Here is a 56702-nt window from a genome sequence, read left to right as displayed (position 1 = left end):
TCCTCGGCGAGCGCCTGGCCGCGGGTGCGCGCGCCGGGAGCGATCCAGGCCCAGAAGATCCGCAGGCCCGCGGCCGCGGCGACGAACACGGCCGTCAGCTCGAGCTGTCCGTGCGGCGCGATGTAGAGGAAGAACGTGTCGCCCTCCCCCACATGGAACATCACCGCGATCGACGTTCCGAGGTTCTGCGCGTTCTGCAGCAGGATGTACGGCACGTAGACGCCGACGATCCCGAAGGCCACGCACTGCGCCGCGATCCAGGCGTTGTTGGTCCAGACCTGCCCGGCGAACGAGGCGGCGGGGTTCTCGGAGTAGTAGTCGATGAAGTCGCCTCGGGCGAAGCGCCGCAGCTCCTCGTCGTCGCCCAGCGCGGCGAGCAGGCGCGGGTCGCCGAGGATCCAGAGCGCGTAGAGCGTCGCCACCACCGCGGTCGCGAGGGCGACGGCGAGCGTCAGCCAGCGCAGCCGGTGCAGAGCGGCCGGGAGCGAGAGGACGACGAAGCGGGAGACCGCGGCGAGCGGCTCGTCTCGCGTGCCGGTCAAGCGTCCCCGAGCCCGCGAGAGCGAGACGGCGAGCCGAGTGCCGACGGCCGTCGATCCGGCGGTGGAGGAGATCGTGGCGAGGTCCGCGGATGCCGCCTGGTAGCGCTCGATCAGCTCGTCCGCCTCGGCTCCGGTCAGGCGGCGCCTGCGCGAGAGCTCGTCGAGGCGGGTCCACTGCGCAGCGCGGGCGGCCGAGAGAGCGTCGATGTCCATCTCCTGACAGGATAGCCAGGCACGCCGCCGAGGCCGAGCATCCGGGAGGAGCACCGTGGAGGAGCAGCGCACCGAGTTCGACGACGCCGACCTGGTCACCGGCGAGGCGATCGCGCTCGAGGTGCCCGTCACCTCGTTCGTGCTCCGCGCGGTCGGCGCGATCATCGACCTGATCGCGGAGCTCCTGCTCGCGCTGGGCCTGTTCCTGCTGGTCTCCTCCCTCTCCGGGGACGGCGGCCTGGACCCCGCCGCCTCGGCCGCCGTGGCGATCGCGGCCCTCGTCATCGCCATGGTGATCGTGCCGGTCACCGTCGAGACGGCCAGTCGCGGCCGCTCGCTCGGGAAGCTCACCGTCGGCGCTCGCGTCGTCCGCGACGACGGCGGTTCCATCGGCTTCCGGCACGCCCTCGTGCGCGGCCTCACCGGCGTCCTCGAGATCCTGATGACCTTCGGCGGGCTCGCCGCGGTCGTCGGCCTCCTCTCGCGCCGATCGCGCCGTCTCGGCGACGTCCTCGCGGGCACGCACAGCCAGCTCGAGCGCGTTCCCCGCGCCGAGCCGCTGGTCGTCGAGATCCCGGAGCCGCTGCGGGGCTGGGCCGTCACGGCGGACACCGCGCGCCTCCCCGACGCCCTGGCGCGCCGACTGGCGCAGTTCCTCCGTCAGCGCCACGGCATGACGGAGCCGTCGCGCTCGCAGCTCGCCGCCGCGCTGGCCGACGAGACCGCGGTCCACGTCTCCCCGCTGCCCGCCGCGCCCGCGGAGGACTTCCTCCTCGCCGTGGCCGCACTCCGCCGGGCGCGGGAGGAGCGCGCCCTGCTCCTGTCCGACCAGCGCCTCGAGCGGCTGGCCCCCGTGCTCTCGAGCACGCCGCGCGGCTTCCCCGAGCGGCCCTGACGCGCGCGGCAGCGGCCTAGGCGGGCCCCGCGCCGTAGCGGACGGTCTCCCAGCCGCGCGGGACGAGGAGCCGCCGGTCGTGCTCGGCGCAGAGGTCGTAGCCGTGCGGATCCGGCGCAGGACTCAGCGGCCCGACCGCCACCAGCGAGTCGCGGTAGTCGTAGGTCAGCGTGACGACGGCCTGCGCGCGGCAGCCCGTCCGCGAGCAGTGCCGTCCGGTCATCGCCGCCCACAGTAGCAATAGGCTGGAGCCATGCCCCGTGCTCGTCGTTCCGCCGCTCGCCCGACGAGCGGGTCGCGCGGAGGCTCCCGCAACCGGCACGGCCGCGGCGCACGAGGGCCGATCACCGGTCCGCACCTCCCCCTGCTGCAGACCCGCTCCGACTTCTTCGAGGCGACGATCGGCTCGGCCTTCGACTACCTCCGCGGCACCTGGCCGGAGGAGCTCGCCGGCATCCGCGTCGACGTCGCGGCGACTCCCGACGTCGACCCCGACCGGCTGCAGGGCACGGGCATCGCGCGGTGGCGCGTCGACCACGCCGCGCGCCGCATCACGCTCTACCGAGTGCCGATCGAGCGCCTGGCGAAGCTGCACCGCCGCGACGAGTGGCACCAGCGCATGCTGATCGAGAGCTACGTGTTCCGCGCCGTCGCGGAGCTGCTCGGCCGCGACCCGTGGGACATCTCCCCGGACCGCTACCGGCACCCCTGAGGCGTCGGCAGCTCAGTGGCGCCGGCACCGCCGAGGCGCCGGCACCGCCGAGGCGCCGCCGCCCCGCGTCTCAGTGCGAGTAGACCGTGATCGGCGAGGAGAGCGGTCCCGGCGGGACGATCGTGTACGAGGCGATCCGCCCGTCGCGCGCGATCGAGACCGAGGCCTGCACCGGCTGGGTGCTGCTGACGACCGCGCCGTCGCCGTCCAGCGGGGTCGCGAGAGCCGCGAACGGGCCGAGCTCGAGCGTGCGGGTGCCGCCCGGGGCCTCGATCTCGACCGAGGCGGTCGAGTCGCTGCCGTTGACCAGGTGCAGTCGCGCGTCGCCCTCGCCCGTTCCGGCGACGCCGAAGGGCGTCGTGGTCGCGGTGCCGGAGGCGAACCAGGCGAAGTCCGTGCCGGCCGAGCCGGTCGAGGTCGTCCGCCCCGCCGCTACGATCGGCTGATCGGCCCGCAGGACGATGCGGTAGGAGCCGTCCGCCAGGCCCGTGAGCGGGACCTCGCCGACGAGGCCGGCGGGGACGACGACCTGGGTGGAGGCGCCCGACCCGCTCGGGTCCTCGTTGGTGACCTCGACCGAGACCGTGCTGTCGGCGTCGCCGGGGGTGAGGATGCGCAGTACGGGGCTGCCCGCGCCACCGCTGCCGTCGTCGCTCGCGGTCTCGGCCGGAGGCGACGTGACGGTGAAGCCGGCGATCACGGCGAGCGTGTCCGGGCCGGCGGAGGGGCCGGTGGTCTCGACGCCCTCCGGGGTGAGGCCGGAGATGGCGCTGCTCTGCATGCTCGCGGCGACCTCGCCGCCCCGGGCGGTCACGTGCACGACGGGCTGGACGACCCCGGGGGCGAGCCCCGCGAGCGGGAGCGCGCGGACCGCTCCGGCCGGAACGACGATGCCCGTGGCGCCGGTGGCCTGGACGGTGCCGGTCTCGGAGAAGAGCGTGAGGTCGACGGTGGAGGCGACCTCGCTCGGGTTCGCCAGGATCAGCACGGAGGTGCGCCCGACGTCGGTCGAGCCGGCCACGAGCCAGCTGTCGGCCGAGGGCTCGGCGCAGGCGCGGGCGGACAGTCCGGAGAGGGTGTCCGTGCCGATGGCCTGGACGGTGGCTCCACCGGGAGCGGGGTCGGAGCCTGCGGGCACGCTCAGACCGGTGATGCCGGTGCCCGGTGCGGCGACATCGTCCTCGTCGAGGACCGTGGGGTCCGAGGTGGAGCCCTCGGGCCGGACCGCGGTCGCCGCGCCGTCGAGGGCGCGCAGCTGCTCCGGCTCTCCGGCGTCGATCAGATCGCCGCCGCAGACCAGCGAGCTGTCGGCCGCGACGGGCGTCACGACGACGCCCTCCGCGGCGCTCGAGACCAGGGGGGACGGGAGGAGCTGGGGCACGACCACGGCGGCCGCGGCGATCACGACTCCGGCCGCGCCCACCGCACCGCGCAGGGCCGTCCGGCGCCGACGGGCGGCCGAGGGTGCGCGATCGGGCGTCGAGGCCGCGGCGCGATCGGCGCGGCGCTCCGCGCGGGAGCGGCGGTCGGAGGACTCGGGCATCTGCTTCTCCTGGTCGGCGGGGTCAGACATCGTCGTTCCCGTCGTCGAACTGGCCGGTGGCCTCGCCCGGCTCGTCGTCGATCCCGGCGACCGCGCCGCTGGAGCGGCCCCGCTCGAGGGAGAGCCCGGTGGGCACCGCCAGCAGGAGGGCGACGACGAAGACGAGGAGGAGGGCGATCGTGTAGGCGATCCCGAAGGGTCCGACCACGCCGGACGGAGCGGCCTCGGTGCGGGTCCCCTCGGTGTCGACGGCCGTCCAGAGGAGCCCGTAGCGGGTGTCGCCGACGGCCGAGAACGCCGCGTTGCCGTCGAGGGAGACGGCCGCCCGCGCGCGCACGGCGGCGGCTGCGTCGCCGACCTGGGTGCCGGCCGGCTCGGTCAGCACGACGAAGCGCACGCCGAGGCTCTCGAGCGCGGAGGGGACGTCGTAGCCCGTCCGCGAGACGAGGTTGCCCGCCAGCTCGTCGATCGCGTCCGTGCTCTCGGCGCCGGTGTTCGCGAGGGTCGACTGCTGGTCGAGGGTCGCGCCCGCTCCGCGCTCCAGCCGGGCGAGGACGCCGCCGTCCGCCTGCGGGACGAGCACGATCGTGCCCACCCGCGGGTCGTTCCGGGCCTCGGCCGCCACGTAGGCGGGGAGCGAGCGGTCCGACGTGGTCGACACGGACGTGCCGGCGCCGGTCGGGAAGGCCACCGCGAGCGGACCGACCAGTGCTGCTGCCGCGGCCGTGACGACGAGCGCCGGCACCACGCGCACGGAGCGCACGGCGGCGAGCGAGAGCGACGCGCCGATCACCAGGCCGAGCCAGTAGAGGCTGAGACCGGTGCCGCTCCAGACGGAGACCGCCTCGGAGCCGGTGGTCGCGACCTGCACGCCCTGGGCGAGCGAGGCGGTCACGAGACCCGCCGCCGCCACGCCGACTCCGCCGAGGGCCGAGAGGTTGTTCGGGAGGAGGAGGGCGGCCAGCGCCGCGACGATCAGCGGCACGACGAGCACGGCCGTGACCAGCGGGGCGGCGGAGGCGCCGATCCCCAGACCGCCGAGGAACGCGAGCCATCCGTCGGGCAGACCGGCCGGGAAGCCGGCGAGCAGCGCGACGAGGTCCGACTGCGCGGAGGGCAGCGGGACGCCCGGATCCGCGAGGACGCCGAGCCAGTCGCCCCGCGGTGCGCGGGCGACCACCAGCGGGAAGAGGAGGACGGCCGCGGGGATCGGCAGGCCGAGGAAGCGGCCGATCCGCCGCCCCGAGGTGGCGACGACGACGAGCCAGATCACCAGGAGCGGCACGGCCAGCACCGGCGCGCACGCGACGACGGCCGCAGCCAGGATCGAGGCGCTCGCGGAGGCGGACCAGGAGCGGTACGCGCCGAACCCGGCGAAGAAGAGCCAGGGAAGCAGCACGTGCACCAGCAGCGGGGCGGGGCGCCCGTCGGCCTGCGCCGCGAAGAAGGCGGGAGCGAGGATGTAGACGAGGGCTCCGGCGGCGCGGGCGGTCGCGCGCGGGGTGAGCCGCGCGATCATCAGCCAGGCGCCGAGGGCGGCAGCGGGGAGCGCGACGAGATAGAGCAGCACCATCGAGTAGCTGGGCGACCAGAAGGTCAGCGAGCCGAGCACGGCGAGGACGGCGGCGAACGGGTCCGCCGCGCCGATGAACCCCGAGCCGAGGTCGCGCCAGCCGTAGGCCGCGTTGCGCCACAGCTCGCCGACGGTCGGCGAGAGCGTCAGCAGACCGCCGCCGCTGAGCGCGGGAGCAGCGAGGAGCGGCGTGTAGACCACCAGGCCGGCGAGCGCGGCGATGAGGACGACCCACACTCCCCCGCCCTGGAAGAAGTGCAGCGGATGGCGGTCCCGCCCGGCCTGCACGCGCACGGCGTCGTGGCGCACCGAGCGCAGCTGCCGCACCACGTCCAGCGGGATGCGGAGCGGCGCGATCGCCTTCCAGCCCACGTTCTTCGACGAGCGGAGAACGGTGCGGGCCCGCAGCACCTTCGTCCCCCCGAAGGCGACGACGAGGGCCGCCAGCAGCTCCCCTCCGACCAGCCCGGGCTGCTTGCGCAGCAGGCGCACGACCGCGCGGCCGATCGCCAGCGGGACGAGCGAGAGCCAGTGCAGGAGGAGGAGCGCGACGGGCGCGTAGGCGAGCCGGCGGTGCAGCTGCGCGGTGCGGTGCTGGCGCGCGCGGCGCCGCTCCCCGCTGTCGATGCGGCGGCCGTCGGGGCGCTGCAGCCCGATGCGGGCGGTGGTGACGCGGGCGTCCGGCACGCGGCTGACCCTGTGCCCGGCGAGCCGGGTGCGGATCGAGAAGTCGAGCGCGTCGTCGACGACCGGCAGGCCGGGGTCGAAGCCGCCGAGCTCCTCCCAGAGGGAGTGGCGCACGAGCATGCCGCCGGCGGCGACGGCCAGGACGTCGGGCGTGGAGTCGTGCTGGCCCTGGTCGAGCTCGTCCTCGACGAGGTGGACGGTCGTGCCGTGCTTGGTGATCGACTCGCCGTAGCTGCGGATGTAGCCGGAGCGCGTCCAGTCCATGATCTTGGGGCCGGCGACCGCGACGGAGGGGGCGACCTCGACGGCTCCCAGCAGCGCCGCGAGGGCGCCGGGCTCGGGAGCGGAGTCCTGCGCGAGCAGCCACAGCCACTCGTCCTCTCCGGCCGGCGGCTGCATCACGCGGACAGCGCGGGCCACGGCCTGGCCGAAGGGGAGGTGCTCGGCGACCTGCACGAGCTGCGTCGGACCCCAGGACGCGAGGAGCTCGTCGGTCGTGTCCTTCGAGCCTCCGTCGACGAACACCGTCGCGTCGGGCTGACGGGTCTGCGCCCGCAGGGCCGCGAGGGTTCGTTCCAGATAGGCCGCGCCGTTGCGCGCGACGAGGACGGCGGTGACTCGTGGATACATCGCGGACCACCCTAAGCGATGCCGCCGCGCCGCCCGCCTGCGGCTCGCCGCCCCGTCCGTCGGGTCGCGGCGAGGAGGGGACTAGGCCCGGCGGCGCAGCTTCCGGCGCTCGCGCTCGGAGAGGCCGCCCCAGATGCCGAAGCGCTCGTCGTTCTCGAGCGCGTACTCGAGGCACTGCGCCCGGACCTCGCACGAGGTGCAGATCTTCTTGGCGTCGCGGGTCGAGCCGCCCTTCTCGGGGAAGAAGGCCTCGGGATCGGTCTGCGCGCACAGCGAGTCGACCTGCCAGGAGAGCGCGCCCCCCGGCGCCTCGGTCGCGGTGTCGATCCCGGGTCGGACCCCGGGCACGCCCAGACGGACCGGATCGACGAACCAGTCCTCGGGGACTCCGGAGTGCTGTTCCGGAAGCGTCATGCCGTCTCCTACCCCGCCTGCGAACCGATGATCGGCGGCCGCTCCTCCCGGAGCCGCTGCCTAGGTAATTACAGCGGTGTCATTCGCTCAGGTCAAGTCGCGGACCATAAACCCTCAACCCGCCGTGGAGGGTTCACGACACACCGGCGTGTCGCGAACGTGAGATCCGATCAGGCCGTCGCGGCGCTCCGTGCGCGCCATGCGCTCTCCACCATCTCGGCGACGGTGTGCCGCATCTCCCAGCCCAGGTCGCGGGCCGCCGTCTCACCGGAGGCGACGATGCGGGGCGGATCGCCCGGCCGCCGCGGGGCGACCTCGGGCGTGAAGGCGATGCCGGTGCTGTCGGCGATCGCGCGCATTATCTCCCCGACGGAGGCCCCGGATCCGCTGCCCAGGTTGTAGACCGGGTCGATCGGCTCGCCGGCGGCCAGGCGGCGCGCCGCGGCGACGTGCGCGAGCGCCAGGTCCGCGACGTGGATGTAGTCGCGGACGCAGGTGCCGTCCGGTGTCGGGTAGTCGTCGCCGTTGATCCGGGGCGTGCGGCCGTCCAGCAGCGCCTCGAAGACGAGGGGGAAGAGATTGTGGGGGCTGGTGTCGTAGACGTCCGGGTAGCCGGACCCGACGACGTTGAAGTAGCGCAGGGAGGCGTGCCTGACGCCGTGCGCCCGCCCCGCGTCCGCGAGCAGCCACTCGCCGATCAGCTTCGACTCGCCGTAGGGCGACTCCGGGCTCTTGGGGGTGTCCTCGGTGACGATCTCGACGTCGACCGCGCCGTAGACGGCAGCGCTCGAGGAGAAGACGATCGAGGAGACCCCGGCGCGCTCCATCGCCGCCAGCACGCGCATGGTGCCGGTGACGTTCTGCTCGTAGGTGTGCAGAGGGCGCTGCACCGAGACTCCGGCGTACTTGAACCCGGCGACGTGGACGACGCCCTCGATGTCGTGCTCGGCGAGCACGCGGTCGAGCAGGGCCTCATCGAGGATCGAGCCCTGGTGGAACGGGACGCCCTCGGGCACGAACGACGCGTGCCCCGAGGAGAGGTCGTCGAGGACGACGGGGTCGATGCCCTGCTCCGAGAACGCGCGCACCACGTGCGCCCCGATGTACCCGGCTCCCCCGGTGACCAGCCATGCCATGTGGATCCTCCTCGGTGCGGGCCCGCGACTCCGCGCGCCGGAAGACACCCTAGCGGCGGGGATCGACGGCGTGGATAGGCCGGATGACGACGGGACGCGATATCCTGCCACCGTGCTCCGCTCCGTCGCCCTCCTCGCCCTGCCCGGCCTCGCGCCGTTCGAGTTCGGGGTCGTCTGCGAGGTGTTCGGGATCGACCGCGGCGCCGACGGAGGGCCCGCCCTCGACTTCCGGATCGCCACTCCCGATCCGGGCCGCGTCCGGACGAGCCTCGGATTCGACCTGCTGATCGCAGATGGTCTCGACGCGGCCCGGGACGCGGACCTGATCGCCGTCCCCGCCCACGGCCGCGGGCCCGCCGACGAGCGGGTCCTCGACCTCCTCCGCGAGGCTCACGAGCGCGGCGCGTGGATCCTCAGCGTCTGCAGCGGGGCCTTCACCCTGGCGCAGGCGGGCCTGCTCGACGGCCGGCGCGCGACCACCCACTGGATGCACGCCGCGGAGCTCGCCCGGCGCTTCCCCTCCGTCACGGTGGACCCCGAGGTCCTCTACGTGCAGGAGGGGCGCATCGTGACGAGCGCGGGCACCGCGGCCGGCATCGACGCGGCGCTGCACGTGGTGCGCGAGGAGCTGGGCGCGACGGCGGCGAGCGTCGTCGCCCGGCGGATGGTCGTGCCCCCGCAGCGCCACGGCGGGCAGGCGCAGTACCTGCGGACCCCCGTTCCCGAGGCGCGCGCGGACTCGCTGGCCGAGGTCACCGAGTGGATGCTGGAGCACCTCGACGAGGACCTCTCGATCGAGGCGCTGGCCCGTCGCGCCCTGATGGCCCCCCGCACCTTCGCGCGCCGCTTCCGGGCCGACCTCGGCACGACTCCGCTCGCCTGGCTCACCCGCCAGCGCCTCCTCCGGGCGCAGGTGCTGCTGGAGGAGACGGAGCTGACCCTCGAGGCGGTCGCCGCGCGGGTCGGCTTCGGCACGGCCGCGGTGATGCGCCACCACTTCACGCGCGTCCTGCGGACCACGCCGGCGGCCTACCGCCGCACCTTCGCCGCCTGAGCGGCCGGGTCGTTGAAGGGGTCAGACCGTCGCGACGAAGAGCGTGCCCCGTCCGGTGACGGCGAGAGCGCCCTCCGACGGGGTCACGAACACACTGCCGCCGCGCTCGACGCGGACCGAGCCCTCGGCGCCCTCGAGCGAGAACGAGCCCTCGGTCGCGATCGCGATGGCGGGCCCGTGCAGGGCGACGCGGGCCGGCTCCTCCGACGCCGGCTGCACGACGGCGAGCACGAAGTCGGGGACGTCCGGACGGTAGACGCGCACGCCCGGCCCGGCCTCCTCGGCCGGGAGGTAGGGCACGGGCAGCGGCGAGAACTCGAGCACGCTCACCAGCTCGGGCACGTCGATGTGCTTGGGCGTGAGGCCCCCGCGCAGCACGTTGTCGGAGGCGGCCATCAGCTCCACGCCCGTGCCCGCGAGGTAGGCGTGGATGTTGCCGGCGGGCAGGTAGAGCACCTCGCCGCGGGCGAGGCGGACGCGGTTGAGCAGGAGCGAGAGCACGATGCCGGGGTCGCCCGGGTAGCTCTCGGCCAGGTCCCGGACCGTGGTCGTCTCGAGGCGGTCGTCGCCCGTGGACGCCGCGACGACCGCGGACACCAGCGCGGCGACCTCGGCGCGGTCGCCGTCGGCGAGCAGCCACGACACGGCGCCGCGGAGGACCTCCGAGGGCTCGCCCTCGAGCGTCCGGGCGAACCGCGCGATCGCGGCCGCCTCCTCCGCCGGGGCGCGCCCGGCCAGCTCGGCGAGCAGCGCCCGGGCGTCCGCCGGCTCGCGGAAGCCGCAGAGCGCGTCGAAGCTCTCGCTGAGCGCGTAGATCAGCTCGGGCTTGTGGAACGGGTCCTTGTAGTTGCGATCGGCGGCGTCCCGCCGGATGCCGGCCTCCTCCTCCTCGACGAACCGGCGCCGGGCCCGCTCGGACGAGGGGTGGGCCTGGAGCGACAGCGGCCCGCCCGCGGCGAGGATCTTGAGCAGGAACGGCAGACGGGGAGCGCCCGAGACCGGATCGACCGACCCCTCCACTCCGGCGAGCGCCGCCTCGGGGTGCTCGGCGATCCACTCGGCGAGCGTGCCGGCGCCGACCGAGGCGGGGTCGAGGATGCGCGCGGGCGAGCCCGGGTGCGCGCCGAGCCAGAGCTCGGCCTCAGGGGCGCCGGAGGGCGCGGTGCCGAGGGCCTCCGAGATGCCGGTGAGCGAGCCCCAGGCGTAGTCGCGGGGGGTGTTGCCGATCGGGATGAACACGGGAGCGCTGGCCTTCCGTCCGAGGGGTGGGTCCGAGCCGCTCAGCCGGACGCGCCGGGGCCGCTCCGCTGCGACGCTAGCAGGATCCACAACGCGGGCCCGGGAGGAGGCCCCGCCTGTTGGTGCTCTCCGCCAGAGGACGCGGCACTCGCAGGCGCGCTTCGTACGCTGGGAGTCGCAGCACTGTCGCCGTCGGAGCGGTCGCCGTGCCGCATCCGACGAGCGAGGGAGCACAGAGCATGGACAGCACGACCTTCGAGACCCTGGGGGCCGACTTCTACGGGTTCGAGGCGGCGCTCACGCCCGCCGAGAAGGAGCTGCTGGTCGGCGTCCGCGCGTTCCTCGAGGAGCAGGTGCGGCCGATCGCCGACGAGTACTGGGAGCGCGCGGAGTTCCCGCGGCAGCTGATCCCCGGGATCCACGCCACCGGCGTCATCGGCCTCTCCTGGCCCGAGACCCGCGCGATCGAGAACTCCGCCGTGTTCCGCGGCTGGGTGGCGCTCGAGCTGGGCCGGGTGGACGCGGGCATCGCGACCTACGTCGGCGTGCAGAACGGCCTGGTGATGGGCACGGTCGGCGTCGCCGGCTCCGAGGAGCAGCGCGCCGAGTGGCTGCCGAAGCTCGCCTCGGGCGAGGTCGTCGGCGCCTTCGGCCTCACCGAGCCGCACTCCGGCTCCGACTCCGCCCAGGGCCTGCGCACCACCGCCCGCCGGGACGGCGACGACTGGATCCTCGACGGCGAGAAGCGCTGGATCGGCAACGCGACCTTCAGCGACGTGACCGTGATCTGGGCGAAGGACGCGGAGGACGGCCAGGTGAAGGGCTTCCTCGTCCCCACCTCGACACCGGGCTACCGCGCCACCGCCATCGCGCGCAAGCAGAGCCTGCGCACGGTGCAGAACGCCGACATCGTGCTCGAGGGCGTCCGCGTCCCGGAGTCGCTGCGCCTGCAGGGCGCGAACTCGTTCCGCGACACCGCGAAGGTGCTCCGGCTCACCCGCGCCGAGGTCGCCTGGCAGGCCATCGGCGTCGCGATCGGCGCCTACGACGCGGCGCTGCGCTACGCGAAGGAGCGCGTGCAGTTCGGCAAGCCGCTCGTCGGGCACCAGCTGGTGCAGGACCTCCTGGTCAAGAGCATCGGCAACATCACGGCCAGCATCGCCCTGGCGACCCGCGTGTCCGAGATGCTCGACGCCGGCGAGCAGCGCGACGAGCACTCCGCCCTCGCGAAGGCCTACGCGACGGCCCGGATGCGCGAGACCGTCGCCTGGTGCCGCGAGGTGATGGGCGGCAACGGCATCGTCCTCGACTACGGCGTCGCCCGCTTCTTCGCCGACGCGGAGGCCCTCTACTCCTACGAGGGCACCCGCGAGATGAACACGCTGATCGTCGGCCGCTCGATCACCGGCACCGCCGCGTTCGTCTGAGCCTCCCGTCCGAGCCGTCTTCCCCGAGGGGACGCCCCGGCCGGGGAGCGAGCGGCGGCGCGCCCGGCACGCCGCCGCGCCGCCCCCGCTCCCTAGACTGGTCGCCATGATCCGACGCGCCGCCCCCGCCGCTCCCCGAGCGCTCGCGGTGGCGGTGCTGGCCGTGCTGCTGGCCGGCCAGTCGCTGCGGAACCTCGCCGGATGGTGGGGCTGGGGCGTCGTCGTCGCGGTGCTCCTGGGCGCCTCGATCGCCGTGCTCGTCCGCGCCCGCCCCCGCCTGCGCTGGGCCCGCACGCCGAAGTCGCTGGTCCTCTTCCTCGGGCTCGCGGTGCTCTCGCTGCTGTGGTCCGCCTATCCGGGAGCGAGCGCGATCGGAGTCACGGCGCAGCTCGCGACGACGCTCGGCGGCGTCGTCCTCGCCGTCACGCTGAGCAGCCGGGAGCTGCTCACGGCTCTCGGACGGGCCCTGCGCCTCTCCGTCGGCCTGTCGCTCCTCTTCGAGCTCGTGATCGCGGTCGTCGTGCGGCAGCCCGTCCTGCCGTTCGGCGTCGAGCCTCCCGCCGACGGACCGACGCCCGACGCCTTCTACTGGTCGCAGGCCGCCCTCTTCACCGGCGAGCCCGTCCAGGGGATCGTCGGCAACCGCAACCTCCTCGGCTTCCTCGCCCTGCTCGGCCTGATCGTGATCGCGATCGAGCTGGCGGCCCACTCGATCCGGCGCCGGTGGGGAGCGGTCTGGGTCGCCCTGTTCGTCGCGACCCTCCTGCTCACCCGCTCGGCGACCGTCCTGCTCTGCCTCGTCGCCGTCGTCCTCGCGGCCGCGTTCGCGCTCTGGGCTCGCCGGAGGGGCGAGTCCCGCCGGCGTCCCGTCTACCTGACCGCCGCGGGGCTGGCGGTGGCGGCCGTCGCCGGAGGCGCCGCGGGCTGGGGCGCCCTCCTCGGCCTGCTCGGCAAGAGCGAGGACGCCACGGGCCGCCTCGACATCTGGGACTCGGTGATCGCGCTCACGCTGCAGCGCCCGGTCCTCGGCTGGGGCTGGGTCAGCTACTGGGCTCCCTGGGCCGCCCCGTTCGACACCCTCGCCGAGCGCAAGGGCGTGCTCTACCTGCAGGCCCACGACGCCTGGCTCGACGTCGCCCTCCAGCTCGGAGCGGTCGGCCTCGTCCTCTTCGCGGCGCTCGCCGTCTCGACGCTGTGGCGCTCCTGGTTCCGCGCGGTCGACCGCCCGCGGCGCGACGCGACCTCGACCCTCCCCTACACGGCCGTCAGCCTCGCTCCGCTGCTGATCGTGGTCGCCCTCCTGGCGCAGTCGCTGTTCGAGAGCCGGATCCTCATCGAGGGAGGCTGGCTGCTCCTCGTCCTCTTCGCGGTGCAGACCAAGCGACCGGCGACCGAGACGCCCGAGGTCCTCGCCGCGACCCCGCTCCCCCTCGCCGACGCCTCCCCGAGGCGATGAGGCCCCGCCGCCCCTCGCTCCCCGCCTCCGTCGCCGACGCGACGGCGTCCCCGCAGTTCGCGGCGGCCCTCGCGCAGACCACTCTCGTCACCGTCCTCTGCGCCCCGGCGGTCCGCGGGCTCATCGGCTGGCCCGGCTACATCGCCGCCGTCGCCACGCTCACCGCCCTCGCCGCGGTCATGCTCGTCCTGCGGCGCGGGCGGCTCGACTGGGAGGGCCTGCTGCCCACGAGCATCCTGGTGTTCCTCGGCTGGATCGCGCTCAGCGTGCTGTGGAGCGACTACACCTGGGCCACGGTCTCGAGCGTCGTCTACCAGTTCGCCCTGGCGTTCCTGGCGATCGCGATCGGCCTGACGCGCGACATCATTCAGATCATCCGCTCGGTCGGCGACGTGCTGCGGGTCGTGCTGATCGCCTCGCTCGCCGTGGAGGTGCTCTCGGGGGTGCTGATCGACCAGCCGCTGCGCTTCCTCGGCGTGGAGGGCCTGCTCGCGGTCGGCGGGCCGATCCAGGGACTCGTCGGCACGCGCAACCAGCTCGGGCTGGTCTGCCTGCTGGCGATCGTGACGTTCTCGGTGGAGCTGATGACCCGCTCCGTCGCCCGCGGGCCGGCCGTCGCCTCGATCGCCCTCGCCGCGGTCACCCTCCTCTTCACGCGCTCCGCCGTGAGCGCGGGCGTGCTCGCCGTGGCCGTCGTCGTCGCCCTCGCTCTGCGCTGGGTGCGCCACGGCGACGGCACCCACCGCCGTCGGCGGCAGGTCGCGGTGCTCGGCGTCGCCGCCGCGGCCTCCCTCACCGTGTGGCTCCTGCGCTACCGGGTGATCGAGCTCCTGAACGCGGGCAGCGAGTTCGAGTTCCGGCTGCGGCTCTGGCAGCAGGTCTGGCGCTTCACGGACCTCGCTCCGATCGTCGGCTGGGGCTGGGTGGGCTACTGGCGGCCCGACCTCTACCCCTTCACCGCCATCGACTACCTCTCGGGCCGCCCGCACTCGTCGAGCCTCAACGCGCTCTTCGACGTGGCCCTGCAGGTCGGCGCGGTCGGGGTGGTCCTCTTCGTCGTGCTGATCGGCCTCGCGCTCTGGCGCTCCTGGCTGATCGCCTCCGAGCGCAAGGCGGTCGTGCACGTCTGGCCGGTGCTGGTGCTGACCGTGCTGATGGTCACCGCGCTGGCCGAGAGCTCGATCCTGCTCGACGCCGGCTGGCTGCTCGTGGTGCTCTGCGCGATGCGCGCGGCCCAGGGACTGAGCTGGCGCCGGCTCCTGCACCCGCGGGACTGACCGGACTCCTCAGCGCCCGCGCCGCCGCGCCACCTGGCGGAGCACGGCGAGGTGCTCCTCCCGGCAGCGCTCCCAGCTGAAGGACCGGGCGCGCTCGACGCCGAGCGGGCCGAGCTCGCCGGTCCGCTCGATCGCCTCGAGGATCCCGTCCGCGATCGAGCGCGGCTCGAGCGGATCGACGTAGACCGCGGCGTCCCCGCAGATCTCCGGGAGCGAGCCCGCGTCGGAGGCGGCGACCGGGCATCCCGACGCCATCGCCTCGATCGGCGGGAGGCCGAAGCCCTCGTAGAGGCTCGGGAACGCCAGCACCGCGGCTCGGCGGTAGAGGTCGGCGAGCTCCTCCGGAGTGACGTGGCCGCGCCACTCGACGAAGTCCGGCAGCGGGCCGAGGCGGTCCAGATCCCCTCCTGTCAGCACGAGGCGGAGGGCGTGCCCCTCCTCCCGCAGCAGGCGCACCGCCTCGAACAGGCGGGCGTGGTTCTTGTGCGGCCAGGCGCGCGCCGGGTAGAAGACGAAGTCCTCGCGTGTGCCCAAATTCGCGACGAAGCGCCGGGTGTCCACGCCGAGATGCGACACGTGGACCCGCTCCTCCGGGATGCCCAGCAGCTCGACGATCCGCCCCTTGGTGAAGGCGCTGATGGTGATGACCGCGTCGGCGCGGCGAGCGGTCGCCTCGTAGGCGAGCCGGCGGAAGACGCGCTCGACGCGGGGGAAGAGGTGCGGGAGGTCGCGGTGCTGCAGATCGAACAGCATCTGCACGTGCCCCTGCCGCCGCGACGGCCACGGGAGCGGGACCGTGAACGGGAAGTAGAGCACTGCGTCCCGGCCGAGGCGCCGACGCAGCTGCGGCGTGCGCAGGAGCGCCTGGAGCATCCCCACGGCCCGGCGGCGGTGGCCCGCCCCGCTGACGACCCCCTCGGCCACGACCTCGGGCACGCCCTCGCTGAAGCCGCGCGCGTTCTCGGGGACGAGCACCTGCACGGCGGGCCCCTCCTCCCCCGGCCGCGGCGCCAGGAGGCGCGTGAGCGCGCGCGCGTAGGTCTCGCCGCCGCCCATCCCGCCCGGGTCGACGGTGAGCACGGCGAGCGTGACGGGGCGGAGTTCCGGCATGGCGTCCAATCGGTCCGAAGCCCGGCCAGGATACCGGCGGGCCGCACCGCTCCCGGCGCCCGGCCGTGCCCGTGGGTAGTATGTGTCCCGCTGTCATCGACCCCGACGAATTGGACCACCACGTGCCCCGCGCTTTGATCACCGGAATCACCGGCCAGGACGGCCTCTACCTCGCCGAGCTCCTCCTCTCGAAGGGCTACGAGGTCTTCGGGCTCGTCCGCGGGCAGAACAACCCCAAGTACGAGCTGGTCCGCCGCACCGTGCCCGAGGTGACCCTGCTCACCGGCGACCTGACCGACGTGTCGAGCCTGGTGCGCGTGCTCGCCGCCGCCCAGCCCGACGAGGTCTACAACCTCGGTGCGATCTCGTTCGTCGCCTACTCGTGGGAGAACGCGTCGCTCACCACCGATGTGACCGGCAAGGGCGTCCTCAACATCCTCGAGGCGACCCGCCTCTACGCCGGCTCCGACATGTCGCGCGTGAAGTTCTACCAGGCCTCCTCCTCCGAGATGTTCGGCAAGGTCCAGCAGGTCCCGCAGAGCGAGGAGACGCTGCTCTGGCCGCGCTCGCCCTACGGAGTGGCCAAGGTCTTCGGCCACTACATGACCATCAACTACCGCGAGTCGTACGGCATGCACGCCTCCTCCGGCATCCTCTTCAACCACGAGTCGCCCCGCCGCGGCCCGGAGTTCGTCACCCGCAAGATCAGCCTCGCGGTCGCCCGCATCAAGCTCGGCCTCCAGGAGACGCTGGAGCTCGGGAACCTCGACGCGAAGCGCGACTGGGGTTTCGCCGGCGACTACGTCGACGCGATGTGGCGCATGCTGCAGCAGCCCGAGGGCGACGACTACGTGGTCGCGACCGGCGAGACCCACGAGATCCGCGAGTACCTCGACATCGCCTTCAACCACGTCGGCATCGAGGACTGGACCCCGTACGTCACTCAGAACCCCGCGTTCATGCGTCCCGCCGAGGTGGACCTGCTGATCGGCGACCCGGCGAAGGCGCGCGACGTCCTCGGCTGGGAGCCGAAGGTCTCGTTCCCCGAGCTCGTGGCGATGATGGTCGAGAACGACCTCGCCGAGCAGTCCGCGCTGATCAAGTAGTCATGCCTGCCGCTCTCGTCACCGGAGCGAGCGGTCAGGACGGGGGCTACCTCGTCGAGCGCCTGCTCGCCGACGGCTGGGAGGTCTCCGCGCTCGTGCGCGGGACCGACGACGCCGCTCTTCCCGCCGCCGTCCGCCCCTTCGAGGGCGATCTCCGCGACGCCTCCGGCCTCGGCCGCATCGTCGCGGAGGCGCGGCCGGACACGGTCTTCCACCTCGCCGGCCTCTCCTCCGTCGCGCTCTCGTGGAAGGAGCCCGTGCTCACGGCCGAGGTGACCGGCACCGCGGTCGCCGCGCTCCTGGAGGCCTCGCTGGCGCTCCAGGAGTCGGCTGGCCGGGAGGTCCGCTTCGTGCAGGCCTCGTCCTCCGAGATCTTCGGGGCCGCGACCGAGAACCCGCAGACCGAGCGGACCCCGATCCGCCCCGTCTCCCCTTACGGAGCCGCGAAGGCGTTCGCGCATCACCTCGTCGCGGTCTACCGCGGCCGAGGGCTCCACGCCTCGTCCGGCATCCTCTACAACCACGAGTCGCCGCGTCGGCCGCTCGGCTTCGTCACCCGCAAGATCACCGCCGGAGTCGCGGCGATCGCGACGGGCGCCGAGTCGGAGCTCTCGCTCGGCAATCTCGACGCGCGCCGCGACTGGGGCTGGGCCCCCGACTACGTGGACGCCCTCGTGCGCGCCTCGCGCGCCGAGGAGGCGGGCGACTACGTCGTGGCGACCGGAGTCGCGCACTCGGTCCGCGACTTCGTCCGTGCCGCCTTCACCGCGGCCGGCATCGACGACTGGGAGCAGCGGGTCACGATCGACCCGCGGTTCGCGCGCCCCGTGGACGCCCCCGAGATGCGCGGGGACGCCTCCCGGGCCCGCGAGGTGCTCGGCTGGGCGCCGACCGTCGGCTTCGAGGAGATCGTCGCCCGCATGGTCGAGAACGACCTCGAGCTGGCGCGCCGCTCCCGCTGAGCCGCGCCCACCGCGTGCAGAAGGCCCCCGCTCCTGGAGCGGGGGCCTTCTGCACGCGGTGGGTCGAGGACGCCTAGGCGGTCGCGTCCGACTGCTCGGCCCGGCCCCGCTCGTCGACGCCCTCGCCCTCGACGAGGTACGACCAGACGCGGGCGGCGTACTCGTCCCAGGTGCCGCCGTCGATCGCGAGCGCCTCCGCCGAGAGCCGCGCGTGCAGCTCGTCGTCGGTCAGCAGCCGCTCGAGGGCCGCGGCGATGTCGTGGTCGTCGTGCGGATCGACGAACAGCGCGCCGCCCGAGGCGGAGACCTCGTGCATGCTGCCGAAGCCGGAGGTCACGACCGGGGTGCCGACCGAGATCGACTCCACGATCGGGAGACCGTAGCCCTCGTTGATCGAGGGGAACACCGTGCACCTGGCCAGGCGGTAGGCGCTCCAGAGCAGCGCGTCGGTGATCTTGGAGAGCGAGCGGACCGGACGGCCCTGGCCCTCGAGGACCTCGAGTCGGTACTCGAACTCGGCGCTGCTCCAGGCGTTGCCGCCGATGAAGACCAGGCTGAAGCGCACGCCCCGGCGCCAGAGCAGCTCGGCGGCCTGGAGCACCGCCAGGTGGTTCTTCCGCGGCTCGTGGCTGCCGACGCAGACGACGAGCGGGAGGTCACCGGTCACCAGCGAGCGCGCGGCGGTGGCCAGCTCCTCGCCCGAGACGCTCTCCGGCTGCGAGGGCAGCAGGATCGGCCGGATGTCCGGCCCCTGCATCCCGACGCTGCCGAGCATGTGGCGCCAGCCGGAGTACTCGGTCGCGGCCGCCTCGGAGATGGTCGCGATGCGGTCCATGTGCGACACGGCGACGAGCGTGCGCGAGAAGGCGGCGCTGATGCCGGTGCTCGCCGTCTCGGCGGTGGTGACCGGCACGCAGTCGAAGCCGATGGTGCCCGTGCGGTTGCCGCTGAACTCGGCCAGGGCGGAGACGCGCGACGTCCGCTCGTCCTCCACGGCGAGCTCGGGCAGGAGGTAGGTGCCCTGCCACGGGACGATCACGCGGGAGCGGTCCTCGGCAGCGTCGGGCACGTCGCCCGAGACGGCGTTCCGGCTCTGCTCCGGGGTGAGCATGACGAGCGACTCGTGGGTCGAGTCCCAGCCGGCGAGCAGGATCTCGTGGTCGCGCGTCCAGCGGACGAGGCTCTGGCGCACCACGCGCTGGATGCCCGTGGCCAGCCCCGTGCGCGCGGTGTGGTGCACGTCGACGACGACCGCGCCGACGACCACCTCGACCTCGGGGTGGTGGAAGCGGGCGAAGACCCGGTTCGAGGCGATGGTGGACGCGGCGTGGGTGAGCAGACCGGCGGTGCCGTCCAGCCGGGCCCGGCGACGGCCGTCGACGACGTCCTCCCGGCGCGGGAGCGTGCCGCGGAGGACGGCGAGCACCAGCCAGACCTCGCGGTCGGTGGGGGCGGGCAGCAGAACGCTCAGCTGTCCGGTGAGGGCGTCGACGCTGCCCAGCGGCTCCACAGTGGGGGCCAGGGTGCGCACCAGGGTGGCGAGACGGTCGACCAGGTACTGCTTAGAGCGCACGGGGCGCCTCCTCGTGCTCGATGAGGGCCGAGGGGCCGATCAGGGCGGCCCACAGCTCCCGGGCGTAGTCGTCCCAGGTGCGCTCGGGCCGCTCGGCCGCCTCGAGGCGGAGCTCGTCGACGAGCTCCGGCGACGTCAGCAGGCGGCGCATGCCGTCGGTGATCTCCTCGTCGGACTCCGGGTCGATCAGGACGCATCCGCCGTGCTCGGCGATCTGCGCCGTGCTGCCGTAGCGCGAGGTCAGCACGGGGAGCCCGATCGACAGCGCCTCGGCGACCGGCAGGCCGTACCCCTCGTGCAGCGACGGGAACGCCAGGAACAGCGCCTCCCGGTAGCTCGCGATCAGGACGTCGTCGTCGGCTCCGCGGAGCACCTCGACCGGGCGTCCGGCGGCGACCAGCTCGCGCACGCGGGGATCGAAGACCTGGTGCGCCCACGGGTTGGCCCCGCCGATGAAGCGGACGCGGAAGCGCAGGCCCTCGCGCCAGAGGACCTCGGCGGCGTGCAGCACCGCGAGGTGGTTCTTGCGGGGCTCCTGGCTGCCGACGCAGAGCACGAGCGGCAGGCCGGACGCGCTCCGGCCCTCGGAGCGCAGGCCGTCCGGGAGCTCCACGGGCAGCGGGACCGGGACGACGGTCGGGCCGGTGAGGCCCTGAGCGGGGAGCGCTCGCACGAAGCCCTCGAACTCCAGCGCGGCCGCGGCGCTCACCGTGGCGACGCGCTCGGCGTGCTTGACCACGGAGAGGAAGTTGACGAAGCGCACCGTCTCCTCCGGCGGCACCGTGTCGGCGCTGACGACGGGGATGGCGTCGTGGCCGAGGACGACGACCTCGTTGCCGGAGTACTCGGCGAGGGCCGCGAGGGGCCCGCACTGGTTGTAATCGGGCACCGAGGGGATGACGACGACGCTGCGGTAGGGCACGACGAACTCGATGCGCTCCGGATCGCCGTGCTCCCAGTCGCGCCGCCCGGCGGAGGACCAGTCGACGACGCGCTCGTGCTCGATCGCGCTCAGGCGCCGGAAGGACATCGATCCGTGGACCCAGGCGACCGGCACGATCTCGTGCTCGGCGTCCCAGCGGGACACGGTCTGGCGCACGACCCGCTGGACGCCGGTGTTGTGCCCGTGGCGGGCGGGGAAGTCGACGTCGATCAGGACGGCCCCGGTGACGACCTCGACGCGGGCGTCCAGATCGGCGAACCCGGTCGCGGTGCGGGAGCCCGCCTCGAGGAAGATGCGCAGCGCCGCCTCCTCGGGGGCGAGCTCGAGGGCGCGGCGGAACCAGTCGAACAGCTCGCTCGTCGGGTACGCGGCCGTGAACGACACCAGCGCGACCCAGGTCAGCTCGTCGTCCTGGCGCGAGCGGATCTCGCGGGCCACCTCGTCGAGGTACGGGCCGGGCCCGCGGGTGCGCAGCGAGGCGCGGCGCTCCTCGTCGAAGAGGAGCGCGCCGATCTGCTCCAGGCGCTGCAGCATCGCCTCCGTGCGGTGGGCGCGCGCGGCGGCCGCGCCGGCGGCCGAGACCTGCGACCGGTCGCTCATCGCGCCCGACCGGACAGGCGGCGCTTCACGAAGCGCGCGCTGTGGCCGACGGCGCCCGACAGCCCGAGCTGCTCGACGCGGATCTGGAAGGTGCGCACCAGGCGGAGCGGCTTCGTCACCCGCCAGGAGAGGGTGCGCTCGAAGCCGGAGGCGGTCACTCCGCCCACCTGGATCCGCTCGACCCACTCGTCGAAGGGGTCGTTGAGGAGGGAGTCGACCTGCGCGCGCAGGCGGGCGAGCTCCTCGTCCGGGGACTCGGGCTCGGCGAGACGGGGCTCCACCGGAACCCCGGACGTGCGCGCGGGCTCCGCCGGGACGGCGGCGGGAGCGGCGTCGCCGACGGCCGATTCGAGGCTCGGGTCGGGAGCGGGAGGAGCGTCCTCGCCCGTGCCGCCGAGGACGGGGGCGGGGTCCCCAGCGCTCTGCGGCGCCGGGTCCAGGGGGACGTCGGAAGGCTGCGTGGGCATGGCGAACACCTCGTTCGTGTCGTTCAGTCGGCGAGCGGGAGCAAGACTACCCGCCATGCGCCGCGCACCGGCACGCCAGCCAGGGGGCTCCAGGGTGGGCCGCACGTATAATGATGCGGTCCGTCGCCCGGCGGAGGCCGAGAGCTTGGAGTTCCATGCCCAGCAAAGCTGTGGATCGCGCGCGCGCGATCGCCGACGAGCCGTTCCAGATCGCCGGCACCACGTCGGCCGTCGGCGGCGGCTCGGGCGGCTTCGTCGCCTCCCTCGCCGAGATCCTGCGGCACCGCGAGCTGCTCCGCCTGCTCGTGGGGCGCGAGCTGAAGTCGCGCTACAAGGACAGCAGCCTGGGCTTCGTCTGGAGCCTCGTCCGGCCGCTGATCATGCTCCTCATCTACTACGTGGCGATCGGCCAGATCCTCGGGGCCTCTCGCGGCGTCCCGAACTTCGCGATCTTCGTCTTCTCGGGGCTCACCCTCTGGGGCCTGTTCAGCGAGATCGTGACCGCGGGCACCACGTCGATCCTCGGCAACGGCGGACTGATCAAGAAGGTGTACCTGCCGCGGGAGATCTTCCCGGTGGCGGCCATCGGCTCGGCCCTCTTCAACTTCGGTGTGCAGTTCGTCGTCCTGATCGCGGGAGCCGTCCTCACGGGCTCGCTGATCTTCGGCGTCCAGCTCCTCTACATCGTGCCCGCGCTGGCGATCGTGCTCGTGTACGGCCTCGCGCTGGCCCTGGCCCTCTCGGCCCTCAACGTCTACCTCCGCGACGTCCAGTTCCTCGTCGAGGTCGGGCTGCAGATCTTCTTCTGGCTCTCCCCCATCGTCTACGCGTGGAACTTCGTCGTCGCCGCCTCCACCGGAGCGGGCCACGGCTGGGCCGAGCAGCTCTACCTGATCAACCCGATCTCGAACGCGATCCTCGCCTTCCAGCGCGCGATCTGGGGAGACGGCTCGCGCGTCAGCATCATCGACGGCAACGAGATCGCCCCCCAGGTGTGGCCGCCGGACATGGAGCTGCGCCTTCTCATCGTCCTCGTCGTCGGGCTGGTGTTCGTGTGGATCGGCCACCGGATCTTCCGCCGCCTCGAGGGCAACTTCGCCCAGGAGATCTGATCGTGACCCTCACCAGCAAGCAGGAGTCCGTGCCCGCCTCCTCCGGCACCCCGACCGTCGTCCGGGTGCGCAACGCCTCCAAGCGCTTCGTCATCCGCAAGGACAAGTCGTTCAAGGAGCGGATCGTCAACTTCGGCCGCGGGCGCAAGCACCGCGACGAGTTCTGGGCACTCCGCGACGTCGACCTCGAGATCCCACTGGGCTCGACCGTCGGCCTCATCGGCGCGAACGGATCGGGCAAGAGCACGCTCCTCAAGCTCATCGGCGGCATCGTGCAGCCGACGACCGGCACCGTGGAGCGCCGCGGACGCCTCGCCGCGCTCCTCGAGCTCGGAGCGGGCTTCCACCCCGACCTCACCGGGCGCGAGAACGTCTACCTCAATGGCGCGATCCTCGGACTCTCGCGCAGCGAGCTGGACAGCAAGTTCGACTCGATCGTCGACTTCTCCGAGATCGCCGAGTTCATCGACACCCAGGTCAAGTTCTACTCGTCGGGCATGTACGTGCGGCTCGCCTTCGCTATCGCGATCCACACCGATCCCGACCTGCTGCTGGTCGACGAGGTGCTCGCCGTCGGCGACGAGCCGTTCCAGCGCAAGTGCATGGACCGCATCCGCGCCTTCCAGCGCGCGGGGAAGACCATCGTGCTGGTCACCCACTCGCTCGAGCAGGTCGGCGAGCTCTGCGACCGCACCATCGTCCTCGAGAAGGGCACCGTCGTCTTCGACGGCGAGACCTCCGAGGGACTCCAGGTCCTCCGCGAGAGCTTCGAGGACCGTCGGGCCGCCCGCCAGGAGCGCGAGGCCGAGGCCGCCGAGGCCGCGGACGAGCCCGCCCCCCAGCTCATCGAGATCCTGGGCTGCCGACTGCGCGGCGGATCGATCGAGCACGGCGGCACGGTCGTCCGCAGCGGCGAGACCCTCGAGTTCGACGTCACGGTGCGCACCAGCCGCCCGGTCGACGACTGGAACATCGGCATGGGCATCGACACCCCCCTCGGCCAGCGCGTCTTCGGGACGAACACCGAGCGCATCGGCACGCCGCTGAGCGCGGTCGACGGAGAGATGACGGTCACGTTCACCCTCCCCGACCTGCACCTCGGCGCCGGCAACTACGCCGTGCACGCCTCCTCGGCCACCTTCTCGCAGGGCGAGACCATGCGGATCCCGGTCGCCGCGACCTTCACGGTCGAGCGGGCCTCCGTGCACGACGGCGTCGTCGACATCGACTCCACCGTCCGCCTCAGCAGGCCGTGACCGCGCGGCGCCGCCGCCTCCTGGTCGACGCGACCGCCCTCGCGGCGCCGCGCCTGACCGGGGTCGGCCGCGTCCTGCTCGGCCTGCTGCACGCGCTGGACACCGACGCGACCGCCGCAGAGGTCGAGGTGCTCCTCGTCGTCCCGGCGAGCGAAGCGGGCTCGCTCGGGCGCTTCGGCTTCCGTACGCTGCGCGTCCGACCGGTGCCGCTGCCCCGGCCGGTGTGGAGCGCACTGACCCGAGTGCCCGCGCCGGGGATCGACCTCCTGCTCGGCCGCGGCGCCTACTTCTTCCCGAACTTCCGGAGCTGGCCGCTCGCCCGCTCCCGCTCGATCACCTTCGTGCACGACGTCTGCTTCGCTGTGATGCCCGAGCTCGTTCCGCGCGAGCGCCGAGAGCTGCTGTCGCGGTCCGTGCCCCGGTGGATCCGGCGCAGCGACCTGGTCCTGACCGGCACCCCGTCCTCCGCGGCCGAGGTCGAGAGCGCTCTGGGCGTCGATCCGGCGCGCGTCCGCGTGCTGCCGACCACGATCGACGCCGACCTCTTCCATGCCCGCGGCGAGGAGGAGGTGGCGCGGGTCCGCGCGGAGCACGGGCTCGGGTCCTACCTGCTCTTCGTCGGATCGATCGAGCGCCGCAAGAACCTCGTCACCCTGGTGAACGCGTACCGGCAGGCCGAGCGGCCGGAGAACCACACCCTGCTCCTGGTCGGCGGGGACGGCTGGGACAACGAGGACGTCCACTCCGCCGTCGCCCGCGCGGTCGCCGCAGGAGCCGACGTGCGCTTCGCCTCCTCCTACGTCGCCGACGAGGATCTGCCGGCCCTGCTCACGGGCGCCGACGCCGTCGCCATGCCCTCCTGGCACGAGGGCTTCGGCCTGCCCGCCCTCGAGGCCGTCGCCTGCGGCACTCCGGTGCTCGCGGCAGACATCCCCGGCCTCCGCGACGCGCTCGCCGGGCGGGAGTCCGCCGCCGTCTTCATCGACCCGGCGGACCGCACCGGGTGGTCGGCCGCGATCGGAGAGGCGCTGCGCCGTCCCCGGCGACTCGCACCGGAGCCCATCCCGGGGTGGGACCGCACCGCCCGGCGCCTGCTCGAGCTGGCCTTCGACGACCGCTGATCAGCGCCGGGTCGTGAACAGCAGCCAGCGCCCGGAGGCGGAGGCGACCTCGGGCTCGACGTCCCCCGTCGCCGCCTCGACGTAGGCCCGCCAGCCGTCGGGGTCGTCGGTGTAGCCTGCTGTGTCCACGTAGACGGCGCAGGCGCCGCTGCCCGCCACCGAGTCGGCGAACTCCGCGGGGTCGTCGACGTCGCCCCAGACGTCCCAGCCGTAGGTGCCCTCCACAGCCCCGTAGCTCCAGCGGAGGCGTCCCTCCTCGGTCGCGAGGTAGGGCAGTGCCTCGTCGTAGTCGGAGAGCGCTCCGATCCGCCCGCTGTCGGGGAAGCTCTTCAGGGGGAGCTCCACCACTCCGCAGCCGTCGTCCAGCTGCGCGTCGGCCTCCGACACGAACGAGCGCATCTCGGAGTCGTCGGTCGGAGCGATCGGCACCGCGGCCGATACTCCGGCCAGCTGATCGACCACGGCGACGGCGGCGAGCAGCGCCGCCACGAGGATCCGGACACCGCCACGGGCCGTGATCCGATCGAGCAGGAGCGCGAGCACGCCGAGGACGAGGACCGCGATGACGATCGACATCCGCGCCCACGCGCGGATCGTCGGCCCCGCCACCAGCGAGACCACGACGCCCAGGCCCGTCACCGTGTAGAAGAGGAGCGCGGCCAGCGTCGCCACGGCGAGGACGCGCACGCGGGCGTCCGAGAAGAACCGGCCGACCGCGGTCGCACGGAGCGCCCGTCCGCCGCCGAGCGCGGTGATCGGAAGCGCCACGAGCGTGATCAGGAGCGCGACGCTGGCGAGGATCGAGAACCCGGGCGGCTCCGTCGTCGGCGCCACGCCGGACTGGCCCGCATAGGTGTTCAGCAGGCCGTACCCCTGCGGCAGCCCGGTCCCCGACCAGGGCAGGCCCAGCAGCACGAGCTTGCCGGCGTAGGCCTCCGACTCCCCCACGGTCCGCGACGTGAAGTACGGGCTGTAGCGCTCCCCGAAGTCGAGCGAGAGCAGCAGCAGCGAGAGCCCGACGAACACGCCGAGCGCGAGGATCGGCACCGACGAGACTGCGAGCACGCGCAGCCGCTCGCGGGAGAGGAGCCCGGCGGCCGTGCTCACCGCCCAGGTCGCTCCGAGGACCAGGACCGCGAAGACGTAGTAGTAGCCGCCCGTGCTCGCCACCAGGAGCCCGAGCACGACTCCCGGGACGACGGAGCGCAGCACGCGGCTCCTCCGCGTCGCGCCCCGCTCGGCCCAGGCTCGGAGAGGATCGGTGCGCGGTCCGGCGACCATCAGCACCATCACGCCCAGGAGCGGGATCGCCCAGTAGTTGGCGAGGAACGCGTGGCCGAATCCGATCCGGAGGAAGTGGTACGGCAGCAGCGACAGCAGGACCGCGGAGAACGCCGCGACCCAGGGCCGCGTGCGGAGGGCGCGGAAGAACACGTAGCCGGTGACGGCGACCGTCGCGAACGTGCCCAGGTAGAAGACGTTCAGGAGCGTCGTCCCGTCGCGCACCACGAGGGCCAGGACCGACACGGCGAGGGCGGAGGCGACGTCGAACTGCGCGCTGAAGAAGGCGTTGAACCCGTCGGGGAAGCCGAGCGCCGCGTTGCCGTCGAACGGGAACGCCTGCGTGGCGCTGGTGAAGAGCGTGTAGTGCAGGATCTGGTCGTCGCCGCCCACGGTCCAGCGGGCCGTCAGGTCCTGCGGCCCGATCCCGAGCGCGAGCACGGCGGCGACGACCGAGACGAGGGCGGCGACGAGGGCCCATCCGAGCTCGACGAGCGTCCGGCGCCGCCGACTCGCCGTCCGCGGGCCGCGCACGTCAGTAGCCGCGCTCACGGCGCTGCTCCTCCACGCTGGTCTGGACGATCCGGTTCAGCTCGGTCTCGCCGTCGGTGCCCGCGTAGTCGTAGATGTCGAACCCCCCGCAGGCGACGATATCGGAGGGAGCGCCGAGCGTCCCGCGCGCGAGCCCCGCCCAGTCGGGCGAGCGGTCGGCCAGGACGAAGCTGTACTGCCGGTCGCGGTAGTCGCTCAGGTTGTTCATCCACAGCTGCACCGTGAAGTCGAAGTTGACCTGCTGGACGTGCAGCGAGGCCGGCCCGTAGAGGTCCAGCGGCCGCGTTGACCAGAACGAGCCGACGCCCGCGAGCTCGCGGCCGTCGATCCAGCGCTCCAGGCAGTCGGCGTCCGGGTCCGATCGCGCCTCGGCCGCCGCGGAGGCGACCGCCGTTGTGGCCGGCACGGCGGCGACGACGAGGCCTGCGGCGGCCAGCGGAGCGACGACCCGGACGACCGGCGCCAGCCGCGCGCCCGCAGCACGCCGGTGCGCCGCCGCGGCGCCGATCAGGGCGATCACGACCACGGTCGCGGTCACCGGGATCGGCATCAGGTAGCGGCTGACCGAGCTGCCGGTGAAGACCTGCACCACCAGGAGCACCGCCGTCTGCGCCGGCAGGAACGCGCACACCGCGAAGCGCGCACGGGCCGCCTCGTCGAGGGCGGCTCCCCGCGCCAGTCGGGCGGCACCGGCCACGACGACGGCGAGGGCCGCCAGCAGCAGCAGACCCAGCAGCGCCACCTCGAGCTTGCCGATCAGCGGCGCCTTCAGCACCAGGAACTGCACGATCAGGTCGTCCAGTGCCGTCCCGGCGAGCGGCAGCCGGAGGTACCCGCCGGCGTCGGTCCCGATCAGGAAGCCGAGCGGGACCCGCAGCGCGGCCCCGAGCGCGGCGGCCCCGAGGACCGTTCCCGCGACGATCAGCACCGCTCGGGGAGCAGCGAGAGCGAGCACCAGCAGCACGACGAGGACCACCAGCAGGGGGCCGACGAACTGCACGAGAAGGAGCGGATCGGAGAGGGTCGTCGCGGCGACGGCCGCTCCGACCAGGAGCAGCGGACGCGCCGCCGGACGGCGCTCGCGCAGCGCGCCCAGGGCGACGGCGAGCCCGGCGAGGCCTGTGAGCACCGCGCCGTAGTAGTAGGTCGTGAGGAGGAAGGTGGTCGCCAGGGCCCCCTCGTTGTTGAGCGCGCGGCCCTCCGTCAGGCAGAGAACCAGCAGCACGGCGATGCCGGCGAGCGCGGCGGCGGGCCGCAGCCGGCGGTGCCGGTCCGCGACGAGCCGTCGCGCGAGCATCCGGAGCACGCCGTAGAGGAGGACGACGTTGAGCACGGCGTTGACCGCGAGCGCCGCCGCGGGATCGCCACCGGTCAGCAGCCACGCGACGCCGAAGACGGGGAGCTCGGGGAAGAGGAAGAGCTGGCTCGTCATCACCCACGCCGCGGGGCGGCCCTCGGCGAAGGACTGCAGGATCAGCGGCAGCGCCAGCGAGTCGCCGTCGCGGAAGAGCAGCGGCCGCCACGGCGTGCCGACCATGAATCCGAGCACGAGCAGGGTCCCGCTGACGACGACGGCGAGGGCGGCGAGCTCGAGGAGGGCCCTCCGGGTCCGAGGGGATCCCGTCGGACCCGCCGTCACCGGTGCTTCCCGCCGAACCGGATGGCCAGGACGAGCAGGAGGTTCTTCAGGAGGGTGTCGCTCGGGATCTTGGAGTTGCCGACCGTGCGGTCGAGGAAGACGATCGGGATCTCCTTCACTCCGCGGGCCCGGCGCAGCGCCCGGTACTTGAGCACGATCTGGAAGCCGTAGCCGGCTGCGCGGATCGTCTCGAGGTGGAGGGTGCGCAGGAGGTCCGCGCTGAAGAGGTTGAAGCCGCCGGTCCAGTCGGTGATCTTCGAGCCGAGGAAGAGGCGCGTGTAGAGGTTGCCGCCACCGCTCAGCAGCTTGCGGTCGAGCGTCCAGTCGGGAGTGCCCCCGCCGGCGATGTAGCGGGAGGCGACCACGAAGTCGGCGCCCGCGCGCACCTCGCGGAGGAAGGCGTCGATGTAGTCCGGGTCGTGCGAGAGGTCGGCGTCCATCTGCAGCAGGTAGTCGTAGCGGCGCTCGGCCGCGAGGAGGTGCTGGAAGGCCCAGATGTACGCCGCGCCGAGCCCCTCCTTCTTCTCGCGCGAGAGCACGAGGACCTCGAAGGTGTCGGACCCGAGCTCGGCCGCGAGCTCGCGCGCGCGGTCCGCGGTGCCGTCGGGGGAGCTGTCGTCGATGACGGCGACGGTCACGTGGAAGTCGGGGTTGCGGGACGCCGCGAGCGCGACCCGCGGCAGCGCCGTCGCGATGTTCGCGACTTCGTTGTAGGTGGGGACGACGACGGCGAGGGAGCGCATGAGGCGGGGAGGATCCGTTCTTCCGGTGCACCGGCTGACCGGTGAGAGCCCTGCGAGTATAACGAGGCGGTGCTCGCGAGCCTCCGAGCGCGCCCCGCGGCCCGCCGCCCCGTCCGCGCACTCTCTCAGGAACATGGCACCGGCTGTTCGACCGCCCGGCAGGGGTCCACGGTTACGATGGACGACAGTGCACGGCGGTTCACCCCTTGTTCGCCTGCCCCGATGGACGCCCGTCGGAGCCCGACGGTCGGGCATCGACGCCAGAGGGGGACGGGAAAGAGCACCGCAGATGAAGAGACTCCTCGAATCGCAGAAGGTCCGCTTCCTCATCGCGGGCTGCACCAACACGGCGATCGACTTCCTCATCCTCAACACGCTCGTGCTCCTGCTCGGTCTGCCGACCCTCGTCGCCAACGTCTTCTCCGTCCTGGTCGGCATCACGATCTCGTACGCGCTGAACCACTTCTTCGTCTTCCGCCACCCGGGCAGGGTCTCGGTCGCCACGTTCGCGAAGTTCTTCCTCGTCACCGGGTTCAGCTCGCTGGTCCTGCAGTCGGCGATCATCTACGGCTTCGAGGTCTTCTTCGACACCCGCTTCGGCAACTCGCTGCTCTTCCTCCCCAGCTCCGGCGAGAACGCCTTCCTCGCGATCAACATCGCCAAGGCCGTCGCGGTCCTCGTGGGACTGGTGTGGAACTTCTGCATGTACAAGTTCGTCGTCTTCCGCCGTCCGGCGCACGATGCGCTGCCCGCGATCGAGACGGTCTCCCCCGCCGCCGTGGCCGTCAGCACCGAGCCCGTCGACATCGTCCGCTGAGGGCCGCAGGCTCCCGGGCACCGCTCGAGCCGCGTGCTAGCCTCGTCGAGTTCTTCCGACGGGGTACTCCTCCCGTCGACGCCGCACCACCCGGAGGCTCCCATCGCCCGCTCGACGTTGCCCATCGCGGTCGTCGTCGTCACCCACTTCTCGGGTGAGGTCCTCCGCGCGTGCCTCGAGTCCGTGCCGGAGGCGACGGAGCACGACGTGCGCATCGTGGTTGTCGACAACCTGACCACGGACGACTCCGTCCGCAGCGTCGTCGAGCGCCTGCCCCACGTCGAGTTCCACGAGACCGGGCAGAACCTCGGCTACGGCCGGGCCGTCAACTACGCGGTCGACCGCCTCGGGCCCGAAGTGGAGTGGATCCTGGTGACCAACCCGGACACGGTCTTCCTCCCCGGCTCGATCGACGCCCTCTACGCCGCCGCGACGGCGGACGACCGGATCGGCTCGATCGGGCCCCGGATCCTCGACTCCGACGGCACGATCTACCCCTCCGCCCGCGCTCTGCCCTCGCTCGGCACGGGCGTCGGGCACGCCGTCTTCGCCCACGTCTGGCCCGGCAACCCGTGGTCGGCGACCTACCGGCGCTCGCGCGCGGTCGAGACCCTCCGCCACGGCCGGATGGAGGCGGGCTGGCTCTCCGGCGCCTGCGTGATGGTGCGCCGCACGGCCTTCGAGGAGATCGGCGGGTTCGACGACCGCTACTTCATGTACTTCGAGGACGTCCAGCTGGGCGACTCGCTCGGACAGCGCGGGTGGACCAACGTCTACCTCGCCGACGCGGTCGTCTCCCACCTCGGCGGGCACTCCACCCGCCTGGCCTCGGCGCGGATGCTCGCGGTCCACCACCGCAGCGCCTACCTCTACCTCGCGCAGAAGTACGGGGCCTGGTACGAGGCGCCGATCCGTGCGGCGGTGCGCGCCGGGCTGGGCGCCCGGGTCGCGCTGATGCGCCTGCGCTCGAAGAGCTGATCCGGTCCGGTCGGGCGTGCCGCCTGGCCGGCGCCGGGCGGCACGTCCGCCGGATCGGCGGTCAGGACGCGGAGTCGAGCTCCGTGTAGAAGGCCCGCGCCTCGTCCCAGGTCGGCAGCAGGCCCTGCGCCTCGGCCTCGGCCAGCGTCGGTGCGTCGGTGTCCTTCGGTGAGAGGAGCAGCTCGCCGGCCTCCTCCGGGAAGCGCAGGCCGATCTGCTCGTCGAGCGGGTCGATCCCCTTCTCCCGCACCGGGTCGAAGGTGGCGTTCACGAGGTAGGAGACCACGGCGCCCTCGGTCAGCGCCACGAAGGCGTGCGCGACCCCCTCGGCGATGTAGACGGAGCGGCGGTCGACGTCGTCGAGCAGGATCGACTCCCAGCGCCCGAAGGTCGGCGACCCGACGCGCACGTCGATCACGTAGTCGAGGACCGCACCGGAGAAGCACGAGACGTACTTGGCCTGCGACGGCGGGATCTGCGCGAAGTGGATGCCGCGGACGGTGCCGCGCCGCGAGACGGAGGTGTTGCCCTGCCGGAGCGAGAGCGGGTGCCCGACCTTCTCGGCCAGGCGGTCGAAGCGGTAGAACTCGTAGAAGATCCCGCGATCGTCGGGGAACTGGCGCGGAGTCACTTCGTAGACGTCGGGGATGTCGAGCTCTCGGATCTGCACGGTCGCCAGTGTAACGACGGCGTGTCACGGGCCCGCGACGCCTCTCTGCGCCACCCGGCGGCGTGCCGGAGCGCCGACCGTCGGCCGACGGACCGCTCGGGCATGATGAGGAGGTGACCTTCCTCATCACGGGCGCCTCCGGCATGCTCGGCACCGACCTGCGCGCGGCCCTCGGCTCCCGCCCCAGCACCGCCCTCGGCCGCTCCGACCTCGACGTGACCGACCTCGACGCCGTGCGCGCCGCCGTCGCGGGACACGACGCCGTGGTGAACTGCGCCGCGTACACCCGCGTCGACGACGCCGAGACCGACGAGGAGGAGGCGCACCGCGTCAACGCCGTCGGAGCGCGCAACCTCGCCCTCGCCACCGCCGAGACGGGAGCCGCACTCGTGCAGGTCTCCACCGACTACGTCTTCGACGGCTCCGCGACGACCCCCTACTCCGAGGACCACCCCCGGAACCCGATCTCGGCCTACGGCCGCACGAAGGCCGACGGCGAGCGCCTGGTGCTCGAGGCCAACCCGGAGCGCGGCTACGTCGTCCGCACGGCCTGGCTCTACGGCGAGCACGGCGGCAACTTCGCGAAGACGATGGTACGACTGGCGGGCGCGCACGAGACGCTGACCGTGGTCGACGACCAGCACGGCCAGCCCACCTGGACCGCCGACCTCGCCGCGCGCCTGATCGAGCTGGTCGACGCGGAGGCCCCGGCCGGCGTCTACCACGGCACCAGCTCCGGCGAGACGACCTGGCTCGGCTTCGCCCGTGCCGTCTTCGCCAAGGCGGGCCTGGATCCCGAGCGCCTGCGCCCTACCGACAGCGGCTCGTTCGTCCGCCCCGCTCCGCGTCCGGCCTACTCTGTCCTCGGCCACGACGGCTGGAGCCGGGCGGGCCTGCCGCCGCTGCGCTCCTGGCAGGACGCGCTCGCCACCGCACCCCTCGAGGCGGTGACCCCGTGACCACCACTCTCCGCGTCGTCGTCGACCAGATGCTCGCCCGCGTGCCCGGCGGCATCGGCCGCTACACCGAGGAGCTCACCCGCGAGCTGATCGCGACGGCTCCCCGCGACTGCGAGGTGGAGGCCGTCGTCTCCGCCCACCCGCCCGAGAAGGAGGAGGAGCTGCGTCTGCGCCTGCCCGGCCTCGCGCGCATCCACCGGCTGCCGCTCGGGCGCCGCGAGCTCTCGCGCGCCTGGCAGTACGGGATCGCCATCCCGGCCGGCGGCGGCATGATCCACGCCCCGAGCCTCTTCGCCCCGCTGCGCAGCCACGACGGGAGCGAGGGCGAGCAGATCGCCGTCACGATCCACGACACGGTGCCGTGGACGCATCCCGAGACCCTCACCCCCCACGGCGCGAAGTGGCACCGGGCGATGGCCAAGCGCGCCCGCAAGCACGCGGACGCCGTCGTCGTCCCCACCCACGCCGTCGCCCACCAGCTCTCCCAGCTGATGGACTTCGGCGATCGACTGCGCGTGATCGGCGGAGCCGTCGGCTCCGGCCTGGTCGTCCCGGAGGACGCCGACGAGCGCGCCACGGCGCTGGGCCTCCCCCCGGAGTACGTGCTGAGCGTCGGCACGCTGGAGCCGCGCAAGGGCATGGTCTCGCTGATCGCGGCCTTCGGAGGAGCGTCCGCGCCGGCGATCCCGCTGCTCCTGGTCGGCCCGACCGGCTGGGGCGACCTGGACGTGGCCTCCGTCGCCGACGAGCAGGGCCTCGACGAGACGCGCGTGCGCGCCCTGGGAGTCCTCAGCGACGCCGACCTCGCCGTCGTCCTCTCGCGGGCCACCCTCTTCGTCTACCCGAGCATCGCCGAGGGATTCGGCCTGCCCGTGCTCGAGGCGATGCACTTCGGAGTGCCGGTGGTGCACTCCGACGACCCCGCGCTGATGGAGGTCGCCGCGGACGCCGGCGTCGCCGTCGAGCGCGGCGACGCGAAGGACTACCCGGACCGCCTCGCCCTCGCCATGAGCAGCGTGCTCGCCGACACCGGTCTGCGCGAGCGGATGTCGGTGGCCGGCCGCGACCGCTCCCGCGCCTTCAGCTGGCGCGACTCCGCGGAGCGCGTCTGGGCGCTGCACGCCGACCTCTGAGGCGTGCGGCACCCGGCCGTCTACGGCGCGGAGTCGCCCGACAGTCCGGCACTCACCAGCGAGTGCACGACGTCGTAGTCCGGGTCCTCCGGGTCGACGGCCGGCGGGACCAGCTCGATCGGATCCACCGGCTGCGACTTCGTCTTGAGCCCCAGCTGGACGAAGTAGCCGAGCATCCCCTGCGGGACGTCCGTCTTGATGACCTGGGACCCGGCGGACGCGACGTCCTGGAACTTGGCGAGGACGTTGCCCGGCTCGAACTGGGCGAGCAGCGCCTCCTGCACCTGCCGCTGGCGCGCCATCCGGTCGTAGTCGCTCGTGGTGTAGCGCGAGCGGGCGTAGGCGAGGGCCTGCTCGCCGTTGAAGTGCCAGTGCCCGGGATCGATCCACTGGTTGACGCCCTGCATCACGCCGTCGGAGTCGGGCAGCCCGCCCAGGGGCAGCGGCTCGTCGGCCACGTAGTCGATGTCGATGCCGCCGAGCGCGTCGATCAGCTGGGCGAAGCCCTCCATGTCGATCAGCGCGTAGTACTGGATCCTCAGGTCGAGGATGCCCTCGACCGCGTCGCGCATCGCCTCGATGCCGGGCTCGCTGCCGTGGTCGACGGCGTCGGGGTAGAGCTCCGGGTGCTTCAGCTCGACCTCGGTGTAGACCGAGTTGAGCTTGCAGACGTCGACGGCGCAGTTGTCGGTGTCGTAGCCGTCGGGATAGAGCTCGTGCATCGGGCTGGTCTCGGGGAACGGGAAGTCGACGAACTCGCGCGAGACGCCGATGATCGAGGCCTTGCCGCTCGACGCGTCGATGCTGACCACCGAGATGCTGTCGGGGCGCAGACCGTCGCGGTCCTCCCCCGCGTCGCCGCCGAGGAGCATCACGTTGTAGCGGCCGTCGATCGGCTGCTCGATCGCTCCGCCGCCGAAGATCGACGACAGCGTCCCCCGGGTCACGCCGAGCAGGTAGGTGCCGTAGGCGGTGGTGCCGACCGAGACCGCCATCAGCGCGATCGTCGCGAACGCGAGCACGCCGCGCATCCGCGGGCGCACCCGGACGACGCGGATCAGGCGGAGGGTGTCGAGCGTCAGCACGGCCCAGACCACCCCGTAGACGACGAGCGCGGCCTGGAGCGCGAGCATCGAGAGGTCGAAGGTCGCGAGCGTGTAGAGGCCGGTCGGGAAGACGAAGTAGAGGAGCACCGCGACCAGGAGGGCGACCCAGAGCCCGAGGGTGAAGCCGAGCCCCAGGCGCCCGAGCCGGCGGTTGCCCGCCAGGACCTGAGCGGACCCGGGCACCAGCAGGTTGACGATCAGCAGCCACCACGCCCGCCGCGTCATGAAGGCGCGGGAGGCGACGTCCGGGTGCCGCAGCGGCAGGGCGACGGCCGTCACAGGCCCGCCACCAGGGCGTCGTTCTTCGCGGCGACCTGCACCTCGAGGTCGGCGGCGAAGGCGTCGAGCGCTGCGGAGAGGGCGTCGTCCGCGGTCGCGAGGATCTTCACCGCGAGCAGTCCGGCGTTCCGCGCTCCGCCGATGGAGACGGTGGCGACGGGGACGCCCGCGGGCATCTGCACGATCGAGAGGAGGGAGTCGAGCCCGTCGAGGCGGGCGAGCGGGACCGGCACTCCGACGACGGGGAGCGAGGTCACGGCGGCGAGCATGCCGGGGAGGTGGGCGGCTCCGCCCGCCCCGGCGATGACGACCTTCAGGCCGCGGCCGCGGGCCTCGCGGCCGTACGCGATCATCGCCTCCGGGGTGCGGTGCGCGGAGACGACCCGGACCTCGTGCGCCACGCCGAACTCGGCGAGGACGGTGGACGCCGCCTGCATGACGGACCAGTCCGAGTCCGAGCCCATCACGACGCCGACGAGCGGCGCGGGCCCGTTCACGAGCGCGACCGCGCTCACGAGAGGGCTCCGGCAGGGGTCGGGGAGGTCGGCAGGCTCGTCACGGCGACCATCGTACGGGTCAGTCCGTGAGAACGGCCGCCGCCGCGCGAGCCTCGTAGACCACGAGGTCGAGGTCGTCGCCGGTGGCGTTCACGTGCCCGACCTTGCGGCCCGGTCGCGGCTCCTTGCCGTAGTTGTGCACCTTCACGCCCGGGTGATCGGCGAGCACCCGCGGATAGCGGTCGGTCAGCGACTCCCCCACCGGGCCGCCGAGCACGTTGACCATCACGGTCCACGGATCGCGGCAGCCCGTCGCGCCGAGCGGCAGGTCGAGGACCGCGCGCAGGTGCTGCTCGAACTGCGACGTGGTCGATCCGTCCATCGTCCAGTGGCCGCTGTTGTGCGGGCGCATGGCCAGCTCGTTGACCAGGATCCGGTCGTCCGTCGTCTCGAACAGCTCGACGGCCAGGACGCCGGTGACCCCCAGGCTGTCGGCGATCGTCTGCGCGATCTCGGCCGCGGCGGCTGCGAGCCGGCCGGCGGACGCGGGTGCCGGAGCGATCACCTCGGCGCAGACGCCGTCGCGCTGCACGGACTCCACCACCGGCCAGAGGATGCTCTCGCCGGAGGGGCGCCGAGCGACGAGCTGCGCGAGCTCGCGGCGGAAGCCCACCAGCTCCTCGACCAGGAGCGAGCCGCCCCGGCCGTCCTCGGCGAGGGCGGTGAACCAGTCGTCCGCCTCGTGGGCGCCGCGCACCACGCGAACGCCCTTGCCGTCGTAGCCGCCGCGCGCGGTCTTCACCACGGCGCTGCCGCCGTGCTCGGCCAGGAACGCCCCCAGCTCCTCGGCGGAGGAGACCTCGGCCCACTCGGGCACGGGCACGCCGAGCTCGGTCAGGCGGCGCCGCATCATCAGCTTGTCCTGGGCGAACAGCAGGGCGTCGGGGCCGGGGTGCACGGCGACGCCGCGGGCGACGAGCTCGCGGAGGATCGGCTGGGGAACGTGCTCGTGGTCGAACGTCACCACGTCCACGGTCTCGGCGAAGGCGAGCACGGTCGCCTCGTCGCGGTAGTCGCCGACCCGTGTCGCGGCGAGCCCCGCCGGGGCGCCCTCGCTCTCGGCGAGCACGGCGATCTCGATGCCGAGCTCCACCGCCGCGGGGATCATCATCCGGGCGAGCTGGCCGCCCCCGATCACGCCGACGCGCATGGCGCTCCTCCGTCTCCGCCCGCTGGCGCGGGGCGGCTCCATGCTACCGAGGCCCCGACGCGCTCACGCGGGCGGCGGCCACTCCGGCTCGAGAACGGGAGCCGCGCCGATCGCCTCCCGCAGCAGGTCGGCCGTGAGCTCCGGATCCGGCAGGTCCCGCAGCACGAACACCTCGGCTCCCGCCTGCAGGATCCGGACGTCCCCGCACCGGGCGAGGCGCTGGCCGAGGGAGCGCTCGACCACGACCTCCATCCTCCGATCGAAGACCACCTCGGCTCGCCGGATCGACGCCACGCCCCGGCGCGCGCTGAGGCCGGAGGCGGTGACGCGGTAGCGCACGCTCGCCCAGCCCGCGATCCCGGGAGCGCAGAGGAGAAGCACCAGAAGTGCGGTGCCGAGCCCGATGATCCAGCGCTGCAGGGCGAGCTCGAACTGCGCGGCGAAGTAGAAGCCCGTCCAGGTGAGCAGGAGGAGACCGACGACCGGTGCGACCGCCCGGCGGGCGCGCGGGGTCAGCCGCGCCAGCTCGCGGTCGGCGGGGTCGGTCCTGGCCATCAGGAGCGCAGATGCGTGACGTCGCCGGCCGTGAACGAGCGCAGCGCGCCGCCCTGCTCGAGCAGGAGGGAGCCGTCCGGGGCGAGTGCGGCGGCGGTCCCCTCCTCCTGCGTGCCGTCGGGCAGCTCGAGCCGGACGCGCGTTCCGAGGGTGCCGCAGGAGGCGCGGACGGCGGCGGCCGCTCCGGAGGCCTGGGGGTCACCCTGGGCGAGCAGCGGAGCCAGCAGACCCTGGAACCCGGTCAGGAACGCGGCGAGCACCTCGTCGGCGCTCGTCGTCCGCGCTCCGGCGAGGGCGAGCGAGGTGGCGGTCGGGACCGGCAGCTCCGCCTCCGTCAGCAGCAGGTTCACGCCGGTGCCGACGACGACCCGCCCGTCCGGCAGGCGCTCGGCGAGGACCCCCGCGACCTTCCGGCCGTCGATCAGGACGTCGTTGGGCCACTTGACGGCGACGTCCCCGTCGACGAGGGGTGCGAGGGCCCGGGCGAGAGCGGCGCCGGCCACGAGCGGCAGCCAGCCGGAGGCCTCGGCGCCGAGGGCGGAGGCGTCGACCAGAGTCGAGGCCGCGAGCGTGCGGCCCGCGGGCGCCTGCCAGACGCGCCCCAGCCGGCCGCGCCCGGCGCGCTGGTCGCCGGTGGCGACGACGGAGAGGTGCGGCCACACGGCGGGGTCGGCGGCCGCCCGCTCGCGGAGCTCGTCGTTCGTCGACCCCGCCGACTCGAGCGCGAGGACGCGGGGGGAGACGGCGGAGGAGAGCGGGAGGAGCATGCCGCCACGGTAGCGGCGGCTCCCGCGAGGCCGCTCCGAGCGCCGCTCGCGACGTCCCGCCCTTGTCCGGATCCTCCCGTTCGGAGCGGCCCTCCCTGTGCGACTGCGACAAGAGGAGGCGTCCGCCCCGCCGGTAGGGTGAGCGGGTGACCGCGAACACCGAACGTCCCGCGCCCGATCTGTACACGACCGCGGGGAAGATCGCGGACCTCAGGAACCGCTACCACGAGGCCGTCACGGCCAGTGGCGAGGCGGCGATCGAGAAGCAGCACGCCAAGGGCAAGATGACCGCACGGGAGCGGATCGACACCCTCCTCGACCCGGGCTCGTTCGTCGAGCTGGACGAGTTCGTCCGCCACCGCACCCACGCCTTCGGCATGGAGAAGAAGCGCCCCTACGGCGACGCCGTCGTCACCGGCACCGGCACCATCCACGGCCGCCAGGTCGCCGTGTACTCACAGGACTTCACGATCTTCGGCGGCTCGCTCGGCGAGGTGGCCGGCGAGAAGATCATCAAGGTGATGGACCTCGCCCTGAAGACCGGCGTCCCGATCATCGGCATCCTCGACTCCGGCGGAGCACGGATCCAGGAGGGCGTGGTCGCCCTCGGCAAGTACGGCGAGATCTTCCGCCGCAACACCGCGGCGAGCGGCGTGATCCCCCAGATCTCGATCATCTGCGGCCCTGCCGCGGGAGGCGCGGTCTACTCCCCCGCCCTGACCGACTTCGTGATCATGGTCGACAAGACCAGCCAGATGTTCGTCACCGGGCCCGACGTGATCAAGACCGTCACCGGCGAGGACGTCGGCATGGAGGAGCTCGGCGGCGCGCTGACCCACAACAAGATCTCGGGCGTCTCGCACTACCTCGCGAGCGACGAGAACGACGCGCTCGACTACGCGCGGACGCTCCTCTCCTTCCTCCCGGACAACAACCTGTCGCCGGTCCCCGTCTTCGAGACCGAGGTCGATCTCGAGACGACCGACGCGGACCGCTTCCTCGACACGGTCATCCCGGACAGCCCGAACCAGCCGTACGACATGCGCGCCGTCATCGAGCACATCGTCGACGAGGGCGACTTCCTCGAGGTGCAGCCGCTGTTCGCGCCGAACATCGTGATCGGCTTCGGCCGCGTCGAGGGCCGCTCCGTCGGCATCATCGCGAACCAGCCGAGCGCCATGGCGGGCACGCTGAACATCGAGGCGGGCGAGAAGGCGTCCCGCTTCGTCCGCTTCTGCGACGCGTTCTCGCTGCCGATCCTGACCCTGGTCGACGTCCCGGGCTACCTGCCCGGCACCGACCAGGAGTGGACCGGCGTCATCCGCCGCGGCGCGAAGCTGCTCTACGCCTACGCCGAGGCGACCGTGCCGCTGGTCACGGTCATCCTGCGCAAGGCCTACGGCGGCGCGTACATCGTGATGGGGTCCAAGCAGCTGGGAGCCGACATCAACCTCGCGTGGCCGACCGCCGAGATCGCCGTGATGGGCGGCCAGGGCGCGGTGAACATCCTCTACCGCAACGAGATCCGCAAGGCGGAGGAGGCCGGCGAGGACGTCGCAGCCGTCCGGACGCGCCTGGCGAACGAGTACACCTACAACGTCGCGAGCCCGTTCCTCGCGGCCGAGCGCGGCGAGCTCGACGGCGTGATCGAGCCCTCGGCGACGCGTGTCTCCGTCATCAAGGCGCTGCGGGCGCTGCGCACCAAGCGCGCCAACCTGCCCGCGAAGAAGCACGGCAACATCCCGCTCTGACCCGGCTCGCTCGGACGCCGCGGCAGGAGACGGGAGACCGTCCGTGCCGAGGCGTTCCGCTGCGACCGCCTCCTCATGGGGCGGAGGGGCGGAACGATCAGTCGGAGGAGCCGGGCCCGGTCCGTCGGGCAGCGGACTCCGCGGGAGCATCGGGCCGCACGACGGGAGCGTCCGGCTCCGCGGCCGGAGCATCCGGCTTCCCTGTCGCGGAATCGGCCTTCGCTTCCCGGGCATCCGCCTTCGCCGCCGGAGCACCCGCCTTCACCGCAGGACCGTCCGGCTCGGCTGCCGGAGCACCCGCCTTCACCGCCGGAGCGCCTGCCTTCGCGGCTGGAGCATCGGGCTTCGCCGCGGGCGCCTCGGACGGCTTCTCCTCCGGCTTCGCCCCGACCACCCGCGCGAACGCCAGCGCCTGCGCGGCGGAGAGGTCCGGCAGGTAGGCGCGACCCAGCGCGGCTCCGATCCGGGGCAGCTGCAGCGCGTCGGGGTAGGTCATCCAGAGGCCCGCGTAGCGCGGATGGAACTTGGCCTTGAAGCGGAACAGCGACGTGAAGCCGTAGGCCGGCTCGAGCGTCCGCGAGAGGAACTCGAGCAGGCGCGAGAGGACCGTCGGCTCCGGAGGCACCTCCCCCTCCTCGACCGGTGCGGTGGCGAGCGGTGCGCCCGAGAGCGAGAGGAACTCGGCACCCTCCTCCTTGACGCGCAGCGCCGCGGAGGCGATGAGGAACTCCATGATGCCGGGCATCGAGTCGTCGGAGCGGCGCATGAAGTCGAGGGTCCAGCCGACCACGCGACCCTCCCGGTGCACGGGCAGCCAGCTCGTCACCCCCTGCAGCACGCCGTCCGGTCCGACCGCGAGCAGGAGGGCGACGTCGGGATCGCGGACCTCGTCGATGCCGCCGAGGGTGAAGCCCATCTCGGGCAGCGCCTTCTCGGCGACCCAGCGCTCCGACAGGTCGACGATCTGGTTGGCCATGCCGAGGGAGAGCTCGGGCCAGCTGGTCCACTGCGCCTCGATGCCCAGCTTGATGCCGCGCGTGAGCGGGTAGCGCACCTTCTGCCACCGCTTGCCGGTGAGCTCGAAGGAGGAGAGCTCGATGATCGTCTCCTCGCCGACCGAGAGGCGCGACCAGCCGAGCCGGTCGAAGACGGGGAGCAGCTCGTCGTGGATGCTGTAGAAGACGGGCGTCCAGCTGCGCTCGTCGCAGAAACGCACGAACTCGGCCACGACGTCCTCCCGCCGCTCGGGAGCGCAGGCCGGGTCGGAGAGGGTGATCGCCACGCCGCCGATCACCCGGTAGGCGACTCCGCCGGTCCCGTCGGCCGAGATCCAGTGCGCGTTGCCCTCCCAGGTCCCCTGATGGCCGAGGCTGCCGGCGCCGTGCAGGGACAGGAGCGCGCGGTACCGCGCCTCGTCGCCGCGGTTCCGCTGCACGTCGGTGGCCCGGAGCAGGGCGACCACCGCGACGACGACCACGAGCCAGAACACCGGGCCGACCCACTCGAAGACGATCCGCGCGACGGGCTCCCGCGGCACGGCGAGCAGTCCGGCGCCGCCGAGGAAGCTCACCGGGACGAAGCGCAGCAGCCCGTCCAGGAGGAGTCTCCCGAGGCCCAGGAGCGGCTCGAAGCTCGTGCGCACGCCGGCCGAGAGCGCCAGGTAGCCGCCGAGGGACACGACGAAGGCGATGGCGACGACCCGCGTCCAGAGCCTCGCAGCGGCACGGGGCGCGCGGATGCGGAAGTGCCTCCTCCCGATCACGAGCATCGCCACGACGGCCAGCGGCACCAGCACCGTCGTCGCCACCCAGAGCAGGTACTCGGCGTAGTACAGGAACTCGGGGTGACGGGCGGCGCGCTGGAGGGAGAAGACCTCCAGGATCGCGATCGCGATGTTCACCCCGACCGCCAGCAGCAGGCCCAGGCGGCGCCCGGAGCGCAGGCCGTAGGCGGCGACGAGCAGGAGGAGGAGCGGGACGAACGTCAGCAGGATCGGCCCGGGGGCGACCAGGCTCAGCTTCACGTGGTGCGCGCAGTGCCGGAGGGCGCGGCTGCACGGGTCCTCGAGGTCCGTCGTCCCCGTGAAGGCGCTCTGCAGCAGTCGGCCGAGGAACGAGAACGGACCGTAGCCCGAGTCCGAGAGGACGGCGACGAGCGGACCGATGGCGGTGACGACGACGACCGCCGCCAGCAGCCCCCGGGACTCGCGGTGCGAGCTCGGGGCCGGACGCTGCGGACGCAGTCCCGACGCTCCCCGCGCGAGCACCGCGCCGAGCACGAGCCCCGCGCCGCCCGCGAGGAGCCGGTACGCGTCGGCGGAGTCGCCCGCGTAGAGCACGAACATCAGCACGACGGCGAAGACGGTCACCCGGAGCCGGCGACGCCACAGAGCGCCCATGAAGGCGGTCGAGGCGATGAGGGCGCCGACCGCGCCGATCAGCGGGTCGAAGGTGTGGTCGCCGACGGTGTCGCCCGCCCACCACTCCCCGACGAGAGCGCCGATCGACTGCACGGAGGACCCGACGACGATCCCGACGGCGCCTGTCACGAGGAAGGCGAGGAGGGTGCGGGCCGAGCCGAGGCGGCGCTCCGCGGCGAGGAGCATCGGGAGCACCAGCACGACGTCCAGGAGCAGCTGCAGCGGGTCCGCCGCGATCAGGAGGGCGGTCACCGCCGTCCACGGACGGCCGTCGAGGGTCGTCATCGGGCCCGCCGCCCACCAGGCCGTCGTCTCGGCTCCCGCGGGGGCGACGAGCGTCCCCGTGATCGCGCTCGCGGCCAGGAGGACCAGGACGACCGAGACGGCCGCAGGCGACCTCCGGACCAGCAGACGCAGGGGGCGCAGCGCCGCGGCACCGCTCCTCGGGAACCACGTCGGCATGCGGGGACGCTCCTGTTCGCAACGGACGGACGACGCTCCGGCGGCATCCGGCGTCAGCATAGCCATGCCCCGCCGACCGGCGCCGTGAACGGCATGCGATAGCGTCACGGGATGACCGCCTCCGACTCCGCACCCGCCGTCGTCATCTCCACCTCCGGCCTCGACGCCGCCGAGATCGCCGCCGTCACGGCCGTCGTCACCGCACTGACCTCTCGCGCCGAGGCCGAGCCGGAGACCCCGCAGGAGCTCAGCGGCGGCTGGAACGACCGCGCCGCGGCGGTCCGCCGGCCGATCCGGCCGGCACCCGGAGCGTGGCGCTCCTTCTCCGGCTGAGCGGACTCGCAGACGCAGCCCGTCGGGGAACGAGCGATCCGCGACGCGGAACGTGAAATTTGTCCCCCGATTAGTCCCCTAAAGTGCTGACTATGCGCCTCCTGGCGGAGCGAGCACACTAGTGGACGTACGGTGCTCCTCCTTCGGAAGGGGCACCGCCAATCACTCGCCGACCAGGGTAAGCAGGCGGGTGTGTTGGGGGCGAGTGAGGGTAATATTCGGGTTGTTACCCTCACTCGGGGTTTGACGGCGGGCCGGGCCCCCTCTTCGGAGGAGTGGACGGCCCGCCGCACTCCGTTAACGGGCTTTCGTCCTGACGCGCTCAGCGCTCAACGGGCTCTGCCCATGACGGCTCTGCTCACGCTCGTGCCGCGACGCGCCGCGCCGACGATCGGTCCGCTCTGAGAGACCGGGTGCGCCAGGACCTGAGCCGTGCTGAGAGCCGGAGCGTACCGACCGCGGCACCGATCCGACATCCGCACGCCCTCCGGGGCGGGTCGCCGCCGGTCGCTGCGCAGGCGGACGGCCGCGCCGTCCCGCGCGCGCTCCGCCGCTCAGACGTCCCGTCCGCCGACGCCGTCGCGCCGGATCTCGACCCAGGCGTCGACCTCGTCCCCCGCGTCGTCGGAGCCGAGGGCGCCCGCGCTGCCGTCGCCGGCCGTCCGCAGGCCCACCACTGTGACCGCCGAGGCCGAGTCGGCCGACGCGGTGCGCACCACCACGCGGTCGACCTCCTCGCGGATCCCGCTCAGAGCCTGGGCGAGCTCCCCCAGCACCCGTCGGCTCTCGCCCTCGGAGGTGCGGTCGAGGCCGCCGTCGTCGAGCACCGAGACGGTCACCCCCCGCCGCCGCGCGTCGAGCACGAGACGCCGCACCTCGTCGTCCAGCAGCCGCCGGCCGCGGATCTCGTCGCGCACGGCCGCCTCGAGCAGCCGGCACTCGCGCCGCTCCTCGTCGGTGAGGCCCGGTCCCGGCTCGGCGATGCGCAGCAGCATGTCGGCGGCGAGGGCGCGGGTCTGCTCCAGCCGGACCTCGCGCTCCGTGAGGTGCGCCTCCTCCGCGGCCCGCCACGACGCGGCCGCGCGCTCGGCCGCCTCGAGCACGCGCGCCTCGGAGCCCGCGCGCCCGAGCTCGACGATGAGCAGCTGCGCGATCGCGACCCAGGCGATCCCCCCGACGACGCCGAGAGTGGCCAGCGCGGCCGGGCCGGCCCAGAACACGGTGTGCACGATCAGGAAGCCGACGCCGACCCAGGCGCAGGCCGCGCGCCGGCGGGCGCACACGATCGTCATGAGGGTGCCGACCGCGGCGATGTACCAGGTGGAGTAGCCGTTGGAGGCACCCGGATCGAGCGAGGGCGCGACCAGCAGCGGCAGAGCGACGGCGACCGCGGTCATCCCGACCGCGACGGGCAGGGCGAGCCGGGTCGTCGCTCCCGGCCAGAGGGCGACGACGGTCGCCGCGACGTACAGCGCGACCGCGACGAGGTCGGCCGGCGTGGCCGGGGAGATGCGGAAGGAGAAGAAGGCGAGCACCACGTGGTACAGCGAGAAGCCGGCGCCGAGCGCCTGGAGCAGGGGGCGCGGGTAGGCGATCACGGCCCTCCTCCCGCGTCCGCCCGCCAGGAGAGGAGGACTCGGGTGCCCTCGCCCGGAGTCGAGTCGACCCGCGCCGAACCCCGCGCGTTGTGCACCCGCTCGAGGATGGAGAGCCGGATGCCCAGCCGCTCGCGCGGGACGTCGGCGAGCCGGAAGCCGCGGCCGTCGTCCTCCACCACGACCTCCACCGCGCCGTCGCCCAGCAGCCCGTGCACGGCGCGGTGGACGCTGCCGCTCGGACCCGCGTGCTGGACGCTGTTGGCGAGCGCCTGCCAGACCGCGCCGAGCAGCGCCTCGGCCACCGGGCGCGGCAGCGTCGTCGCGCGCGGATCCACTCCGTCGGCCGTCGCGACTGCGATCTCGGTCCCGAAGGTGGACGCCGCGTGGGCGAGCTGGCGTTGCAGGAGCTCGAGCGGGACCAGCCCCTCGGGCGGCTCCGGCTCGTGGTCGGGCAGCAGCACGGCGAGGGTGCGCTGCGCCATCGAGGAGACCAGCGCACGCTCGGCCGGCGACTCGGCGGAGGCGGCGGAGAGCAGCGTCGCGAGCACGTTGTCGTGCACCAGGGCGTCGACCTCGACCCGCTCCACCTCGCCGGCGTGCTGGCGCATCGCCGCCTCGTACTGCTCCATGGCCGTCGTCTGCGCGCGATCGATCTGGTCGGCCGACTGCCGGAGCACGGTGATCAGCACCAGCATCACGAAGCCGACGATGCCCACGTAGGCGGCGTCGAGGATCGCGCGGGTCGGCTCCGCCCCGCCGCCGGAGGGGAGGACGCGCAGCAGCCCGAACAGCACGGTCGTCACCGACACGTACGCGATCGCGATCCGGAGGGGAGCCGCGATCGTGCAGAAGGCGGTGCCGATGGTCAGCAGGTACCAGATCCACGGGGTCTCGCGGTCCGCGCCCCCGGTGGCGACGGCGGCCGGCCAGGTCAGGAGGGCGACGAGGACGCCGACCGCGACCAGGAAGGCCGTGATCCGCGTGCCCCGCCGCAGCACGGCGGTGACCACGGCGGCGGTGAGCGATCCGAAGACCAGCACCAGCACCGGCCAGGCCACCTCGGGGCGCAGCAGGGGCAGCTGGGCGAGGATCGGCGGGACGGTCTGCACACCGAAGCCGAAGCCGAAGAACGACACGACCGTGCTGATGATCCGGTCGATCCGCTCGCGCCCGGCGTTGCGGCGGGCGATCGGCGCCTCAGCGCCCGCCATCGCCGTCGTCCGGGTCGATGCCCGGCAGGATGCCGTCCTCCACCGCGCGCCGCAGCAGATCGACCTTCGTCGGGGCGGGACGGCCGATCTCGACGTACTTGTCGCGGATCCGGTCGAGGTACTCCTTCGCCGTCGACACCGAGATCTGCAGCCGCTCGGCCACCAGCTTCAGCGGCAGCCCCGAGGCGTAGAGGTGCAGGACGTCGCGCTCGCGACGACCGAGCACGGCCCGCGCGAAGTCGTCGTCGGCGTCGATGGCCGAGGCCCACTCCAGATTGTTGAGGACCTCGCCGCGGGCGACCGTGCGGATCGCGGCGACGACCGTCGACATGGGCGAGGACTTCGGGATGACGCCGGCCGCTCCCGCGGCGAGCGCCTCCCGCACGGCCACGACGCGGTCGGCGATGCTGTGGACGAGGACGGCGGAGCCGCGCACCTGCCCCCACTTGACGTTGCTGGTGATGCTCGAGCCGTCGTTCAGGGACAGGTCGAGGACGAGCACCTCGATCTCGGCGCCGCCGATCGTGCTCTCGAGGGCCTGGACGGTCTCGGCGGCGGCGACCACCTGCATCCCCGCGCTCTCGACGGCGGCGGCCACGCCCAGGCGCACCGACTCGTGGTCGTCCACGATCGCCACGCGCACGCGCGGGGCCTCGGCTGCGTCGACGTGGGGCTCCATCCCGCCCATGGTACGCAGGCGCGGGCCCGCGGTCAGTCCTCTCGGCGGACCAGTCGCGCAACGGCCTCCACGTGGGAGGTGTGCGGGAAGAGGTCGAAGCCCTCGAGGCGCTCCAGCTCGTAGCCGGCCCCGGTCAGGGCGCCCACGTCGCGGGCGAGCGCGACCGGGTCGCAGGCGACGTAGACGAGCTGCGCCGGCCGCAGCTCCGCCAGAGCGTCGGTGACCGCTCGGCCGGCGCCCGAGCGCGGCGGGTCGAGGACCACGGTCGCCGCGCGCCACCGCGCCCGCTCGCGCGCATCGGCCTGGGCGACGACGTCGCGGAGGTAGCGGTCGACGCGGGCGGTCACCGCGCGGGCGCCGACCTGGTCGGCCAGGTTCTCGAGCGCGTGCTCGGTGGCGCGGGAGTCGCTCTCGACGCTGGTCACGCGCACTCCGGCGCCGAGGCGGTCGGCCAGCGCCGCGGCGAGCAGGCCCACCCCGCCGTAGAGGTCGTGGTTGGCGGCCGACGGGTCCGCCGCATCCGCGTCGACGGCGGCCTGCACGGCCTCGAAGAGCGCGGCGGCCGCTCCGCGGTGCACCTGCCAGAAGCCGGTGCGGTCGACCCGGAAGGTGCGGTCGGCGACGAACTCGCTCACCACCGTGCGGTCGCGGCGGGCGCGCTTGTCGGAGGGGTCGTGCACGAGCACCGCGGCCCCCTCGGACCCGGCCGCGTCGACGAGGTCGACCACCGAGCCGGGAGCGAGGCGCTCGCCGAGCGGTGCGGCCAAGGAGGAGTCGGCGGTCGCGAGGGGCAGCGACTCCACGGTGACGACGTGGTGGCTGCGTGCCGCGTAGGGGCCGACCCGTCCGTCGTCGTCGACGTGGAGGCGGTTCCGCGTGCGCCAGCCGAGGCCGCCGGACGCGTCGTCCCCGGCGATCGGCGAGACCTCCACCTCGACCTCGCGACGGGCGAAGCGGGAGAAGGAGTCGACGAGCACGAGGCGCTTCAGCTCGCGCTGGTAGGCCAGGTCGGCGTGGCCGAGCTCGGCGCCGCCGACGCGCTCCTCCGGGCGGCGGTCGAGGGCGGCCTCGGACCAGACGTGCTCCACCCGGTGCTCGGACGCCTCGAGCACCTCGAGCGCCTCGGCACGCCAGAAGCTGTCGTGCCGGACCTCGCTGATCCGCGCCCGCACGCGCTCGCCGGGGAGGACGTCCGGGACGAAGACGACGCGGCCCTCGTGCCGGGCGACGAACACGCCGCCGTGGGCGACGTTGCTAATGTCGAGCTCGATCTCGGTCCCGAGTGCGTCGTCGGCCCCGTCGGGGCGGGCGGATGCTCGGGACGGGGTCTGTGCCATCCGTCGAGCATCCCACAGCGTGGGCCCGGCCGCAGGGAGCCCTCGTGCGCCTCTACCTCGCCTCCACCTCCCCCGCGCGCCTCGCGCTGCTGCGGGCCTCCGGGATCGAGCCCGTCGTCGTCCCCTCCGAGGTGGACGAGCCCGCGGCCGTCGCCCGGGCCGAGCAGGAGCGGGGCGCGGCACTGGACGCGGACGCCACCGTCTCGCTGCTCGCCCGCGCCAAGGCGCACGCCGTCCTGCGCCCGGACATCGACGGTCTGGTGCTCGGCGGCGACTCCGCGTTCGTCCTCGACGGCGTCGTCCACGGCAAGCCGCACCAGCCCGAGCGGGCCCGGGAGCGCTGGCGCGCCCAGCGCGGTCGCACCGGCCGCCTCCACTCCGGCCACTGGCTCGTCGACCACCGCGGCGGGAGGATCGTCGCCGAGGCCGGAGCGGTCACCTCCGCCGCCGTCACGTTCGCCGACGACATCGACGACGCCGAGATCGACGCCTACGTCGCCACCGGCGAGCCCCTCGAGGTGGCCGGCGCCTTCACCATCGACGGCCGCGGCGCCGGCTTCATCACCGCGATCGAGGGCGACCCCTCGACGGTGATCGGGATGTCGGTGCCGACCCTCCGCACTCTGGTGCGGAGCCTCGGCGTCGACTGGACCGCGCTCTGGAACCGCTGAGGCCCGTCCCGCCCTTGTGAGGAACCGACGAAGGCCCTCCGCTTCTTTGTGGTGAGCCGCGCCGGGCCGGGCGGAGCCGCCCCCTAGGGTTGGGGACCATGCCGAAGATTACGAAGGTGCTCGTCGCCAACCGGGGCGAGATCGCCGTCCGAGTCATCCGCGCCGCCCGCGACAGCGGGATCGCCTCCGTGGCCGTCTACGCCGACCAGGACCGCGACGCCGTGCACAGCCGCCTCGCCGACGAGGCCTACGCCCTCGGCGGGACGACCAGCGCCGAGACCTACCTCGTCATCGACAAGCTGCTCTCGGTGGCGCGCCGCTCCGGTGCCGACGCCGTGCATCCCGGCTACGGCTTCCTCGCCGAGAACGCCGACTTCGCCCGCGCCGTCATCGACGCCGGCCTGATCTGGATCGGCCCCGGCCCCGAGGCCATCGAGCGCCTCGGCGACAAGGTCTCGGCCCGCCACGTCGCCGAGAAGGTCGGCGCGCCGCTCGCCCCGGGAACCCTCAACCCCGTCTCCGGTGCCGCCGAGGTGCTCGAGTTCGTGGACCAGTACGGCCTCCCCGTCGCGATCAAGGCGGCCTTCGGCGGCGGCGGTCGCGGCCTCAAGGTCGCCCGCGAGCGCGACGAGGTCGAGGAGCTGTTCGCCTCCGCCACGCGCGAGGCCGTCGCCGCCTTCGGCCGCGGCGAGTGCTTCGTCGAGAAGTACCTCGACCAGCCGCGCCACGTCGAGACCCAGTGCCTGGCCGACGCGCACGGCAACGTCGTCGTGGTCTCCACCCGCGACTGCTCCCTCCAGCGCCGCCACCAGAAGCTCGTCGAGGAGGCGCCCGCGCCGTTCCTGACGGATGCGCAGAACACCGAGCTCTACCGCGCCTCGAAGGCGATCCTGCAGGAGGTCGGCTACCTCGGCGCCGGGACCTGCGAGTTCCTGATCGGCAAGGACGGCACGGTGTCCTTCCTCGAGGTGAACACCCGCCTCCAGGTCGAGCACCCCGTGTCGGAGGAGATCACCGGCATCGACCTCGTGCGCGAGCAGTTCCGCCTCGCCGAGGGCGGCGTGCTCGACTACGACGACCCGGAGCCCCGCGGCCACTCCTTCGAGTTCCGCATCAACGGCGAGGACGCGGGCCGCGGCTTCCTCCCCGCTCCGGGCCCGGTGCACGTCTTCAAGGCCCCCGGCGGACCCGGCGTCCGCGTCGACTCCGGTGTCGTCGCCGGCGACGTGATCTCCGGCTCCTTCGACTCGCTCCTCGCGAAGCTGATCGTCACCGGCGACAGCCGCGAGCAGGCGCTGGAGCGCTCGCGCCGCGCCCTCGCCGAGTTCGAGGTCACCGGACTGCCGACCGTCCTCCCCTTCCACCGCGCGATCGTCGAGGACCCGGCCTTCGCCCCCGAGGGCGGCGCGCCCTTCACGATCTACACCCGCTGGATCGAGACCGAGTTCGAGAACACGATCCCGGCCTGGAGCGGCGAGCCCGGAGCGACCGACGAGCCGGCGGCCCGCCGGAACGTGGTCGTCGAGGTCGACGGGCGCCGCGTCGAGGTCACTCTCCCCGGCGACCTGGTCGGCTCGGGACCCGCCCGCGGGGCCGCTGCCGCCTCCCCGAAGCGCCGCGGCTCCTCCTCCGTCAGCACCGTCACGGGCGACTCCGTCGCCTCGCCCATGCAGGCCACCATCGTCAAGGTCGCCGTCGCCGAGGGCGACACGGTCGTCACCGGCGACCTGGTCGTCGTCCTCGAGGCGATGAAGATGGAGCAGCCGCTCACCGCCCACAAGGACGGCGTCGTGAAGGGCCTCGACGCGACGGCCGGAGCGACCGTCCCCGCGGGACACGTGCTCCTCCAGATCGTCTGAGCTTGTTCCGGGCCGCTCCCCGCGCGGCCCGGCGCGGTCGGCTCCTCGACGTGAGGAATACCGCAGAGCGGGTCGTGTCGCGCTGCCGTGAATCGCTTCGCACGCGATTCCCGGTCGCGCGCTCTGCCGATGAAAGGCCGCTCCCCGCGCGGTCCGGCGCGGTCTGCTCCTCGACGTGAGGGGTACCGCAGAGCGGGTCGCGTCGCGCTGTCGTCAATCGCTTCGCACGCGATTCGCGGTCGCGCGCTCTGCCGATGAAGGGCCGCACCCCGCGCGGCCCGGCGGAGGGGCGCGTCAGGTGACGATGTGCATGGCGCGCGCGGCGTCCGAGATCGAGCCGGTGAGGCTCGGGTAGACGGTGAAGGCCCGCGCGACCTGGTCGACGGTCAGGCGGTGCTCCACGGCGAGGGCGAGCGGGAAGATCAGCTCGCTCGCCTTCGGAGCGACGATGACGCCTCCGATGACGGTGCCGGAGCCGGTGCGCGCGAACAGCTTCACGAAGCCGTCGCGGATGCCCATCATCTTCGCCCGCGGGTTCGCGGCGAGCGGGAGCTTGTAGATCTCGCCCTGCGCGATGCCCTCCTCGATCTCGCGCTGGCTCCACCCGACGGTCGCGATCTCGGGCTGCGTGAAGATGTTCGCCGCGACGTTGCGCACCTCGGTCGGGTTCACGGCGTCGCCCATGGCGTGGAACACGCCGGTGCGGCCCTGCATGGCGGCGACGGAGGCGAGCGGGAGGAACGTGGTGCAGTCCCCGGCCGCGTAGATCGAGGGGACGCTGGTGCGGGCGACGCGGTTGACGCGGATGTGCCCCGACTCCGTCAGCTGCACCCCCGCCTCCTCGAGGCCGATGCCCGCCGTGTTCGGCACGGACCCGACGGCCATCAGGCAGTGCGAGCCCTCGACGACGCGTCCGTCCGAGAGCACGGCCTGCACGCCCTTCTCGGTCCGCTCGACGCGGTCGGCGCGCGACTTCGAGAGCACGACCATGCCGTTGCGCTTGAAGACGTTCTCGATCACAGCGGCCGCGTCGGCGTCCTCGCCGGGCAGCACCTGGTCGCGGGAGGAGATGAGGGTCACGCGGGCGCCGAGCGCACGGTAGGCGGAGGCGAACTCCGCGCCGGTCACGCCGGAGCCCACCACGATCAGGTGCTCGGGGACCGACTTGAGGTTGTAGAGCTGGGTCCAGCTGAGGATGCGCTCGCCGTCGGGTGCCGCGGTCGGGAGCACACGCGGGCTGGCGCCCACCGAGACCACGATCGTGTCCGCCTCGATGCGGTCGAAGTCCATGCCCTCGCCGCCGGCCGCCGTGGAGACGATCAAGGCGTTCGAGCCGTCCAGGCGCCCGTCCCCCTGGACGATGCGCACGCCGTGGTGCACCAGGTTCGCGCGCATGTCCTCGGACTGCTGGCGCGCGAGCCCGAGCAGGCGCTTGTTCACCGTCGCCAGGTTGACCGCCACGTCCGGGCGCACCGGCTTGTTCTGCTCCGAGCGGGTGAAGAACTGCACGCCCAGGTCGGCGGCCTCGCCGATGGCGTTGGTGGCCTCCGCCGTCGCGATGAGCGACTTCGACGGGACGACGTCGGTGATGACGGCCGAGCCGCCCACTCCGACCCGCTCGACCAGGGTGACCTCAGCGCCGAGCTGCGCTCCCGCGATGGCGGCTTCGTAGCCGCCCGGCCCCCCTCCGAGTACAGCGATCCTCTGCGCGCGCTCGAACTCGTAAGCCATGCTTCCCATTGTCCTCTCTCACTGAGTGTTCGCCCAATCGCGGGGTGTCGGATCGGCCGCGGGAGTCGCCCTCCGCCGCCGCGCAGCCCGTCGGTAGGGTGGGAGGATGTCCGACCAGACCCTGCACCCGCTCGACGCCCCCGACGCCGATCCCTTCGAGATCGCGGCCCGCGCGGCCGCTCAGATCGCCGAGGCGACAGGGGTCGAGAAGCACGACATCGCCCTCACCCTCGGCAGCGGCTGGGGCAAGGCCGCCGACGCGATCGGCGAGACGACCGCGACGGTGGAGGCCACCGAGATCCTCGGCTTCTCCAAGCCGGCCGTGCACGGGCACGGCGGCACCCTGCGCTCCGTCCTGCTCCCCACCGGCAGGCGCGCGCTGATCATCGGCGCCCGCACCCACTACTACGAGGGCTACGGCGTGCGCCGCGTCGCGCACAGCGTCCGCACCGCCGCCGCGACGGGCGCGACGGTGATGATCCTCACCAACGGCGCGGGCGGCATCAAGGAGCACTGGACGCCCGGGACCCCCGTGCTGATCAGCGACCACATCAACCTCACCGCCGACTCGCCGCTCGAGGGCGCGACCTTCGTCGACCTCACCGACCTCTACTCCTCGCGCCTGCGCGACCTCGCCCGGGGGACGCGTCCGGAGCTGGACGAGGGCGTGTACGTGCAGTTCCGCGGGCCGCACTACGAGAGCCCGGCCGAGGTGCAGATGGCGAAGATCATCGGCGGCCACATCGTCGGCATGTCGACCGCCCTCGAGGCCATCGCCGCACGCGAGGCGGGCATGGAGGTGCTGGGCATGTCGCTCATCACGAACCTCGCCGCCGGCATCCAGAAGACCCCCCTCAGCCACGAGGAGGTGCTCGAGGCCGGCCGCGACGCCGAGGACGACCTCGCCCGCCTGCTCGCCGGGATCACGGGCGCCCTGTGAGCGCCGACGTCCGGGAGCTCGCCGAGGCCTGGCTCGCCCAGGACCCCGACCCGGAGACGCGGGAGGAGCTGGTCGCCCTGCTGACCGCCTCCGACTCGGGCGACGCCTCCGCCCGCGCCGAGCTCGAGGACCGCTTCGGCGCCCGCCTGGCGTTCGGCACCGCGGGCCTGCGCGGCGCCATCGCGGCGGGATCAAACCGGATGAACCGAGTGCTGGTCTCGCAGGCCGCCGTGGGCCTGGCCGACTTCCTGCTGGCGCAGGGCGTCCAGCGGCCCGTGGTCGTGATCGGCTACGACGGCCGGAAGAACTCGCGCGTCTTCGCCGAGGACTCCGCCGCGCTGATGGCGGGCGCCGGCGTGGACGCGGTGCTGCTGCCCCGGCTCCTGCCCACCCCCGTGCTGGCCTTCGCCGTGCGCCACCTCGGCGCCGACGCCGGAGTGATGGTCACGGCGAGCCACAACCCGCCGCAGGACAACGGCTACAAGGTGTACCTCGGCGGCGCCGACGAGGGCTCGCAGATCGTGCCGCCGGTCGACTCCGAGATCGCCGAGCGGATCCTCGCGGTCGCGCGGGACCGGCGGGTTCCGGAGCTTCCGCGCGGCGAGTACCGGCTCGCGGACGAGTCCGTGGTCGCCGCCTACATCGAGGCGACGGCAGCCGTCGGCCGCCAGTCCGCTCCGCTGCGCATCGTCTACACGGCGATGCACGGGGTCGGCTGGGAGACGGCGCACCGGGTGCTCTCCGCGGCGGGATTCGACGAGCCGGCCGTCGTGGTCGAGCAGATCGAGCCCGACGCGGCGTTCCCCACGGTCGCGTTCCCCAACCCGGAGGAGGCGGGCGCCCTCGACCTCGCCTTCTCGACCGCGCGCTCCGGTCGCGCGCAGCTGATCGTGGCGAACGACCCGGACGCCGACCGCTTCGCCGCCGCCGTGCCCGACGCCTCCGCCCCGGAGGGCTTCCGTCGCCTCACCGGCAACGAGGTCGGAGCGCTGCTCGGCTGGCGCGCCGCCGAGCAGGCCCGCCGCGAGGGCCGCACCGGAGGAGCGCTCGCCTGCTCGATCGTGTCCTCCCCCGCCCTCGGTGCTGTGGCGGCCGACTACGGCCTCGACTTCGCCGAGACGCTCACGGGCTTCAAGTGGATCTCGCGCGTCCCCGACCTCGTCTTCGGCTACGAGGAGGCGCTCGGCTACCTGGTGAACCCCGGGACGGTCCGTGACAAGGACGGCGTCTCGGCCGCGCTCGCCTTCCTCTCCCTCGCGAGCGCGCTCGCCGCCGAGGAGCGCACGATCGACGACGAGCTGGAGTCGTTCGCCGAGCGGTTCGGGCTCTTCGGATCGGAGCAGATCTCGCTCCGCGTCACCGACCTCTCCGAGATCGGCCGGATCATGGCCGGACTGCGCGCGACGCCTCCGACCGCGATCGGCGGGCTCGCCGTCGAGCGGAGCGAGGACCTGCTCGCCGAGGGCGGCGCGCTGCCCCCGACCGACGCGCTCCGCTTCTCCCTGGACGGTGCCCGTCTCATCGCGCGCCCGAGCGGCACGGAGCCGAAGGTCAAGCTCTACCTCGACGCCTGGTCGCACGACTCCGACGCCGACGCCCGCCGGTCGGCCGTCTCGTCCCGCCTCGCCGCCCTGCGCACCGGCGCCGCGGAGCTCCTCGCGTAGGTCCCCCTCCGGTCAGCGGGGCGCGCGGACACCGATCCGCTCGCCCCGCTTCCAGAGCCACTCCACCGGACCGAGCTCGAACCGGCGCAGCCACAGGTGCGCCGCGAGCACGACGACCGCCGCGATGAGCAGGAACGCTCCGACGGTCGCCGGGACGCGCCACTGCGCGGCGGTCACCGCCAGCCCGAGTCCCCAGCCGTAGAAGAGGGCGCCGCCGAGCAGGTTCTGCAGGAGGTAGGCGCTCAGGGCGACCCGGCCGACCTCCCGCGCCCGGCGTGCCGCCCAGCCCTCGGCGCCCCGGCGGAGGCAGGCCTCGGCGAGGGCCGCGAGCAGGCCGAGCCCGACCAGGGGCGCGACGAGGTAGCGCTCGGCGAGCAGACCGGCGGCGCTCCCGCCGACGCCCAGCGCGAGGTCGACGGGGAGGGCGAGGGCGCCGAGGACCATCATGCGACGGCGGAGTGACGCGCCCTCGGCGGCGAGGACCCCCGCCCGATGGAGGCGCGCGCCGAGGAGGAACATCGCGAGGCTGAGGAGCCCGATGAGCACCGGCTCCGCACGGAAGACGCCCGCGTTCTGCAGCCGGAAGAGGGCGAGGCCGAGGAACGACGCGTCCGCGTAGGGGCTCCGGCCGGTCGGCCCCTGTCCGGCACCGTCCGGGCTCGCCGCCACGAGCGCCACGAGCGTCGAGATCAGGACGACGTGCAGAGCGCCGTAGACGAGGATCACGCGGCGCTGCGTCGTCGGCCGGGTGAGCAGCAGCCAGGCGACGACCGCTCCGGTGACGGCGTATCCCATGAGGACGTCGAACTCCGCGATCAGCACGTAGTTGACCGCGCCGTCCAGGAGGAGGAGCGTCGCGCGCCAGAGGTAGCGGCCCGGCCAGCGCGTCCCGCGCCGGACCGCGGACGCGTGCTGGATCGCGAGGCCCACCCCGAAGGCGAGGGAGAGGAGGGCGAGGAACTTGCCCTGCGCCAGCGCCATCAGCAGGAGCTGCGCAGTCCCGGCGGAGGAGGAGGTCTCCGGCGTCACCGGGACGGAGAGCAGTCCGAGCATCCCCCAGGGGTGGGAGAAGATCCAGATGTTCGTGCCGAGGGTCCCGATGATCGCGACACCGCGGACGACGTCCAGGGTCGCGATGCGGCGGCCGGCTCCGGCACGGGGCGGCAATACGGTCGTATTGGTCACATCCGAGAGCGTAGCCTGCTCGAGCAGTCGAACGAGAGGGACGCCATGCCGGATCGGCGCGAGAGCAGGAGCGACATCCTCTCGGCGGTCGTCGCCGTCCTCTCGACCCGCGGGGCGGAGCACCTCAGCATCCGTACCGTCGCGGCCGAGGCCGGCGTCTCGGTGGGGGCCGTCCAGCACCACTTCCCGACGAAGCAGGCGTTGCTGGCCGGCGCGATGGCCCGGGTCGAGGAGCGCTTCCGCGAGCGGATGCGGAGCCGCCTGGAGGCCGAATCCTCGGCCGAGGTGCGGCTGCGCGTCTTCTGCGACGAGATCGCGTGCGTCGCGGACGAGGACGTGCCCGACGCGATCGTGTGGACCGCCTTCGCCTCCCGCGCCGGCACCGATCCGGAGATCCGCGCGATCCACACCGCCGGCTGGTCGCGAACGGAGGACGTCGTCCTGGAGCTGCTGCGCGCCGCGCATCCCGCGGCGTCGTTCGGCGCCGACGACGCGGCGCTTCTCCTCGCAGTCCTCGACGGCATCGCGGTCTCCCGCGCGGCCGAGCGGCCCGCCCGGCCCGGCAACGACGTCCTCGCGGACGGCCTCTCCGTCGTCACGCTGGCCGAGCCCGTCGCCTTCGGCCACA

General features: G+C 73.4%; 49 protein-coding genes (1 of these 49 running past the window's edge). 22 read left to right on the top strand and 27 right to left on the bottom strand.

Going from position 1 to position 56702, the window contains the following annotated elements:
* On the bottom strand, nucleotides 1-755 hold the 5' portion of the coding sequence (locus tag C5C82_RS02185; protein ID WP_104232803.1) for a stage II sporulation protein M. Its footprint begins 241 nt before the window's first position; 755 of the gene's 996 nt are visible here — the first part of the coding sequence; it begins with the start codon at nucleotides 753-755; its stop codon lies beyond the left edge, outside the window.
* A gap of 55 nt (nucleotides 756-810) precedes the next feature.
* On the opposite strand from C5C82_RS02185, the gene C5C82_RS02180 reads away from it, so the two are divergent.
* The gene (locus tag C5C82_RS02180; RefSeq protein ID WP_104354537.1) at nucleotides 811-1650 is read left to right on the top strand and encodes an RDD family protein; all 840 of its coding nucleotides are present in this window, start codon (nucleotides 811-813) and stop codon (nucleotides 1648-1650) included.
* Between the two features lie 16 nt (nucleotides 1651-1666).
* Here C5C82_RS02180 and C5C82_RS02175 read toward each other — a convergent pair whose 3' ends face one another.
* Complete coding sequence (locus C5C82_RS02175; protein WP_104224141.1) at nucleotides 1667-1873, bottom strand: DUF3499 family protein; 207 nt, start codon at nucleotides 1871-1873, stop codon at nucleotides 1667-1669.
* Between the two features lie 30 nt (nucleotides 1874-1903).
* Here C5C82_RS02175 and C5C82_RS02170 point away from each other — a divergent pair, with 30 nt between their 5' ends.
* The gene (locus C5C82_RS02170; protein WP_104354536.1) at nucleotides 1904-2362 is read left to right on the top strand and encodes a metallopeptidase family protein; all 459 of its coding nucleotides are present in this window, start codon (nucleotides 1904-1906) and stop codon (nucleotides 2360-2362) included.
* 70 nt (nucleotides 2363-2432) lie between these two features.
* Here C5C82_RS02170 and C5C82_RS02165 read toward each other — a convergent pair whose 3' ends face one another.
* The 4 genes from C5C82_RS02165 to galE all read right to left on the bottom strand — a co-directional run bounded on the left by C5C82_RS02165 (nucleotide 2433) and on the right by galE (nucleotide 8345).
* Nucleotides 2433-3935: a DUF5719 family protein gene (locus tag C5C82_RS02165; protein WP_146085943.1), complete on the bottom strand. Its 1503-nt coding sequence runs from the start codon at nucleotides 3933-3935 to the stop codon at nucleotides 2433-2435.
* A complete protein-coding gene (locus C5C82_RS02160; protein ID WP_104335161.1) occupies nucleotides 3928-6795 on the bottom strand; it encodes a glycosyltransferase family 2 protein in 2868 nt (955 codons plus the stop codon). The genes C5C82_RS02165 and C5C82_RS02160 overlap by 8 nt, the downstream gene beginning before the upstream one ends.
* Nucleotides 6796-6876: 81 nt before the next feature.
* Nucleotides 6877-7209 carry a WhiB family transcriptional regulator gene (locus C5C82_RS02155; RefSeq protein WP_104224145.1) on the bottom strand — a complete coding sequence of 111 codons (333 nt, stop codon included), beginning with the start codon at nucleotides 7207-7209 and terminating at the stop codon, nucleotides 6877-6879.
* 170 nt (nucleotides 7210-7379) lie between these two features.
* The gene (galE, locus tag C5C82_RS02150) at nucleotides 7380-8345 is read right to left on the bottom strand and encodes a UDP-glucose 4-epimerase GalE (protein WP_104255247.1); all 966 of its coding nucleotides are present in this window, start codon (nucleotides 8343-8345) and stop codon (nucleotides 7380-7382) included.
* Nucleotides 8346-8457: 112 nt separating this feature from the next.
* Between galE and C5C82_RS02145 the strand changes: the two genes are divergently transcribed.
* Nucleotides 8458-9399 carry a GlxA family transcriptional regulator gene (locus tag C5C82_RS02145; RefSeq protein ID WP_104348223.1) on the top strand — a complete coding sequence of 314 codons (942 nt, stop codon included), beginning with the start codon at nucleotides 8458-8460 and terminating at the stop codon, nucleotides 9397-9399.
* Nucleotides 9400-9420: 21 nt separating this feature from the next.
* Here the strand turns inward: C5C82_RS02145 and manA are convergent, their stop codons facing one another.
* Nucleotides 9421-10638 (bottom strand): mannose-6-phosphate isomerase, class I, encoded by a 1218-nt coding sequence (manA, locus tag C5C82_RS02140; RefSeq protein ID WP_104354534.1) that lies wholly within the window; start codon nucleotides 10636-10638, stop codon nucleotides 9421-9423.
* A gap of 239 nt (nucleotides 10639-10877) precedes the next feature.
* Between manA and C5C82_RS02135 the strand changes: the two genes are divergently transcribed.
* The 3 genes from C5C82_RS02135 (at nucleotide 10878) to C5C82_RS02125 (ending at nucleotide 14798) form a co-directional block, all read left to right on the top strand.
* Complete coding sequence (locus C5C82_RS02135) at nucleotides 10878-12065, top strand: acyl-CoA dehydrogenase family protein (protein WP_104255244.1); 1188 nt, start codon at nucleotides 10878-10880, stop codon at nucleotides 12063-12065.
* Nucleotides 12066-12171: 106 nt separating this feature from the next.
* Nucleotides 12172-13521 (top strand): O-antigen ligase, encoded by a 1350-nt coding sequence (locus C5C82_RS02130; RefSeq protein ID WP_104232810.1) that lies wholly within the window; start codon nucleotides 12172-12174, stop codon nucleotides 13519-13521.
* Nucleotides 13518-14798, top strand: coding sequence for an O-antigen ligase (locus C5C82_RS02125; RefSeq protein WP_104336897.1), 1281 nt, complete (start codon nucleotides 13518-13520; stop codon nucleotides 14796-14798). The genes C5C82_RS02130 and C5C82_RS02125 overlap by 4 nt, the downstream gene beginning before the upstream one ends.
* A 9-nt stretch (nucleotides 14799-14807) precedes the next feature.
* Here C5C82_RS02125 and C5C82_RS02120 read toward each other — a convergent pair whose 3' ends face one another.
* Nucleotides 14808-15908 (bottom strand): glycosyltransferase family 1 protein, encoded by a 1101-nt coding sequence (locus C5C82_RS02120; protein ID WP_104354533.1) that lies wholly within the window; start codon nucleotides 15906-15908, stop codon nucleotides 14808-14810.
* A 122-nt stretch (nucleotides 15909-16030) separates the two neighbouring features.
* Between C5C82_RS02120 and C5C82_RS02115 the strand changes: the two genes are divergently transcribed.
* Both C5C82_RS02115 and C5C82_RS02110 read left to right on the top strand, forming a co-directional pair.
* Nucleotides 16031-17014: a GDP-mannose 4,6-dehydratase gene (locus C5C82_RS02115; protein WP_104275317.1), complete on the top strand. Its 984-nt coding sequence runs from the start codon at nucleotides 16031-16033 to the stop codon at nucleotides 17012-17014.
* Between the two features lie 2 nt (nucleotides 17015-17016).
* The gene (locus C5C82_RS02110; protein ID WP_104283352.1) at nucleotides 17017-17976 is read left to right on the top strand and encodes a GDP-mannose 4,6-dehydratase; all 960 of its coding nucleotides are present in this window, start codon (nucleotides 17017-17019) and stop codon (nucleotides 17974-17976) included.
* 73 nt (nucleotides 17977-18049) lie between these two features.
* On the opposite strand, the gene C5C82_RS02105 is transcribed toward C5C82_RS02110, so the two are convergent.
* From C5C82_RS02105 to C5C82_RS02095, 3 genes are read right to left on the bottom strand one after another with little or no spacing between them, the layout of a single operon-like run.
* The gene (locus C5C82_RS02105; protein ID WP_104354532.1) at nucleotides 18050-19549 is read right to left on the bottom strand and encodes a glycosyltransferase family 1 protein; all 1500 of its coding nucleotides are present in this window, start codon (nucleotides 19547-19549) and stop codon (nucleotides 18050-18052) included.
* Nucleotides 19539-21092, bottom strand: a complete 1554-nt coding sequence (locus tag C5C82_RS02100) for a glycosyltransferase (RefSeq protein ID WP_104232816.1) — start codon at nucleotides 21090-21092, stop codon at nucleotides 19539-19541. Before C5C82_RS02100 ends, C5C82_RS02105 begins: the two co-directional genes overlap by 11 nt.
* Nucleotides 21089-21559 (bottom strand): hypothetical protein, encoded by a 471-nt coding sequence (locus C5C82_RS02095; RefSeq protein WP_104283350.1) that lies wholly within the window; start codon nucleotides 21557-21559, stop codon nucleotides 21089-21091. The genes C5C82_RS02100 and C5C82_RS02095 overlap by 4 nt, the downstream gene beginning before the upstream one ends.
* Nucleotides 21560-21714: 155 nt before the next feature.
* Here C5C82_RS02095 and C5C82_RS02090 point away from each other — a divergent pair, with 155 nt between their 5' ends.
* The 3 genes from C5C82_RS02090 to C5C82_RS02080 are packed head-to-tail and all read left to right on the top strand — an operon-like array spanning nucleotide 21715 to nucleotide 25048.
* Nucleotides 21715-22671: an ABC transporter permease gene (locus C5C82_RS02090; protein ID WP_104223153.1), complete on the top strand. Its 957-nt coding sequence runs from the start codon at nucleotides 21715-21717 to the stop codon at nucleotides 22669-22671.
* Between the two features lie 2 nt (nucleotides 22672-22673).
* Nucleotides 22674-23927: an ABC transporter ATP-binding protein gene (locus C5C82_RS02085; RefSeq protein WP_244229465.1), complete on the top strand. Its 1254-nt coding sequence runs from the start codon at nucleotides 22674-22676 to the stop codon at nucleotides 23925-23927.
* Nucleotides 23924-25048, top strand: coding sequence for a glycosyltransferase family 1 protein (locus tag C5C82_RS02080; protein ID WP_104232818.1), 1125 nt, complete (start codon nucleotides 23924-23926; stop codon nucleotides 25046-25048). Before C5C82_RS02085 ends, C5C82_RS02080 begins: the two co-directional genes overlap by 4 nt.
* Here the strand turns inward: C5C82_RS02080 and C5C82_RS02075 are convergent, their stop codons facing one another.
* From C5C82_RS02075 to C5C82_RS02065, 3 genes are read right to left on the bottom strand one after another with little or no spacing between them, the layout of a single operon-like run.
* Nucleotides 25049-26881 carry a hypothetical protein gene (locus C5C82_RS02075; protein WP_146085942.1) on the bottom strand — a complete coding sequence of 611 codons (1833 nt, stop codon included), beginning with the start codon at nucleotides 26879-26881 and terminating at the stop codon, nucleotides 25049-25051.
* Complete coding sequence (locus C5C82_RS02070) at nucleotides 26865-28520, bottom strand: hypothetical protein (RefSeq protein ID WP_104223156.1); 1656 nt, start codon at nucleotides 28518-28520, stop codon at nucleotides 26865-26867. Before C5C82_RS02070 ends, C5C82_RS02075 begins: the two co-directional genes overlap by 17 nt.
* Complete coding sequence (locus C5C82_RS02065; RefSeq protein ID WP_104223157.1) at nucleotides 28517-29263, bottom strand: polyprenol monophosphomannose synthase; 747 nt, start codon at nucleotides 29261-29263, stop codon at nucleotides 28517-28519. Before C5C82_RS02065 ends, C5C82_RS02070 begins: the two co-directional genes overlap by 4 nt.
* 289 nt (nucleotides 29264-29552) lie before the next feature.
* On the opposite strand from C5C82_RS02065, the gene C5C82_RS02060 reads away from it, so the two are divergent.
* Complete coding sequence (locus C5C82_RS02060) at nucleotides 29553-30080, top strand: GtrA family protein (protein WP_104223158.1); 528 nt, start codon at nucleotides 29553-29555, stop codon at nucleotides 30078-30080.
* A gap of 117 nt (nucleotides 30081-30197) precedes the next feature.
* Nucleotides 30198-31058: a glycosyltransferase family 2 protein gene (locus C5C82_RS02055; protein WP_258065896.1), complete on the top strand. Its 861-nt coding sequence runs from the start codon at nucleotides 30198-30200 to the stop codon at nucleotides 31056-31058.
* Nucleotides 31059-31119: 61 nt separating this feature from the next.
* Here C5C82_RS02055 and C5C82_RS02050 read toward each other — a convergent pair whose 3' ends face one another.
* The gene (locus C5C82_RS02050; RefSeq protein WP_104354530.1) at nucleotides 31120-31728 is read right to left on the bottom strand and encodes a dTDP-4-dehydrorhamnose 3,5-epimerase family protein; all 609 of its coding nucleotides are present in this window, start codon (nucleotides 31726-31728) and stop codon (nucleotides 31120-31122) included.
* Between the two features lie 113 nt (nucleotides 31729-31841).
* On the opposite strand from C5C82_RS02050, the gene rfbD reads away from it, so the two are divergent.
* Both rfbD and C5C82_RS02040 read left to right on the top strand, forming a co-directional pair.
* On the top strand, nucleotides 31842-32687 hold the full coding sequence (gene rfbD / locus C5C82_RS02045) for a dTDP-4-dehydrorhamnose reductase (RefSeq protein ID WP_104354529.1): 846 nt from the start codon (nucleotides 31842-31844) through the stop codon (nucleotides 32685-32687).
* Nucleotides 32684-33820, top strand: a complete 1137-nt coding sequence (locus C5C82_RS02040; RefSeq protein WP_258065894.1) for a glycosyltransferase family 1 protein — start codon at nucleotides 32684-32686, stop codon at nucleotides 33818-33820. The genes rfbD and C5C82_RS02040 overlap by 4 nt, the downstream gene beginning before the upstream one ends.
* A 20-nt stretch (nucleotides 33821-33840) precedes the next feature.
* Here C5C82_RS02040 and C5C82_RS02035 read toward each other — a convergent pair whose 3' ends face one another.
* From C5C82_RS02035 to C5C82_RS02015, 5 genes are all read right to left on the bottom strand, one after another.
* A complete protein-coding gene (locus C5C82_RS02035; protein ID WP_258062765.1) occupies nucleotides 33841-35205 on the bottom strand; it encodes an LCP family protein in 1365 nt (454 codons plus the stop codon).
* Nucleotides 35202-35669: a 5-(carboxyamino)imidazole ribonucleotide mutase gene (purE, locus tag C5C82_RS02030; RefSeq protein WP_104225651.1), complete on the bottom strand. Its 468-nt coding sequence runs from the start codon at nucleotides 35667-35669 to the stop codon at nucleotides 35202-35204. The genes C5C82_RS02035 and purE overlap by 4 nt, the downstream gene beginning before the upstream one ends.
* 112 nt (nucleotides 35670-35781) lie before the next feature.
* The gene (locus C5C82_RS02025; RefSeq protein ID WP_104354528.1) at nucleotides 35782-36912 is read right to left on the bottom strand and encodes a 5-(carboxyamino)imidazole ribonucleotide synthase; all 1131 of its coding nucleotides are present in this window, start codon (nucleotides 36910-36912) and stop codon (nucleotides 35782-35784) included.
* Between the two features lie 63 nt (nucleotides 36913-36975).
* Nucleotides 36976-37467: a PH domain-containing protein gene (locus C5C82_RS02020; RefSeq protein WP_104223162.1), complete on the bottom strand. Its 492-nt coding sequence runs from the start codon at nucleotides 37465-37467 to the stop codon at nucleotides 36976-36978.
* Nucleotides 37467-38234, bottom strand: a complete 768-nt coding sequence (locus tag C5C82_RS02015) for a biotin--[acetyl-CoA-carboxylase] ligase (protein ID WP_104225464.1) — start codon at nucleotides 38232-38234, stop codon at nucleotides 37467-37469. The genes C5C82_RS02020 and C5C82_RS02015 overlap by 1 nt, the downstream gene beginning before the upstream one ends.
* 146 nt (nucleotides 38235-38380) lie before the next feature.
* Here C5C82_RS02015 and C5C82_RS02010 point away from each other — a divergent pair, with 146 nt between their 5' ends.
* Nucleotides 38381-39985, top strand: a complete 1605-nt coding sequence (locus tag C5C82_RS02010; protein ID WP_104223164.1) for an acyl-CoA carboxylase subunit beta — start codon at nucleotides 38381-38383, stop codon at nucleotides 39983-39985.
* A gap of 97 nt (nucleotides 39986-40082) precedes the next feature.
* Here the strand turns inward: C5C82_RS02010 and C5C82_RS02005 are convergent, their stop codons facing one another.
* The gene (locus tag C5C82_RS02005) at nucleotides 40083-42866 is read right to left on the bottom strand and encodes a DUF2156 domain-containing protein (RefSeq protein WP_181134393.1); all 2784 of its coding nucleotides are present in this window, start codon (nucleotides 42864-42866) and stop codon (nucleotides 40083-40085) included.
* 111 nt (nucleotides 42867-42977) lie between these two features.
* On the opposite strand from C5C82_RS02005, the gene C5C82_RS02000 reads away from it, so the two are divergent.
* Nucleotides 42978-43199 carry an acyl-CoA carboxylase subunit epsilon gene (locus tag C5C82_RS02000; protein WP_104354526.1) on the top strand — a complete coding sequence of 74 codons (222 nt, stop codon included), beginning with the start codon at nucleotides 42978-42980 and terminating at the stop codon, nucleotides 43197-43199.
* A gap of 554 nt (nucleotides 43200-43753) precedes the next feature.
* Here C5C82_RS02000 and C5C82_RS01995 read toward each other — a convergent pair.
* The 4 genes from C5C82_RS01995 to C5C82_RS01980 are packed head-to-tail and all read right to left on the bottom strand — an operon-like array spanning nucleotide 43754 to nucleotide 48024.
* On the bottom strand, nucleotides 43754-44797 hold the full coding sequence (locus tag C5C82_RS01995) for a hypothetical protein (RefSeq protein WP_104225461.1): 1044 nt from the start codon (nucleotides 44795-44797) through the stop codon (nucleotides 43754-43756).
* Complete coding sequence (locus C5C82_RS01990) at nucleotides 44794-46008, bottom strand: sensor histidine kinase (protein ID WP_104291610.1); 1215 nt, start codon at nucleotides 46006-46008, stop codon at nucleotides 44794-44796. The genes C5C82_RS01995 and C5C82_RS01990 overlap by 4 nt, the downstream gene beginning before the upstream one ends.
* Complete coding sequence (locus C5C82_RS01985) at nucleotides 45995-46696, bottom strand: response regulator transcription factor (RefSeq protein WP_104223169.1); 702 nt, start codon at nucleotides 46694-46696, stop codon at nucleotides 45995-45997. Before C5C82_RS01985 ends, C5C82_RS01990 begins: the two co-directional genes overlap by 14 nt.
* 23 nt (nucleotides 46697-46719) lie before the next feature.
* Nucleotides 46720-48024 (bottom strand): class I SAM-dependent RNA methyltransferase, encoded by a 1305-nt coding sequence (locus C5C82_RS01980; RefSeq protein ID WP_146085941.1) that lies wholly within the window; start codon nucleotides 48022-48024, stop codon nucleotides 46720-46722.
* A gap of 44 nt (nucleotides 48025-48068) precedes the next feature.
* Here C5C82_RS01980 and C5C82_RS01975 point away from each other — a divergent pair, with 44 nt between their 5' ends.
* Both C5C82_RS01975 and C5C82_RS01970 read left to right on the top strand, forming a co-directional pair.
* On the top strand, nucleotides 48069-48695 hold the full coding sequence (locus tag C5C82_RS01975; RefSeq protein ID WP_181068292.1) for a nucleoside triphosphate pyrophosphatase: 627 nt from the start codon (nucleotides 48069-48071) through the stop codon (nucleotides 48693-48695).
* 98 nt (nucleotides 48696-48793) lie between these two features.
* Complete coding sequence (locus C5C82_RS01970; RefSeq protein ID WP_104262420.1) at nucleotides 48794-50554, top strand: biotin carboxylase N-terminal domain-containing protein; 1761 nt, start codon at nucleotides 48794-48796, stop codon at nucleotides 50552-50554.
* A gap of 294 nt (nucleotides 50555-50848) precedes the next feature.
* Here C5C82_RS01970 and C5C82_RS01965 read toward each other — a convergent pair whose 3' ends face one another.
* The gene (locus C5C82_RS01965) at nucleotides 50849-52285 is read right to left on the bottom strand and encodes an NAD(P)H-quinone dehydrogenase (RefSeq protein WP_104249483.1); all 1437 of its coding nucleotides are present in this window, start codon (nucleotides 52283-52285) and stop codon (nucleotides 50849-50851) included.
* A 106-nt stretch (nucleotides 52286-52391) separates the two neighbouring features.
* Between C5C82_RS01965 and C5C82_RS01960 the strand changes: the two genes are divergently transcribed.
* On the top strand, nucleotides 52392-53225 hold the full coding sequence (locus C5C82_RS01960; protein ID WP_104238027.1) for a purine-nucleoside phosphorylase: 834 nt from the start codon (nucleotides 52392-52394) through the stop codon (nucleotides 53223-53225).
* Nucleotides 53222-54889 carry a phospho-sugar mutase gene (locus tag C5C82_RS01955; protein WP_104291611.1) on the top strand — a complete coding sequence of 556 codons (1668 nt, stop codon included), beginning with the start codon at nucleotides 53222-53224 and terminating at the stop codon, nucleotides 54887-54889. The genes C5C82_RS01960 and C5C82_RS01955 overlap by 4 nt, the downstream gene beginning before the upstream one ends.
* Nucleotides 54890-54901: 12 nt before the next feature.
* Here the strand turns inward: C5C82_RS01955 and C5C82_RS01950 are convergent, their stop codons facing one another.
* Nucleotides 54902-56074, bottom strand: coding sequence for a DUF418 domain-containing protein (locus C5C82_RS01950; protein ID WP_258065893.1), 1173 nt, complete (start codon nucleotides 56072-56074; stop codon nucleotides 54902-54904).
* 45 nt (nucleotides 56075-56119) lie between these two features.
* On the opposite strand from C5C82_RS01950, the gene C5C82_RS01945 reads away from it, so the two are divergent.
* Nucleotides 56120-56702: TetR/AcrR family transcriptional regulator (locus tag C5C82_RS01945; RefSeq protein ID WP_104354525.1), on the top strand; the 583-nt coding region annotated here is incomplete at its 3' end.

The sequence above is a fragment of the Rathayibacter sp. AY1D5 genome (assembly GCF_002932515.1).
In the GTDB taxonomy this organism is placed as follows: domain Bacteria; phylum Actinomycetota; class Actinomycetes; order Actinomycetales; family Microbacteriaceae; genus Rathayibacter.
The sequence above is the reverse complement of the archived record's forward strand: the minus strand, read 5'-3'. Positions and strand labels throughout refer to the sequence as shown.

Excerpts from the sequence above, each read along its gene's own strand:
- purE (WP_104225651.1), bottom strand. The coding sequence starts at position 35,669 with ATGGGCTCGGACTCGGACTGGTCCGTCATGCAGGCGGCGTCCACCGTC.
- C5C82_RS02160 (WP_104335161.1), bottom strand. The coding sequence starts at position 6,795 with ATGTATCCACGAGTCACCGCCGTCCTCGTCGCGCGCAACGGCGCGGCC.
- C5C82_RS02060 (WP_104223158.1), top strand. The coding sequence starts at position 29,553 with ATGAAGAGACTCCTCGAATCGCAGAAGGTCCGCTTCCTCATCGCGGGC.
- C5C82_RS02005 (WP_181134393.1), bottom strand. The coding sequence starts at position 42,866 with ATGCCGACGTGGTTCCCGAGGAGCGGTGCCGCGGCGCTGCGCCCCCTG.
- C5C82_RS01990 (WP_104291610.1), bottom strand. The coding sequence starts at position 46,008 with ATGGCGGGCGCTGAGGCGCCGATCGCCCGCCGCAACGCCGGGCGCGAG.
- C5C82_RS02090 (WP_104223153.1), top strand. The coding sequence starts at position 21,715 with ATGCCCAGCAAAGCTGTGGATCGCGCGCGCGCGATCGCCGACGAGCCG.
- C5C82_RS01970 (WP_104262420.1), top strand. The coding sequence starts at position 48,794 with ATGCCGAAGATTACGAAGGTGCTCGTCGCCAACCGGGGCGAGATCGCC.
- C5C82_RS01985 (WP_104223169.1), bottom strand. The coding sequence starts at position 46,696 with ATGGGCGGGATGGAGCCCCACGTCGACGCAGCCGAGGCCCCGCGCGTG.
- C5C82_RS02015 (WP_104225464.1), bottom strand. The coding sequence starts at position 38,234 with ATGCTCCTCCCGCTCTCCTCCGCCGTCTCCCCCCGCGTCCTCGCGCTC.
- C5C82_RS02130 (WP_104232810.1), top strand. The coding sequence starts at position 12,172 with ATGATCCGACGCGCCGCCCCCGCCGCTCCCCGAGCGCTCGCGGTGGCG.
- C5C82_RS02120 (WP_104354533.1), bottom strand. The coding sequence starts at position 15,908 with ATGCCGGAACTCCGCCCCGTCACGCTCGCCGTGCTCACCGTCGACCCG.
- C5C82_RS02100 (WP_104232816.1), bottom strand. The coding sequence starts at position 21,092 with ATGAGCGACCGGTCGCAGGTCTCGGCCGCCGGCGCGGCCGCCGCGCGC.
- C5C82_RS02175 (WP_104224141.1), bottom strand. The coding sequence starts at position 1,873 with ATGACCGGACGGCACTGCTCGCGGACGGGCTGCCGCGCGCAGGCCGTC.
- C5C82_RS02170 (WP_104354536.1), top strand. The coding sequence starts at position 1,904 with ATGCCCCGTGCTCGTCGTTCCGCCGCTCGCCCGACGAGCGGGTCGCGC.
- C5C82_RS01980 (WP_146085941.1), bottom strand. The coding sequence starts at position 48,024 with ATGGCACAGACCCCGTCCCGAGCATCCGCCCGCCCCGACGGGGCCGAC.
- C5C82_RS02165 (WP_146085943.1), bottom strand. The coding sequence starts at position 3,935 with ATGTCTGACCCCGCCGACCAGGAGAAGCAGATGCCCGAGTCCTCCGAC.
- C5C82_RS02020 (WP_104223162.1), bottom strand. The coding sequence starts at position 37,467 with ATGGCCAGGACCGACCCCGCCGACCGCGAGCTGGCGCGGCTGACCCCG.
- C5C82_RS02125 (WP_104336897.1), top strand. The coding sequence starts at position 13,518 with ATGAGGCCCCGCCGCCCCTCGCTCCCCGCCTCCGTCGCCGACGCGACG.
- C5C82_RS02065 (WP_104223157.1), bottom strand. The coding sequence starts at position 29,263 with ATGCGCTCCCTCGCCGTCGTCGTCCCCACCTACAACGAAGTCGCGAAC.
- C5C82_RS02000 (WP_104354526.1), top strand. The coding sequence starts at position 42,978 with ATGACCGCCTCCGACTCCGCACCCGCCGTCGTCATCTCCACCTCCGGC.
- galE (WP_104255247.1), bottom strand. The coding sequence starts at position 8,345 with ATGGCATGGCTGGTCACCGGGGGAGCCGGGTACATCGGGGCGCACGTG.
- C5C82_RS02155 (WP_104224145.1), bottom strand. The coding sequence starts at position 7,209 with ATGACGCTTCCGGAACAGCACTCCGGAGTCCCCGAGGACTGGTTCGTC.
- C5C82_RS01965 (WP_104249483.1), bottom strand. The coding sequence starts at position 52,285 with ATGGCTTACGAGTTCGAGCGCGCGCAGAGGATCGCTGTACTCGGAGGG.
- C5C82_RS02110 (WP_104283352.1), top strand. The coding sequence starts at position 17,017 with ATGCCTGCCGCTCTCGTCACCGGAGCGAGCGGTCAGGACGGGGGCTAC.
- C5C82_RS02095 (WP_104283350.1), bottom strand. The coding sequence starts at position 21,559 with ATGCCCACGCAGCCTTCCGACGTCCCCCTGGACCCGGCGCCGCAGAGC.
- C5C82_RS02135 (WP_104255244.1), top strand. The coding sequence starts at position 10,878 with ATGGACAGCACGACCTTCGAGACCCTGGGGGCCGACTTCTACGGGTTC.
- C5C82_RS02025 (WP_104354528.1), bottom strand. The coding sequence starts at position 36,912 with ATGCGCGTCGGCGTGATCGGGGGCGGCCAGCTCGCCCGGATGATGATC.
- C5C82_RS01960 (WP_104238027.1), top strand. The coding sequence starts at position 52,392 with ATGTCCGACCAGACCCTGCACCCGCTCGACGCCCCCGACGCCGATCCC.